The following is a 57,671-nucleotide window of genomic DNA, read 5'->3' as shown; positions in this document are numbered from 1 at the left end:
ATGTTAGAAAATTTCGCATTCTATCTCTTTTTGGTTCTGTTGATTACCATGCTCATCATGCTGGCAAAAAAAATTCAGGTTGCATATCCTGTTTTGCTTGTGTTGGCGGGACTTTTAATAAGCTTTATTCCGGGAGTACCGCCTATAAAAGTCGAACCTGAATTAATATTTATTATTTTTTTACCACCATTATTGTATGAAGCCGCTTGGTCAACTTCCTGGAAAGAACTCTGGCGCTGGCGCAGGATTATCTTTAGTTTTGCTTTCGTCGTTGTATTTTTCACTGCATTATCGGTTGCAGTTTTTGCAAACTATTTTATTCCCGGATTCTCTTTAGCCTTGGGATTTTTATTGGGCGGAATAGTTTCTCCCCCTGACGCAGTAAGCGCAGGTGCAATTCTAAAATTTATAAAAGTACCGAAAAGACTGGCTTCAATTCTCGAAGGCGAAAGCTTGCTGAATGACGCTTCTTCGCTGATTATTTTCCGATTTGCAATGATTGCCGCTGCAACGGGACAATTTGTATGGTACGAGGCAGCAGGCAGCTTTATCTGGATGTGCATCGGTGGCGTAGGTATCGGACTTACACTTGCGTATATTTTCTTGAAAATGCACAAAATCCTACCAACCGATCCGAACACAGATATATTGCTGACTTTCATTGCGCCGTTCTCAATGTATCTGGCGGCGGAGGAGCTTCATGCTTCCGGAGTTTTGGCAGTGGTAAGTGGTGGGTTGTTTCTCTCCTACCGCAGTCACGATTTTTTGAGTAGCGCATCCAGAATACGCACGGTAACAGTCTGGGAAAGTTTTTGCTTTTTGCTAAACGGGATTGTTTTTATGCTCATTGGTTTGGATTTACCCGAAATTGTGAACGGTTTAGGGGATACTGATATTTACACCGCAATTGGTTATGGAGTTGCAGTTACTGCAGTGCTCGTTGTTGTACGAATTTTAGCGGGCTATGCGGCAGTAATTACCACTTTAGTGATGCGGAACTTTATCACTGTTGCAGATGCACAGTCTCCAGGCTGGAAAACGCCCATGATCATTGGTTGGACCGGAATGCGGGGCGTAGTTTCCTTGGCTGCGGCACTTTCAATCCCCCTAACTTTAGAGAATGGAGCTCCTTTCCCACAAAGAAATCTGATCCTTTTTATCACATTTGTCGCTATTCTGTTAACGTTGCTTGTACAGGGACTTACGCTCCCTTTTCTATTAAAGAAATTTCCGCCAATAGATCGAGATTTTGTCCGGACAGAAAAGGAAATTGATTACGAAATCCAAAACAAACTTGCTCAGGTGGCTGTAGAGAAAATTCGTAAAGATTACGCTGACAAAGTAGACAGCTTTCCGACATTGAAGGATCAGTTGCAGAAATATGAAAACCAATTGACCAGCTCGGAAATCATCATTAATTACGCTGAATACCGAAAAATCTATATCGACATCCTAGAAACTCAGAGAATGTGGTTGATCAATAAAAATCGTGAAGAGCTTCTGTTGGATGAAGAAATTATCAGAAAACATCTTCGCATTCTCGATCTTCAGGAAGAAAGAATGAATATGAAAAGCTAATCTTACTTTTGAACAGCAATCCTACGAATTGATGTTCAAAAGAGGATTAAATCATTACTAGTATGCATAAAGAATTGGCTTGACAAGAGTTATTACCTGAGGGTATTTCCCGCCCTGTGGATCAACTAAGAAATGTTATGTCCTTTGCGCATTCGGTAATAGGCATAACATTAGCCACACCCCTATTAAGAAGACGATACATACTGTTAGCCCGGACTGTAAAGCAAACAGATGGTTCGCAAGATAGCGCCCTGTGTCCAATACTGTATAAAAAACACCACCAATAACGCTGATTCCCAAAGCCGAAGCTGTTTGCTGAAATGTTGAAAATACTCCTGAAGCAGCACCTGCATCTTTTTCATGGATATTATTTAAAACAACATTTAAGAGAAATGGTAATACAAAGCCATTTCCAAGACCATAGAGTGCTAAAAAAAGCATCGACATGAACGGCTTGTCCTGCGCTGTGAAAAAGAAAATCTGTATTAAAAACGAAAGCAATATGATCGCTAATCCCAATTGTAAAACTGCCTTGCCAAACCTCGGAAGTAACCTCGAAGCAATTTGAGAAGACAACATAAAGGAAATCGCATGTGGAATAAAATACAAACCACATGTTAATGCCGTTATCCCTAATCCACTTTGTAAATACACAGCGATTATCAATAAATATCCAGTATGAAGCATAAAGTGGAATAATACAGCAAATAAGCCAATTCTAAAATCCTTTATTTTGAACAGTGAAAGATCAATCAGTGGATACTGTTCATTTAATCGTTTCTTTTGCTGAATAAAAACAAACAAGATCAAGAATACAAGTGACAGGATAAACAACACATAAAACCACCAAGGAAAGCTATTTTCCCGTCCCTCTGTCAATGCATAGATTAGGCAGGCTAGTCCGATTGTTAGCACAAAAGCACCTTGGTAATCAAATCTACCCTTCACAGTTTTCACCGTTTCTGTCAAATACCTATGGATCGCCAAAAGCGAAAGGATTCCAACAGGAAGATTAATAAAAAATATCAAACGCCAACCTTCAACAAAGAAATAAGTTTGGGCCAGATATCCTCCCAATACCTGTCCGATTATAGCCGCAATACTCAAGGTTATACCATACCATCCAATAGCAACAGCTCTTTCTTTCGTATCTATAAACAACAATTGAATCAGAGAAATTGATTGGGTAACCATAAAAGCGGAACTCACACCTTGAAAAAAACGGGCAATATTTAGCTGTGCTGCTGTTTGACTTAGTCCACAGATGCAAGAGGTTATTGTAAAGGCCAACATCCCCCAAAAGAAAACTTTCTTTTTGCCTAGAAAGTCTCCCGCTCGCCCACCAATGATCAGAAAACATGCACTACCCAATAAATAGGATGCGATAACAAGCTGTATTTCACCATCAGATGCATGCAGGCTACTTTTGATTGTTGGTATGGCAATATTGATGATAAATATATCAATAACATACAGTAAAGGTGCAGTAAGCACAATAAGAAGTGCATACCACTTATTAATAGTCGTACTCATGGAAATAGAATGGATGTTAATAAATTGTGAAATACAGGAATTAGTGTTGCTGCTTTTCTAGATCCAGCAACCATTTTTTTCGCCAGATACCGCCGCCGTAGCCGGTTAGGCTGCCATCGGCACCGATCACCCTATGGCATGGCACCAAAATGGAAATCCTATTCATTCCATTGGCATTTGCGATAGCCCGTAGCGCTTCGGGTTTTCCGATATGAAGTGCTTGCTGTTTATAAGACCTTGTTTGCCCATATGGGATTTCTCTCAACGCCCGCCATACCGCATTTTGAAAATCCGAACCTGGTGTAAACAGTGGCACTGTAAATTCTTTTAATCGACCTTCGAAATAAGCTTGAAGTTCCCTTTCTAGCAAGGGAAAATGGGGATTATCGCCCTGTACTATCGTTCCATTGAGCGCTTTCGCAAGATTTTTGAACTCTGTTTCGAGCATTTTCCGATCTGTAAACTCGAGTAAACATACGCCCTCTGGTACGGCGCAGGCATACATGGTGCCTAGCGGAGTCTCTATTCGCTTTAAATCAATCATACTTTGCTCTTTACTATTCTTAGGAGAGACTCCAAAAATATGTTTAAAGGAATCACCAAAGCCACTAAGGGATTCAAATCCGGAGTTGAAAGCTACATCGGTCACAGAAGCGCCATTTTGGATTTTTTTAAACGCCGAATTTATTCTAAACATCCGCTGATAAGCATGAAAGGTCATGCCATGGTTTTTCATAAACCAGCGTCGCAACTTGCTTGGTTCAATACAACGTTGACGCAGATCGTAGTCCTTGAACTTTATACTCGGATCGGCTGATAATTCGGCTATAATTTCTTTGATGTATAGAGGTGTTTCACTTAACATCTCAAGTGGATGGCATACCTTGCATGCGCGATATCCATGCAGGATACATTCTTTGGTTGATTTAAAAAATTCGATGTTCTCAGGTTTGGGTTTCCTGGCAGTACAAGAAGGCCGACAAAAGATACCTGTTGTCTTTACAGCAGTAAAAAATATACCTTCATAATTGACATCTTTATCAATGATAGCGTGATACATTTGTTCGAAACTTAATTCCATAATGCGATTATTTATAATGATAGAACAAATCTATAGCGAATACATTCCTTCTACAACCGAAAAATTGACAAGTATTTTTTTATTTACGAAGGATTACAGGATATATTCTTTTTTGCTATTTTATCCAACAAACATCTGTTGAAACATTTGATAACAACGAATATTTTGGTCTTATATTAAACGTACGAAACGATATTCACTAACAAGTAACATGAAGAGAGCCTTTCTATTTTTTACTCTATTATTTTGGATGCCCAAAGCTGTATGTACAGATCGATCAGACAATGCATATAGAAACAACAATAAAGGATAACCTGAATCAAGATTTATCTTACAATTTGCAATGCCGTTTCTCCTTTGGGAATGTATAACAGCATATCTACGAATGTTTTTCTGTTCATACCATTTTTATCTGTATCCATATAGCCCAATAAAGATTCTCCCCTATTGACACCTTTTCGTGGTTCAAGTCGAACCATTCTACCCTCAGCATAAAATTTCATTATATAATCCTCCAGTGCATAAAATGTCAGGAAATTTGGCTTCGGGTTCGAAAACGTTGTTGCGACAGATTTACCTTTTCGACCTTTCACTGTTTGAAACTTACTAATTATATCTTGGGAAAAATACTCAGATTGGTACCATTCAGCATCTGCCTTCAAAAATCGTGCATTTAAATCATCGTAGTCACCTGTTTCAAAAACAGCTATCATCTCCTTATAAAAACCAAGTACCTGCTCTTCGAGCTGTTGAGGATCCAACTGAGTCAAATCTTGTCCGTTCTTCCATCCTGCAAGTTGATAGGGAACAATGGCGGTAAAGCTAATATCGGTTTTATATGCTGTTCGTTTGGTTAAATCCTCTTTTTCGTCAACAGCCTTATAATACACAATTTCTTCGGGCTCCTTTAAAAGACCATCTTTCCCCCAACCAGTTTTCTCTATTTTGAGTGTAAATTTATCACCTGCTTCAAGAAAGGGCTTACTGATTCCTTGATCATCATAACCTGGATAAAGTTCAATGGTAACTTGTTGTTGTCCACTTTGAAGAATATAGGGATTGATATTTATCCTCGCCGTTCCCGGAATTTTATCGAAATTGGAATAAACCGGACAACCATTTATCAATACGCTGAAACTAAATAGGCTTTCAACTTCCAGTTGATAAAGAGGTTCATCTTTGAATCTGCGAACTTTTTCTGAATGATAGCTTATACGATTAGTTGTTGACATCGCCCTCTCTTTTTTTTCCTGTGCACATCCCCCACCACATATTACCGTTAATAGCAAAACCATTATCAATTTCACCATATCTATTGAACTTTTACCATATTTATCCTGTTGCATCATACAAAGTAAATAGATATTTTCACCTGTTAAGTATTCTTTTAAAATTCGTTGCAGTTCATTTAATATCCGTAACACCAGTCATGGGATTTCAACTCTTGAGATTTCTGGGATAGGCTCAACGGCAAATCGCATAATCCAATTGGCAGAGGTTGATTTTATAAGCTATCAATCAAATGCCATCCGAGGAGAAGACCGATAATAAGAAAACATGTAGACATCAAAGCAATACCATAAGAACCATAAGTAAAGCTTTCCGTCTCAATTTGTTTGGCCACTTTTCTATATTTGATATAAGCTAATACGACAGTAATTGAGCCTATAATAACAATTGAAACTCCAACGATACCTGAATATTCATGTTCAATATCGATCTTTTTTTTTGAGCTGAGCATGAGTGTTACCTGTTGTATAAATAAGGAAAATTTAACAACAACAAAACCAAAGCCCATGATCCCCAAACTCGTCGTTATCCAAGCTAAAAATGTACGTTCATTAGCTAAATGGTCGTTGATCTTTTTTGAATTGTTTTTTTCTATCATATGTTTTATAACAAATCTATTTGAAACTTCGTATGACGCTTATGAATAAATCCCGTAAGTAAACCATCGCGCGACCTATATTGTTTAGATTGGACCTCGAAATAAATAGTCCGTGCAGACATTTTCTTGAAACTAGGTGTAGAAAAAGGCTATTATCTGTTAATAACGACTATTTAGGACACCACTGTTAATCAAGAATAATAAGGTTGCTAAAAAGGGATTAGTTTTACATTTTGATAAGACATATTTCATTACTATTGCACTATTGCTCTTGAAATTTCATCTAAAGCTATTTTAAACAGCAATAAAGCCAAATAAAACACTCAGATAGTATTGATCAAAGCAATCAAAATGTAGCACAAATCATGAATATATTTCAATTAATTTTGATTTGTGCTACACAAAAAAGCTAGAGGGTGATTTTAAACTGTTTGTCCGTCGCCAATAAGACAATACTCAGCACACACATGATTAGTGAATTATAGAAATGATGGTATTCCTGATGAGCCATATGTGCTGTCAACGCTCCCACGGCAAACGGAAACAGAAGCAAGATACCGATATTCTTAAACTCTGGTTTGTATAAACCGATCAGAAGAAGTATAACACCAAACAACTCTCCTATTCCAATGCCCAACGTCCATGTTTTATTAAAGCCTAATGAATCCATGCTCTGCATCATAGACTGTTTCTGAAAGACTTTAAACAATGAAGCGTAACCAAATACGTATAGGTAATAGGCATAACTCAACCAATGAACAATAGATTTTATAGTTTCCATTTTTATATTTTATTAGATGAGCTACAAATTTCTTTATTAAATTGCATGAATAACAGTACGTACCAAATTGTATGATACCAACAAAAAAGTAAGTATGAACAATAGAAAAGAGAATTCCACCAACACAATCAATGAAACTTATTGGAAAGATCATTGTGGTATTGCATTTACCTTATCTACTATTGGTGGAAGATGGAAAATAAATCTGCTGTCTTATCTCCTCCATGAGGAAAGACTACGTTATGGTGAGTTGCGAAAAAGATTGGTTGGCATTTCGGAGCGCATGCTCATTGCTAAATTGAAAGAACTGGAGCAAGACGGGCTGATTAATCGAATTGTCTATCAACAGGTACCGCCCAAAGTAGAATATGAACTGACCGATCTTGGTCGCTCACTGGAAAAAATTTTGGTCCTCATGGATGAATGGGGTGAGAAAAACATGTAAAATACAGTCCTTATATCAATAGAAATATAAGGACTGTATATTAATTTTTAGAAAGCGCATAAAGGGCAAAAGTACCCAACCAATGCGATCCCATGTAATCATCTTTGGAAGTGATATTGGGTAATGAATATTTTAAATGTTTATTGGCCAAACCATGCAAATGCTTCAATTCCGGGAGTGCCTTAGCGATGCCATTCAGACAGGTAGCTCGGCTAAAATTCAATCCATCCAAGTGAACCAGATGTCCATCCGTACGATCTTTTACGATACCAGGTTCCAAATTAAAATCCGGATTAAAAATTTCAGGAAGAAAATCTTTCAACCATTTTCGATATTGGTCCTCTCCTAAAACTACACTCATGCAGAGCGCTTCCTCAAGACAGGGGGAAAGGAAATCACTACCACTGGGTTCAAAAGAGATATTACAGTTTTTATCATGATCATATAGTCTCACAGCATTTGTCGTCAACGATTTTTCGAAGGCAACATTATTTGTCCCCCGTGCATAGTCCAATGCCAATGAAAGACCAAAAGCTGAATTGTCGTGATAGCCTGTCCGGATCGGATAGACCAATTTCGGTAAATATTCCTGGTAAGCTTTCATAATATGCTTTGCCATTGGATCCAGAATTTTTGCCCAACGTTCTGCATCTGGATCTTTCCAGGTCATTAATTCTTTTTGCAACTGCAGGAGCCAAGCCCAACCGTAGGTCCGCTCAAAGTTCTTATTATTTTTATCCTGGAAGAAAGCTAATTCTATTGCTGCATTTTCGGCTGTGATATTGTGATTAAGCTGCTTCCGTATAGCTCCAGATTTGTCCAAATCCGGAAATTGCTTCAAAATCCGCACGATGGACCAATAGCCGTGGACAGATGAATGCCAATCAAAACAGCCGTAAAAAATGGGGTGTAGCGTCCGTGGTCCCTTCAAATCCTGATCACTTCCAAGCACCTGTCCCAATTTGTTAGGGTATTCAACTTCAATACAGTGCAAGGGCAATGTAAGGAGATGTTTTGCCTGTGCGCTATCCAGTTGTATCGGCGCATTGTTTGTACTTGTGTTTACTTTTACCTCCGAGTTGTTGTGACAGGAAATCGCCAAAACAGAACCACAGAACAATCCTATTATTCTTTTCATTTTTTAAAAATTTTATTCCATCTAACTCACAACCAAGACAGGTTCATAATTCATTATTATATTAGCTTTTATCTGAGGCTTCCTGAAGTAGCTGTGTTACCAAATTTGGCACTGCCACCGTCGCTGCCTGTTCAAAACATTGTACACGGCCCAACGCTGTACTATTCTGGATCTGTTTGTCTATTAAAAATGATCGGCAATGGCTCGGTGCAAATTCCCGAAGTCCTGCGGCAGGATAAACCTGTAACGAAGTTCCGATAATAATCAGGATGTCTGCCTTAGCAACGTGCAACATCGCCCGTTCAATCTCTGGCACAGCCTCACCAAACCAGACAATATTTGGTCGCAGTTGACTACCTTTTTCGCAGAGTTCGCCCATCTTTATCTCGTCCCCCTCAATTGGATAAATCAATCGATCATCAAGGGATGACTTGGATTGATCCAAACGGCCATGTAAATGGATAATCTTTGTGGAACCAGCCCGCTCATGCAATAGGTCTACATTTTGTGTAATGATCGTCACCTGGTAAGCTGACTCTAATTGACGCAAGGCGAGATGTGCTGCATTTGGCTGTGCGGCCGATGCTGCTTTCCGTCTAAGGTTGTAGAATTCCTGCACCAGTACCGGATTTTTGTTCCAGCCTTCGATGGAGGCTACAGCCATCACGTCATGCCCTTCCCATAGTCCATTCGCATCCCTAAAAGTAGGTATACCACTTTCGGCAGAAATACCTGCTCCCGTTAATACAACGATATTTTTCTTTTCCATTTGGCTTTTTAGTGCTTTAAAAATAAGAAAATCTCCCGATTTTGATAGATTCAGACACATTTTCTTTTGATAATGAACAACCTGTCTTATTCCTTTATCAACCTAGTAGCATAATTGTCTGGAAGCTCCAACCGAATCGAATCTTTGCTAGCAGCCGCCTTTCGGTTCATCTCATCAAAAGACCGTTGGTAATAGACAAATGCTTTGTTGGGTATATGCAGATCCTTGGCTTGCTTTACAGCAAATTGGTATCGGTTATCCACAAGTTTGACATGTTTGTAAATCCGATAAGTCACAAGCTGAATCTGTACCTTATCAAATGCCGGAATTGTCTTCAAATCGGCTGGCTCATGAAAATATTTTTCATCGAAATACATAAATTCATCGGATTCCGCCAATTGCTCCAGGTTTAATTTTCCATTGATTACTTCATTGCACAGCGAATCCGCCCGTTGTCGTTCCATTTTATTTCCATCTCCGGCACTGCAGGAAGCTAAGAGCATAACCGTTGACAAAGACAACAGAAAAATATACGATAGACTCATCTGACTAAGTTAGTATAAAAAATGCTTCTCTTTATAAGATATACATCAAATATTACCATTCATCTAGAACCAAAAAGCCCAAGATAGGATTATCTTGGGCTAGAAATAACTTAATAAAAGGGAGTTACAGATTATTTTCAATTGCGCCTACTTTTTCGCGGTGCAATGCTAAAGGCGAATCCAACAATACCGCAATCACTGTCATATTTTTATCCAAACGCTCTTTTGGTGCCTGGATATAAACTATCCCCGGAATACTGCTCCAATAGAGCTTATTGAAAATCTCATGGTTGATCATAGAACCTTCACCTACGACTCGAATACGTGCGATACCATTCTTTATTCCTTTAAGTGCAATAGGTCCTGTCGGAGTTCCTTCCACAAAAAGATAGAGGGTCTGACGATCCTTGGAAAGTGCACTTAAGCCTTCATAATGTCCCTCTGGCAAGCCTTTTCCGGTTTCATAAAGTGCTTCAGCATGCTTTTTAACCCAATCCAACACGGTTGGATTTGTCAGGTTCCCCGTAGGCAACTTAGTCTCCATACCGTCTAATGTCAAACCAGAATGATCGAAGATATTCTTTCCAACATGCAGCGTTGACGCAATTTGATTTAACGCAGTACCAATATGCTTGTTGTTTAAAACATTTTCCAGACTTACCTCTTTTTCCTGAGGAGCTTGCCATTGAACCTTATCCTTGAATTTCAACGCCAAAACAGTAACATCTTGGTCGAAGTTAACTTTCGTTAGATCCAATTGGATTGCTGCATCGGCAGTCGTTGCTGTCACCCTTGAAGCCGCATCCCCCACAACGGAAAGCTCCGAAACAGCTGTATTCAGCAAACCCTTTAGCTGTAATTGTGGTTTTTGCTCATATACATAGAGATAAAGTGTTTTCCCATCTTTTGACAAAGCGGACTTTCCTTGATAATTCTCGAATGGAATACCTGCTCTTGTACCATAGATAGCCGTTGCGTGTTTATTTGTCCACCTTCCCAACTGCTTCAAAATATTCATTTGCTCTTCAGGAATGCTTCCATCGGCTTTTGGACCAATATCCAACAACAGATTCCCACCCATCGAGATACAATCAACCAAGGTGCGGATAATCATGTTGGGTGATTTGTATTTCTTGTCGAATGGCTGGTAGCCCCAGGAGTCGTTCATGGTGTAGCAGAGTTCCCAAAACTTAGTTTCTGGACGAGTTACTGGAATACCTTGTTCAGGCGTTTCGTAATCACCGTGGTGGTTCAATCGCGAATTAATAATGATATTCGGATTATGTTTACGCAACAGCGCCAGAGTTTCCTTTGCTTTCCACTCCTCGGCACTATGCTCCCAGTCCCCATCAAACCAGATCAGTTCGGGTTTATACTGCTGTGATAACTCACTGAGTTGTTTCTGATAATATTCTACATAATGGTTCCAACGGTTGGGTTCTTTGACCAGTTCATAACGCTTTCTTGCGCGAGTAAACACATCATAATAGGGATGGCTCCAATCTGGCAATGAATAATATAAACCTGTATGCAGGCCCTCTTGCTGTATAGCTTGCACAAATGGTGTAATAACATCCTGTTTTGCAGCGGCATCTTTCACTGTTGTAATAGCCTTATCCGCTTTGGTATTCCATAAGGAAATCCCATCGTGATGTTTTGTCGTGATAACCGTATACTTTGCCCCAGCCTGTTTGATCAATTTAGCCCATTCCTTAGGTTTATAATTTTTAGCTGTAAATCCATCAAGCTGCTTGATATAATTATCGTGGTTAATATAATTATTGAAGAATGACCACGACTCTGAGATTCCATCAACGGAGTAAATACCCCAATGAATAAAAATCCCCAGTTTGGCATCCTCAAACCATTCCATTTTTTGTGCTGGTACATTGTTCTGGGCGGTGACGTTTAGACAGGTCGACGCCAAAAGAACAAAAAGAGAAACCTTTTGAAACTTCATAAAGCTAAATTATCAATTACATAACGAGTTTAAGCCGGCAAAATACATATAAATCGTCAGAATCCTATTGTGTAAGCGATAAATTACAGCGAGGAAGGCTTTGCTAAACCGTATAACTCCTCAATATTAGTGACAGAGTACCAAGCGGTAGAGGCAATGGGCACAATTATAATTGTATTTCAACGCAAATTTATCTAAGTTTGAAGGGTATGATCGAATTATATACAGACGGGGCATCAAGCGGAAATCCTGGACCGGGTGGTTATGGAACCATTTTGAGGACCATTTATACAGGCGACAACGAAGCATTTAAAGGGAAACTGATCGAAAAGGAATTTTCAGGAGGTTATCGAAAAACGACAAACAACCGCATGGAGCTGATGGCCGTTATTGTGGGGCTGGAAGCATTAAAAAATTTAAACCAAGCGGTTACTGTATATTCCGATTCCAAATATGTCATTGATGCGATTGATAAAAAATGGGTCTATGGCTGGATCCAAAAAGGATTTGCCGGAAAAAAGAATAAGGACTTATGGATGCGTTTAATGAACGTTTATAAATTACATAAAGTCAAGCTGGTATGGGTCAAGGGACATGCTGGTCATCCTTTGAACGAACGCTGCGATCGCCTGGCTGTTGCAGCTTCCAAAGATAAGAGTACCTGGAAGATTGACACAGTATTTGAAGTCGAAGAAAACAAATAGTGAATGCAATTATTCCAAAAGTCAGCTTTCTAAAATTGAACCCAGTTGGAATTGAATATCGTATGTTCAATTGTTATAGCAGAGCAGCAAATCCTTTGGATTTGCTGCTCTTTTGTTTGGTCTAGACTTCTTCGGATCAATTTGCATGTTCTCCCATATACCTGAAGCTCAGTTTTATCAATGTTTCCCCCTCCTAAAAGCGAAACGCTGGTGCAGCGATTTCTTGGGTTTTACTTGCTCTAAATTCCTTCATACTGACAGGTTCCTTGCGCTCCAATTCGATGAAATCCACCACCCCATTATCCTTTGCCCAGCGAAAATAAGCTATTGATAAGCGTGATACAATTTCGTGATGTTGGCTCGCTATATCTTTTCGTTCTGTGGGGTCTTGTTCCAGATCGTATAATTCCCATTTATAGGAAGGCCAGGTTGATACCAATTTCCACTTTCCGATCCGCGCGGCACGATTACCTGCCCGTTCCCAAAACAGACCTTCTTCCCGTTTGACCGTATCCTGCTGCTGTAACAGTACGGGAACTAGGCTTTTCCCGGGAAGCTTATTCGCCTGATGTCCTTGATATTCTTTTGGATACACAGCTCCAGCCAATTCATAGAAGGTCGGCGCTAAATCTATGATATGTCCAGCACCCTTTTTAATACCCTGTGCGATCTTGCCCGGAAACCAAGCTATAAACGGCGCGTTGATACCACCTTCATAGGTATAATCTTTAAAGGCCTTGAATGGTGTGTTTGATGCATAGGACCAGTTTTTACTTTGTGATTCGAATGAGCCCACCGTGCCAACCGGACCATTATTTAATCGAGCACCATGAAACCAACGAACAAGATCCTCTGCAGGTGCTCCATTATCAGACAGAAACACGATTAAGGTATTGTCCAATTGTCCGTTGTCTTTCAGTTTTTGCAATAGTTTGCCTACAGTCTGATCCAAACGGTCGACCATCGCGGCGAATACCTCCATTTTCTTGGCCCATAGCTGTCTTTGATCAAAAGATAAACGCTCCCAATCGTAAATATCCTCATCAGCAACAGAGAGTACTGTCCCATTTTCAATAATACCCAATTGCTTCTGACGCTCGAAACGCTCACGACGGATACTTTCCCACCCTTTATCATAGCGTCCCTTGTACTTGGCGATATCCTGTGGCAGGGCAACTAAAGGCCAATGTGGTGCAGTATGTGCCAAATACAAAAAGAAGGGTTTATCTTGACTTTTGATCTGATCCAAAAAGCCCTCAGCTGCCCGATTGATCAGCTCTGTGGAAAAGGAACTTTCCAAGGGATAACCCGAGGAATCTGTTGCCTTATTGAAAGTTGGAGCGCCCGAATCAGCATTCTTTTCCTCTCTCGGGAAAACTAAGTCAAAACCGCGATCCCAAGGTAGACTCTTGCCTTTACCAGATACATGCCATTTGCCTGATGTCGCTGTGATGTAGCCATTGGAGCGAAGGACTTCAGCGATGGTCAGCGACTCCGCATTGATATAACCCTGATAAGCCGGTAGGCCCAGATCATTTGAGAAATACCCCACCCCTGCTTTGTGCTGATACTGCCCTGTAATCAGCGATGCACGTGTAGGTGCGCAGATGGAGTTATTGTAAAACTGTTTAAGGCGTATCCCTTCATTGGCCAAACGGTCGATATTGGGGGTTGCAATCTCTGAGCCGTAGGCACCCAAATCTGAATACCCAAGGTCATCCGCGAGAATCAAGATAATATTAGGCTTTTTACTTTGTGCCAGAACAGTACCTGCCCATCCAAAAATAAGGGCTATATATAATGTTATCTTTTTCATCTGTATAAATTATTTGTTCATCAATTATTTTTAGATTAAGGCATTCACGCTGCCTTTGGCGGTATAAGTGTTGGTCTCATCGGTAAAAATGAGCTCAATCGTTCGGCTCACTGGACTTGAATAAATCATGATGGTTTCATCTATTTAAATCACCTGTACATCAATCAGTTACCTCCTGCACTTAGCGGAATTGACCGGTTGGCTTCAGCCGTCTATAATCTACCACGCCATTTTCTTTTGCCCAGACTGCATAACGAGCTTCGAGATCTTTGACGATCTCAGGGTATTGATCGGCGAGATCTCTATTTTCCCCGCGGTCTTCGTCGATATTATAAAGCTGCGGCTTATTTCCCTCCTTAAATAAGGAGACAAGTTTCCATTTACCATATCGAACAGCTTTGTTTCCCGCCCGTTCCCAAAACAAGGGTGCTTGGCGGTCAACCTGGTTTTTGTCTGTATGCAGTAGTTGCCGTAAACTTATACCTGGTAGTGGGTTGGTGGTCAGCTCCCCTTCTTTCGAAGGATATTTCGCTTGTGCAAAATCATACAATGTAGGCGCAATATCAATCAGGTGTCCTGTTCCCCGCTTCACAACATTGGCTTTAACTTCTTTGGGATACCAGACAATAAAGGGTGAACCGATGCCCCCTTCGTAAGGATTGTCCTTATAGCTTCGCAAGGGTGAATTGCCTGTTTGGGACCAACTGCTATTTTGCATATCATAGGAGCCTGGCAAACCAACGGTTTCGGTATTTCGGGATGTATAAATGCGATTACGTTCACCACCTTGGGCTCCGTTATCGGATAAAAAGATGATAATGGTGTTCTTATCTTTTTTTAGTTCTTTTAATGTCTGTCGAACTTTTCCGATGCTCTGGTCCACACGATCGACCATTGCAGCAAACACTTGTTGCCGACGTTGCCAGTATAGTTGTTCATCATAGGTAAGCTTGTTCCATTCCTGCACACTTGAATCCTTTGCAGCGATCATCTGACCCTTAGGAAAAACACCTTTTTGAAGTGCATTTTCGTAGCGTTTCACACGCAGGCTGTCCCAACCTTGTTGATATACGCCATTATATTTTTGGGTTTCCTCTTCCGGAGCCTGCAAAGGCCAATGTGGCGCATTAAAGGCGAGATATAGAAAAAATGGTTTTTTATCCTGTGCCTGCTCACGTAGAAAACCAATTGCCTGATCAGTGATTTCGTCTGTTAGATACCGATTTTTAGGTAGATAGAAGGCTTTGTTATTTCGATACAAGGGTACAGTAGGATTTTCGGGATCATTGATTTCATAAAAATTGGAGGCCCCGCCCACAAAATTAAAGGAGCGCTCAAACCCACGTTGTGCAGGCCATTGATCATTATCATCGCCGACATGCCATTTTCCGGAAATAATAGTCGAATAACCTGCTCCTTGCAGTATTTCGGCCAATGTCCGCGATTCGTGATTTAGAAATCCCTGATAGGCCGGCAAGCCGAGATTGACGTTAAAATAACCCATACCGGCACGATGGGCATATTGCCCCGTCAACAATGTTGCGCGTGTTGGGGCACAGATCGAATTGTTATAAAACTCCTGAAAACGCGTGCCCTGTTGTGCTAATTCCGTCAAATTTGGTGTATGAAAATCTGACCCACCATAAGGCTCTATATCTGAAAAGCCCAAATCGTCGACCAGGATCAAGACAATATTTGGCCGCTTATCCTGCGCTGTACTTCTATTCAGGAAGCAACTTAGACCGGTCAATAAAAGAATAAATACTGTTTTCATAATTTATCTCGTTTTGTTGAACTTATATTTTTATTATTTCGCCAACCAATCCGGATGTTGGACCAGTTTTGGGTTTAAATTTAGCTCTCGCTGCGGAGTTGGAAAATGAAGATGTCTAGCTGCTGCGTTTGTTTTTCCTGCAGCTTTCAGTTTTGCGATGTAATAGTTTGCTCCCCGACGTACGAGGTCAAACCAGCGCTGGTACTCATACACCAATTCCTTCCGGCGTTCTTCAAATACAAGCTCCCGAAAACTATCTTTATTCTCCTTATCCAGCACGTTCTCCACTCCTGCCCGTGTACGTACCGCGTTGACTGCATCTCTTGCTTCTTTCGTGGGACCATTTAACTCATTTTCCGCTTCAGCAAAAATGAGTAAGACCTCAGCATAACGGATGATGGGTGTATTCTTCGCAGACTGTGACTGGTTACCTACCACAGTCTCATCATAATACTTATTGAACTGTGGCTTAGCCAATGCATAGTATTTTCCGTCAGTAGGTGATGTCATGCCACTTGTAAATGTGATGGGGAGACGTTTATCGGTTGCTACGAAGCTTTTGTAAAGCCCACCTTCGGCATGTAGGGCGTCGGCATAATCCCCATTGATACCTGGTATATCGGCTGGTGCCGAACGACTGGCCAATGAATTGCCCTGATAGCCACTGTTCCCTTTAAACTGTGCCGAGAAAATATGTTCAACACCATTCTTTTTCTCTATATCAAAGACATCAGCGAAGCTCGGAAAAAGCGCATACCCCTCTTCATCAATCACCTCCTTAGCAATCAGTTTGGCATTTGTCCAATCCGCCCGGGTTAGATATACCTTAGCCAAAAGACTTCTGGCCGCTCCGGATGTAGCACGTCCCTTATCTGCATCGCTATAATTCTTATAATTCGGTAGACCGGAGGCCGCTTTCAGATCATTTATGATCTGTGCATACACATCATCTTCAGAGGCCTTTGTCACATACAACTCTTGCGTGGATAAGGTTTCTAGAGGACGTACCACAAGTGGAACTGGACCAAACCAGCGCACCAGGTTGAAGTAGTGCAATGCACGGAGAAATTTTGCCTCATTGATCAGACGCTGCTGTACCGTTGCATCAATCTGATTTTGTGTCATCGCTTCGATATGGACAATGTTTAGGTTTGATGCATTGATTGCATCGTAGCTCTGTTTCCAGAGTTGCTCCATTCGATCATTTGAGGCATCATGGGTCAGATTGCTTAGGGCACGTACATGGGCATTCCGTGCTCTGGGTCCAGCTTCATAATCATCTGTAGCCATCTCCACACCAATTTGGAATAGGCTGTTGTAAAGGGACTGCCCTGTCTCATACAATTTTCGATAAGTACCGGTTACTGCGGCAACGGCTTGCCCCTGATTGAGGTAAAACTGCTCCGAAACCAATGCGCTTTCGGGGGTTTCAGTCAATTTTGAGCAGGATATTCCTGTCAGCAAAATCAATACTACAGTAAGATGGAATTGTATTTTTTTCATTGGGATCTGTAAAAATTAAAAAGTTAGGGATACACCAAGGGAAACGGATTTGGCAGCCGGGTAAATACCGGCGTCTGTCCCAATCTGAACATTGCTACCCGAAGTTACCTCCGGATCAAATCCTTTATAGCTCGTCCAGGTCAATAGATTTTGCGCTGCCAGGTACAAATTCAGATTTGTAATGTGTGCATTTTTTAACCATTCTTTTGGAAAGCTATAGCCAAATTGTAAGGACTTCAATCGTGCGAATGAACCACTTTCAACAAATTGATCCGAAAATATGGGGGCGGGATCTAGTTTCGCTCTAGGATACAGTTGACTTGGATTAACCGTAGTCCAACGGTCAAGCGCATCGATGGATGCATTCTGTTGTCCTGTAAACATCTCAAGATTTTGACGGTTGATATTCAGTAGATCGTTACCAACTGTTCCTTGAATCAAGAAAGAGAGATCAAACCCCTTGTAGGAAAAAGTATTGCTGATACCGAATATAAAATCAGGCTGTGCATTACCAATTAGCGTACGGTCGTTGGCTGTTGTAAATTGACCGTCCCCATTGATATCCTTATATAAACGATCCCCAGCCTTTGGATTTGCATTTCCCGTCAATGCACCTTTACTACTTTCCTCACCCAACTGTAGAATACCGTCAGTAACGGTACCATAAAAAGTACCCAAGGGCTCGCCGACTTTAATAATATAATTTCCTGAGATATAGGATACCGCACCCTCACCGATAGTTAGTACTTTATTGCGGTTAAACGAAATATTCAGGTCGGTGTTCCAGCTCAGATTGCCTTGTAAGTTTTTTGATTTCAAACCAAACTCCAGGCCTTTATTGGAAACTGAACCAAAGTTTTGTAATGAAGTGGCATATCCCGAAGTCCAGGGGATCTCCACATTCAATAATAGATCCTTTGTCTTTTTGTAATAATAATCAATCGTAAACTGTAGTCTATTGTTCAGGACAGCAAGGTCAAAACCAGCGTCATATTGAAAGGTTGTCTCCCAGCCCAGGTTTTTATTGGGTACCCGTTGCGATGCAAAGCCTGTGACCACGTTATTTCCAAAGAGGTAATTTAAACTATACAGGGTTGAAAGTGACTGGTATTGACCGATCTCCTGGTTTCCGGTGGTACCGAAACTGGTGCGTATCTTAAAATCACTGATGCCGGGAAAAGTTTGCTTAAAAAAAGGCTCATTCACTACACGCCAGGAGAATGCCAAGGAGGGGAAATTACCCCATTTATTGTCGGCACCAAATCTCGAACTTCCATCGCGACGTATGCTCGCTGACGCATAATATTTATTTGCGTAATTATAGTTAACCCGCGCCAGGTAAGAATGTAGCACCCAATTGTAGCTATCCGAAGAAGGGCGTGTAATGGTGGAACCGCTCTGTAAACTATTGAAAAGCAAATCGTCTGTAACAAAATTCTGTGCTCCAGCCCTGAATACTTCATTTTTATTTTCCTGCTGTGTAAAACCAAGCAAAGCATTAAAATTATGCTGTCCGATAGCGCTGGTATAGGTTAAGGTATTTTCATTCAACCAGGATGTTCCATCTAAATTCCCTAGACTTGCCTCTCCTTTGGATCCGCTCCCTTCATAGATGTAGGATGGTAGATAGAATTTATCATCGCGGCTGTTGAGATCAACCCCAAAGAGCACTTTAGCTTGTAACCCCTCTAATATACGATACTGCGCAAAGGAAGTACCTAGAATACGTAAACCATTTGATGTATTTGTGGTTTCTTTCAATGTCGCAATGGGATTTGCAAAAATATTTTCAAATGGATTGCGTAGCGTATACGCACCATTTGGCTCGTAGATTGTTGCTGTGGGCGGCATAATGAGCAAGGCATTGACAATACCCGTTGGCGCAATCTGTGCATTGGTTTTATTGATAGATAAATTGGCTCCTACCTGTAGACGATCGAAAGGATTTGCATTGATATTGGAACGGAATCCCAAACGTTTGAAATCTGTATTTGCGATAACACCTTGTTGATCAAAATAATTGGCACCGAGAAAATACTGTACTTTTTCAGCACCACCGGACAGCGCTAGTTGATGATTTTGTATGTTACCTGTCCGAAAAGCTTCTTTTTGCCAATTTGTTCCTTCGCCTAATTGATCTATCTCAGCCTGTTTACGATATTGATATGGACCTAAGCTGGGATTAGCATCATATAAGGTTTCGTTGCGAAGGATGGCAAAATCATGGGCATTCAAGACATCAATGTTCTTGAGAACACGCTGTACGCCTATACTTCCGTCGTAGTTCAATTGTACATGGCCAGCCTTACCTTTTTTAGTTGTTACCAAGATAACACCATTTGCCCCACGAGATCCATATATTGCGGTTGCAGCCGCATCCTTTAGGACCTCAATGCTTTCTATGTCTGCTGGATTTATGCTGGCCAGCGGATTGACAGGGGTGCCGCTTCCCACGCCAGTGCTTTCTGTCTGGTTGTAGACTGGAAATCCATCGATGACATACAGCGGCTCATTTCCCCCTTGTATGGAAGCCCCACCCCGAATACGGATGCTCACCCCTCCGCCAGGTTGTCCCGAAGTTTGTGTAACCTGAACACCGGAGATACCTCCTTTCAAGGTCTGATCTAGCGAAGAAACAGGCTGTCTGATCAGATTTTCTGGCAAAGATGCCACAGCTCCCGTCAGATCACGACGCTTTTGAGTTCCGTATCCCACCACGACGACCTCCTCCAGATCTTCGGATGAAGGAACCAACTCAATAATTGTTGGTGATGTGTTGACGATTATTCTTTTCTTCTGGTAGCCAACAAAAGTTAAAATTAATGTAAAAGGCAGTTTTTGCCCAGTTACGAATTGGAATTTCCCCTTCTGATCTGTTTTTACGCTATGTGTAACAGCCTCCAACTGTATGGTCACACCCTCGATGGGTTCTTTGGTCGTTGCGTCAATAACTGTACCTATTAGGGACGCGTTGATAATCGGTTGAGGTTGCTGCGCCATCGCAAATACGAATGTATAGAGAAAAAGCACGACTAAAATAGCATACGAAAGTACGCTGAAATTTTTCATTGTCAGTTCTATTTAATATGAATATGCAAACAAGTGCCAACGCCATTTGGTACTCTTGTTTTTTTTTAAACTCGAATTGCCTGTTTAATGATTTATAAACAAGAAAGATGGTTGTGCTTAACTACACATTCGCATTCGACAAATGAAGAAGAAAAGATTAAAAGTTGGGATAGATTTTAGGTTGCTTTTTAGCGGTTTTAGATAGTCGTTTTTCATACTTGTTCAAAATTTGTAGTCTAGATTTTATGTTCGTTGCCAACGCCAATTGTTAACGACAGTACAAATATATAAATAGTTTTCAAAAAGACTACTTATTTAGTAGTCTTTTTGAAAACTATTTATGATCTTCTTATAAAGGGCTGCTTATCGCAGTGAAACGAATCAATCAGGGGGAATTAGTGGCAGTTCTTTATTTATTGTCATAAGATAAAGCTGTCAATAGGATTATTGTAGAGGATAATGGTCTAAAACAACATAAGCCCGATATTGAATCGGGCTTATGTTTATAGATTTTTTGAGATTTTATCCTCGCTAACGTTGATATCCCAAAGGGATCCACTATTTGCAGGATCTTATTCTCCGCTTTCTTTTGCAGCAAGATATCTTTCTGCTTCAAGTGCAGCCATACAACCTGTACCAGCCGCGGTGATCGCTTGGCGGAATATATTATCCTGTACATCTCCACAGGCAAAGACTCCTGGGATATTGGTTGCAGTACTATCTGGCTTGGTAATCAGATAGCCTGTTTCATCCATTTCCAATACGCCAGTAAACAACTCCGTATTGGGTTTATGACCGATTGCAACGAAGAAACCTGTTACTTCCAGATCTTTTTCAGATTGATCTTTGTTATTGATTACACGGATTCCTGTCACCACCTGACCATCCCCTAAAACCTCTTTAGCTTCAGAGTTGTAATGTACTTCGATATTCGGTGTGTTCATGACGCGGTGCACCATTGCCTTAGATGCGCGGAACTCGTCACGACGCACCAACATGTGTACTTTCGAACACAATTTTGCGAGATAAGTCGCCTCTTCTGCTGCTGTATCGCCAGCACCTACGATAGCAACTTCTTGATTTTTAAAGAAGAAACCGTCACAGACAGCACAAGCTGACACGCCAAAACCATTATATTTTTGTTCAGATTCTAAGCCCAACCACTTCGCTGTTGCTCCTGTAGCAATAATCACGGTGTCGGCAGTAACCTGAACTGTTCCATCAATTTCTACGCAGTGTACATCACCTGTGAAGTCTACTTTTGTCACATAACCAAAGCGTACGGATGTTCCAAAGCGTTCAGCTTGTTCCCGTAAGTCTTCCATCATAACTGGACCGGTAATCCCTTTTGGATATCCCGGAAAATTGTCCACTTCTGTTGTTTGTGTCAACTGCCCCCCCGGTACAATACCTGTATATACCACTGGTTTCATATCCGCACGGGCAGCATAAATTGCTGCTGTATATCCCGCCGGTCCTGAACCAATAATCAGACATTGTACATGCTCCACTTCTTGTTTGAATTCCATAATCCTTTTTCTAAGCTATTAATAAAGTTATTTTTTAAATTTATCTTGCAATCCTTTCAACATATCCAAAGAGATATTTTGAGATTTCTCCTCTTTTTGTTGATTGAATTCCTTTTTAGCAGTTTTTTTATCTTCTACTGAATGCGTTGGAGCTGCTTTCGCTTTTTGCTCGCTTTTTTCTTTCTTATATCTGATCCAGATATTTTCCAGTACTTTTTTGGTGTATAAAGGAAAATCACCGTTCTGCATCCATGCATAGTAGCTAGGCTCCTGTTCAAACACTTCTACAATTGGTTTTCCTTTGTGTTTACCAAAATTAATGGTCTCCAATCCATCTTCGTTGTATACGATGCGGCCTGCAAAATCTACGGGTTTACTTAAATTTGTAAATTCGTGCAATGCAGCAACATCATTAACAACAGGATAAGATACAACGCCATGACGATCTTCAAATGCTGATCCTTCGTATTTTGTCAACTGTGCTTTTAAAACTTCATACGTAGCACGCACATCCGCTTCAGCAGTATGTGCATTTTCAAGATTTTCATCACAATAAAACTTATACGCTGCCTTTAAAGTACGCTGTTCCATTTGATGGAAGATATTTTGTACATCAACAAATGCACGCCCATCCAGAGAAAAATCTACGCCTGCACGTAAAAATTCTTCCATAAGCATAGGCACATCAAACTTATTTGAATTGTATCCTGCCAAATCCGCATCGCCAATAAATGCCGCCAATTCTACCGCAATAGATTTAAACGTAGGTGCATCTTTGATATCTTCATCACGAATGCCATGAAAGAAGGTTGATTCTGCAGGAATCGGTCTTTCTGGATTAATTTTCTTCGTATATACAGTTTCTTCACCACTGGGTACCACTTTCAAAAATGATACTTCTACAATACGATCTGTCGCGACATTAACTCCTGTCGTTTCTAAATCGAAAAATACCAATGGTCTTTTTAATTTTAATTCCATGCTGGATAGTATGCTTTTTTAACAAAAACCAAAAATACAAAGTTGAATTTGATTTTTGTAGTCTGTGAAATTTAATTTACAACCGCTTGATGAATCGGTTCCAACTGATTGAATTTACCCACGACAACCTTAATCATTTGGTCAAAATCGAGATATTTATTTGCGATATCACGAACTTTTTCGGGTGTCATGTTTTTGATCTGCTCCATGTAATAAGAATAATACGTTAAGCTCATATCGTTCAACAAGACATTTTTGAATTTATCCGCATGGGAAAAGATACTCTCCAACGACCCCAACATCGAGCCTTCCATATAGGTTTTCACCAGCTCGACTTCTTCGTCTAGGGCTAATGTGGCCTTCAACTGGTTGATTTCTTTCTCGATCTCTGCTAATGTTGCATTTGTTACATCTACACCAACTTCCGTAGCAATTGTTAAAAAGCCGGTATGTTTTAAGGTCGCAACCGCAGAACCAATACTGTAGGTATATCCTTTTTCCTCACGGATATTTCGCATCAATCGCGAACCGAAAAATCCACCCAACAATGTATTTACAAATTGTAGCGCAGGGTAATCGGGATGGGTTCTCGAAATGGTTTGATTCCCCAGACGAATAGCTGATTGTAGTGCATTTTCTTTTTCTTCGTAAGCTATACCACCGGCATCTTGAATAAATACAGGATTATTTGCCGTAGTGACTGCTGCATCTTCTAGCCATTCGAATCCAAAAATCTGCTCCAACTCTTTCATCAAATTATCAGAAACATTTCCAGACACAATCAATGTGCAATTACTCGGCACAATTTCTTTCTGATATAAAGCAACCAATTGATCACGGTTAATCAGATCATAATCATCTAGTTTTGGGGTACGACCATAACGGTTGCTTTCACCAAAAACCAAGTTGTAAAACTTACGTCGTGCCAGATAATCATTTTTTTGAATGGAGACCTGAAATTTTTGTTTGTTGTTGCGGAGATAGGTATCTAGTTCCTCCTGAGGAATAGATGCTTCTGTCAGTATATCTTTGACAAGCGGCAGTAGAACCTGGCTATGTCTGTTCAATGTATACAAAGACAAGGAGGTTACATCAAAGGAATATTCAGGAACAAGAAATGCACCATAAAAATCCACTTTGTCTGCTATCTCGGCACTTGACATGCTCATTGTACCTTCTTTTAGCAATGCACTTAATGCACTATTCAGGAGCGGATTTTCATTTTGTGCGTCGAGGTATTTATTTTCAAAAATCCACTCAATGCGCACAAGTTCCTGTTCAGGAGAATGAAATACATACACTGGCAATCCGTTTGCGAACTGCTTTTTGACAGGTTCTTTCAAACTTATATGACCAATTTCACGGAATTCAGGTGCTTTTGTTCTATCCAACATGTCGTATCTCCTCCTCTTGTGCTTTATACATTAATACTGATGCGTTTTCGGGATTAAAAATAGCTTGTGCTTGTGCTTGTACTTCTTGGGCGGTTACAGCCAAATATTTCGATACTTCGGTATTGATACCATCGGCATCACCAAGCAACTCATGAAAGGCCAAATTCATTGCTTTATCCAAGATTGATAATTCAGCAAATACATTGGTTGACTCGATTTTATTTTTAACTTTTTCCAGTTCGGTATTAGACACCAATTCTTTTTTCAACAGATCGAGTTCTCCCCATACTGCACGTTCGGCTTCTTCCAACGATATTCCTTCGGAAGGCTTACCTTCAATAACAAATAGGTTATTATCGATACTGCCCATCACATAGGCATTTAACTCACTAAAGAGCTGTTCTTCTTTTACTAATCTACGATATAGTCTTGATGAAGATCCTCTGGAAAGGATATCTGAGAGTAGATCCATGGCAAAGTAACCATCTTCCAATCGTGCTGGTCCATGAAAAGCCATGTAAAGTGCATCTAATGGTACTGGAGCAAAAGCCGTTTCCCTTCTTAGTTCCTTTTGTATCGGTTCTTGCGGTAGCTGACGGTTATATTTTTCACCGGGATCAATATCACCGAACCATTTCTGAACCAAAGACTTAACCTCTTCATAATGTACATCACCCGAGACAACCATAATTGCACTCTGTGGATTGTAATGCAATTTGAAGAAAGCCTTAACATCCTCCATGGTCGCATCTTCGATATGTTTTAGCTCTTTACCGATAGTAGCCCAACGATATGGATGCACCTTATACGCTAAAGGACGCAATTTGAGCCAAGCATCCCCATAAGGCTGATTGAGATAACGCTGTTTAAATTCTTCACTTACTACATTCCGCTGTACTTCAAGGCTCTGTGGCGAGAACGCTAAGCTTAACATACGATCCGATTCTAACCAAAGTGCCGTCTCCAGATTGGAGGAGGGTAAAGTAATATAGTAATTGGTGATATCATTGCTGGTAAAAGCATTATTCTCACCACCTACTTTTTGTAATTCTGTATCAAAACTAGGGATATTGACGCTACCGCCAAACATCAAGTGTTCAAATAAATGAGCAAATCCGGTTTGCTCCGGTGATTCGTCCCTTGCACCTACATCGTACAATATATTTACACAGGCCATTGCTGTGTTATGATCCTCGTGTACCAACACACGTAGGCCGTTTTCTAAGGTAAATTTTTGGTATGAAACCATTTAGTTCTTTTTCGATTTTATGAAATCCAGTTAATACCTTTTCGCAACAGGGATAAGGTCTTGGCTTCTTCGGAGCCTTCTTCAGGGTGATGATCGTATACCCAATTGGCTTGAGATGGTAGACTCATCAATATGGACTCGATACGGCCATTTGTTTCCAGTCCAAATTTAGTACCAGAATCCCAGACCAAATTAAACTCAACGTAGCGTCCCCGACGGATCAATTGCCAATTTTTCTGCGTTTCGTTATATGTTTTATTTCTATTTTTTTCAACCAGCGCGGTATAGGTCGGTGCAAAGCTATGACCTAAGTCACAGGAAAATTCCAAGATATCTTCCATAGCCATGCCCGTTTTCGCTGTGTTTAATTTATCGTAGAAAACCCCTCCTATTCCACGGGTTTCTTGTCTATGACGAATAAAGAAATAGTCATCGGCCCATTTTTTAAATTCATCATAAAAAGTCGAATTATGTTTATCACAGACCGTTTTCAATTGTTGATGGAAAAACTGCGCATCATCTTCATTCACATAATGTGGTGTCAGATCAATCCCTCCACCAAACCAACGCATCTGTTCATTCAATTCGAAATATCGGATGTTCATATGAATGATCGGTACCCACGGATTATTGGGATGAATGACAATCGAAACTCCTGTGGCGAAAAAATCGTCTTCATCGACGCCAAACGCTTTTTTAATTGTCTCGGGTAGTTTGCCATGCACAGCGGAAAAGTTGACTCCACCTTTTTCCAATATATTGCCGTTTTGAATAATCCGTGTTCGGCCGCCACCACCACCTTCTCTTTCCCATAGTTCCTCCTCAAATCGGGCCGAACCGTCCAAGCGTTCTAAAGCCTGGCATATTTCATCTTGAATTTCTTTATAAGCTAAAGCTATCGCTTCTTTTGTAATCATCTACTCTATCGCTAGTTTATGTTAATTTTTCGCTCAGGGCTTGAATAATTTTAGATGCAGGCTGATGTTGATATAAAATTTGATATACGGCATCACAAATAGGTAATTCGACGGCATATTTTTCGGCATATTCTTGAATACAAGCGGAAGCATAATAACCTTCGGCCACCATATTCATTTCAAGCTGAGCCGATTGCACGCTATACCCTTTACCGATCATATTACCAAATGTTCTGTTTCGGCTAAACTGCGAGTATGCCGTGACCAACAAGTCTCCCAGATAAGCCGAAGTATTGACATCCCGGGATGTATCGCCATCTACTTTAGCAACAAACCGACGCATCTCGCGAATGGCATTGGAAACCAAAACTGCCTGAAAGTTATCACCATAGCCCAACCCATGGCATATACCTCCGGCAAGGGCATAAATATTCTTTAATACAGCTCCAAATTCAATTCCTAAAATATCTTCCGATAAGATCGTTTTAATGACTCTGGAAGATAAAAACGAAGCAACCAGGGCTGCACTATCCAAATTTTTGCATCCAAATGTCAGGTAAGACAGCTTACCTAAAGCGACTTCTTCCGCATGGCAAGGTCCTCCGACCACACAGATCCGTTCGATATCGACCGCGTAATGCTGTTCCAAAAACTCACCGATAATCAGGTTATCCTTAGGAATAATCCCTTTGATGGCTGACACAACTATTTTGTCTTTAAAATCTTCTTTTGTGACTCCTCTCAATGCATCTTTTAAATAAGCTGCTGGCGTATTTAAAATAACAATATCTGAATTAACAACAACATTTTTGGCATTGGTATCGATTGTTGTAATACTCAAATCAACAGAAACACCACTCAAATAGGTCGGGTTGTGTTTGAATTGTTGAATATACTCCGCATCTTCCTCTTTTCTAATCCACCAAAAAATATGTTTGTCTTGGTCATTTTCGCATAGCATCTTTATCATCGCCGTCGCCCAGCTTCCGCTACCAATTATACCAATCTTTTTCCCCTGCATGTTTTTAATTTGTTTTCGAAAGCAAATATACTTATTTACTGCTTAGATATGCGATTGCATCAAGAGATATGATACTTTAGTTACTTTTAGAACCGAGAAAACTTTGCAAAAATCCTTTCTCAACACCCACATAATAGGCGTTTTCTTCCTCTTTAACGGGGTAAATATTGATAAAGTCATGTTGAGCAGGATTACCCTTGCCTGTTACAAGATCAAATTCATGGCGATGGAAGGGACAGATTACTTTACCCCTTTCACACCAACCATTTTTGAGCGGAGCTCCCGCATGGGGACATTTCCTAGAGAAGGCATGCAATTGATCTTCAAACCAAGTAAGACAAATAGTCTTTCCGCCAAACTTATGCTCTGTTATACCCTTATCCTTTAGAAATTGGGCGTTATCAATTTTGTACCATCGAAGCATTCTACAAGATAGTTAAAAATTACAGTGAATTTTCTATCTTTGTGCAATTTCAAAAATTTGCACTATATATGGCTTTACAATGCGGTATCGTAGGTTTACCAAACGTTGGTAAATCAACATTATTTAACTGTTTGTCGAATGCGAAAGCACAGGCAGCAAACTTTCCATTTTGTACTATTGAACCAAATGTTGGGGTAATTACCGTACCGGATGCCCGTCTAAATAAATTAGCTGAGTTAGTCAATCCACAACGTATCGTTCCAAATACCATTGAAATCGTCGATATCGCCGGATTGGTAAAAGGAGCATCAAAAGGTGAAGGATTAGGTAACCAGTTTTTAGGAAATATCCGCACAACAAATGCGATCATCCATGTTTTGAGATGTTTCGATGATGGTAATGTTATCCATGTGGATGGTTCAGTAGATCCAATTCGAGATAAAGAAATCATCGATACAGAATTGCAACTTAAGGATTTGGATACTGTGGTAAAACGTATCCAAAAAGTTGAGAAAATGGCAAAAACGGGTGGTGATAAAGATGCTAAAAAGACCTTTGATATCCTATCTGTCGTTAAAGAACATTTGGAGGCAGGCAAGTCAGCACGTACAGCACCTATTGAAGCAGAAGATTTTGAATTTATCCAAGACTTAGCTTTGTTAACCGCAAAGCCGGTACTTTACGTATGTAATGTGGATGAAGGCTCTGTCAATACAGGTAACGCTTATGTGGATCGTGTAAAAGAAGCAGTGAAAGATGAAAAAGCTGAAGTATTGGTTATATCTGCACAAATTGAGTCTGAAATCGCCCAATTGGAGAGTTACGAAGAGCGTAAGATGTTTTTGGATGATCTTGGATTAGAAGAATCTGGTGTTCATAAGTTGATCAGAGCAGCATATTCCTTATTAAATTTAGCAACCTACTTTACAGCAGGCGTTCAAGAAGTACGTGCCTGGACAATTGAGACTGGTTTTACAGCACCTCAGGCAGCTGGTGTTATTCATACAGATTTTGAGAAAGGATTTATCCGTGCTGAAGTGATCAAATATGATGACTTTGTTAATCTAGGTTCAGAAAGTGCTGTAAAGGAAGCCGGAAAATTGGCTGTAGAAGGAAAAACTTACATTGTGCAAGATGGTGATATTATGCACTTTCGTTTTAATGTATAAATAGCTGATTAAACAGCAGGATTTAAAACATAAGCGGCCGAAAAGATGATTTTCGGCCGCTTATGTTTGCACTATATTTTAACCCCCAAATTTCCAGTATATTCACTGTATATTCATACTGCGATCACTATAAGTCCACGTGAGTCCACCTCTTATATTGGAGGCTGTACCAATATGATGGTAAAATTTTGCCCCTTATAATGTATTAGTTAAACTCCAGTAAGCACCTCCAAAGCTGACGATCAGTTTATTTGTTAGTAGACTAACAGTTAAACCCATCATTATTTAACAAAATAACGGTGTTCTATTACCTCAACTTTTTTAACATCCTTATCTTCCAGTAATTTTTTGACATCACAATGTCCTGTCACACCACGATAAATTAACGTCCCACCAAGGGTCAATCCGGAAAGCCCAGCCAGTGGAGATTTAAATATCTTTTTTACGCCTAAACCTAAAATAAACCCACCGGCAATTACAGATAATACGCGTTCGGAAGCACCAATATTCTCCTCAATGCAATCATCTTTTATCTTAGCCTTAATCTTGTCAAATGCAAATAGCAATAGGTTACTCATAATTATCTATATTTAAGTATTGTTTCTTTATGTAAACAAATTATGGTCCAAAAAAGTTTAGAAATAGAATAATAGTTTTTGTATGATTTCTCGGATCACATCCCTTATATTCGTATTTATCAAATTAAATATCCATGCAAGTCAAAAAATATTCTGGTGAATTAGTACCCTTTAATGGAGAAGCCTTACGGCATTCTCTTTCCCGTTCGGGAGCAAATAGCGATCAGGTAAACGAAGTATACAGTAGTGTTGTAGGTGAAATATACGATGGTATTTCAACCAGGGAGTTGTATCAGTTGGCTTTCGACACACTGAAGACCGTCCGAAACTCTTTTGCCGCACGATACAGCCTAAAAAAAGCCTTACGTGATCTTGGACCTGAGGGCTTTTATTTCGAAAAATACATCTCCCATTTGCTTCGTTCAATCGGTTATGAGAGCACCACAGGGCAGACGGTACAAGGCCATGCTGTTTCCCATGAATTGGATGTTGTCGCTTATAAAGACGGTAAGTTGATGACAGCGGAGTGTAAGTTTAGAAATGACATTGACGCCAAGATTTCCGTTACAACACCAATGTACTACCTATCGAGATTCAAAGATATCAGTGGAATTGACTATGATTTTTTTGGTAAAAAATTACAGTTTCAGGAAGGCTGGCTAATCACTAATGCCTACTTTACATCAGACTCGATCGATTTTGCAACCTATTACGGCATCAACTTGCTCTCTTGGGATTATCCAAAAGAGAATAGTATCAAAAGAAGAGTCGATAAAGCAGTCTTTTATCCTGTCACCTGTTTAACTACCCTTTCGGACCTGGAAGAACAGCAGCTGTTAAAAAATCAGTTGATCTTGGTAAAAGATATTGTAAACAATCCGGATAAACTGGATATTCTTGGACTTAACAAGGAAAGAAAAGAGAAGGTCCTCAAAGAAGCGAGTGAGCTATTAGATTACAAGGTAGAAGAAGAAGATTAATATTATCAGTCTAAAAAGCAATAGGCATACATTTAGACTTAGGTATGGCCTATTGCTTTTTACAAACTGAAATTATCTGTCCAGCGCAACGGGATAGTAAACCTTACCATATTTGGAAAACTCACTTAAATCCATCTTTTCCCAAAAAATGGCATAGATTGCAGCACCAGAACCTGACATCGAGGAGTATATTGCCCCTTTATGATACAAAGCATCTTTAATTTCTTTGAGCATGGGATAATGCTCAAAAATAGATTCTTCAAAATCATTTCGAATATGGAATTTCCATTCCTGAATAGGCAGTCGGATAGCCTCTTCCAAATTAACATCTGAGGGCATCGGTTTCACGCCACTGTAAGCTTCGGCTGTAGAGACATGGATATCAGGCATAATAACCGCGATATGGTATTCATTCAGATCAAGCGGTATCTCTTTAAAATCTGTCCCTATACCAGTTGCAAACACGGGTGTATTTGCAATAAAGAATGGGCAGTCTGCACCCAATTGCGCAGCATATCTCCTTAACTGTGTACTTGTCAAATTTAGATTAAACAGCTCATCAAGTCCTTTCAATACAAAAGCTGCATCCGCAGATCCACCTCCCAATCCAGCTCCAATTGGAATTTGTTTGATCATATCAATCCTAACAGCAGGAATGTCAAATTCTCTTTTTAACAATGCATGAGCCTTTACACAGAGATTATCTGCGGAATCCCCGGGTATGTGGTTCCCCTGTATTGTCAGCGTGGAATTTTCTGCATCTGTCTCCAGTATCTCTATAATATCATAGATTGGTAAAGGATAAAAAATGCTATTCAATTCATGATAGCCATCCGATCGCCTGGCAATCACCTGCAGTCCAATATTTATTTTAGCATTTGCAAAGAGTATCATACGATATCGTCTAAATCAACACTTAAATTCTATATTAATTTAATAGCTCACCAATGAGGAGATTGTGTCACTAAATCGAGACAATCTGCCCTTTGCTTTGAGAAAATCCAATGAAATGATAAAACTATAGGCCGCAATTACCCCACCCAATTTTTCAATAAGTTTGCTTGCTGCGACGACAGTTCCGCCCGTTGCCAATAGATCATCATGGATCAAAATACGACTACCTTTTTCGAAGGCGTCTTCATGGATTTCTATCGTTGCCTGGCCATATTCTAGCGCATAAGATTCAGAAATTGTTTTAAATGGTAATTTTCCTTGCTTACGAATTGGAATGAAGGGCAACCCTAATCTGTTGGCCAGTAAAAACCCGAAAAGAAATCCACGGCTTTCGATACCTGCAATAGCATCAATTTCTATTCCTTGAAGTTGGTCAATAATCGCGTCGATCATTTCATTGCAAAGTTCAGCATCTTTCAACAAGGGGGTAATATCTTTGAATACAATACCCGGCTTTGGAAAATCCACAATATCCCGGATTTCCAGTTTCAATTTATCTTGAATCATTCTCAAATATTAAATACGGAGCGATTTTAGCAATAGCAAGATCTGAAAGTGTACCTATCTTGGTAAAATCTTCTATATTAGCATAATTGCCATGTTGATCTCGATAATTAACTATTAATTTCGCATCCTTTGGGCTAAGATACGGATGTTTGCCCAATGAATTGGCATCAATCTGGTTAATATTGATTTTTTTGATTCCTTCTAAATTAGACACCGTAATATAGTCCTTAATGAGGTCATATGTTTCCGGAGTGATTCCATATACCTCCTTTAACTGCTCTATCCTATAGAACCCCCCAAGCACTTCTTTATATTTCAAAATGCGTTTAGAAAGAATTGTACCAATACCTTTGAGGCTCATCAAGGCTATTGTGTCACAGGTATTAAGATCTATAAGTTCGGCATGATTGGTTTCAAATTTATCGTAAAGCAAGGGGGCCTTAGCTACCGTACTTGGACCTGTTGTCTCCACTTTAATACGGATAAAGGGTTCTAGTTTTTTGTATAATTTTGCATTGATGGAATACATTTTCCTAACATCATTTTTATCTTTAAACCGGCCGCCTTTTTTCTCGTAATTCTTGATAACGGCAATTTGCTTGTCCGAGAGGCCAAGCTCGCGCCATGCTTCTACAGATAAATTATTGGGATCAAAATAAAATAGCTTAGTATCTACAACGTTATTTTCTATACCGGAATCCGGACCTGAACGAGCTACCCTCTTCTCCAAATGAACATCGGCGACCTTAAATTTCTTATTTGAATAATCCTCGGTATCAGTTGAATCATGAAATGACTGTTCAAAAACCCGCGCTTGATGAGCAATCGGGTCATTTTTATCCTCTCTACTAACAAGGGAATATATAATACTAAAGACGATGATTATCACCAATATAACAAAGAACCCATTTTGCTCTGTTTTGTTAAATTTAAAATAAGTCAATAGCCTTTTCATAAGCTGTTAGGGATTGGGTTGTATAAATTTAATAAATTAGAAGGAAAATAAAAAGAGAGGTATTAAAAAAAACACCTCTCTTTTGTTATAAATATTGTACCGAAATAACTTTATAACACCGATTTATCTACTTTTTCCACTTTACTACCATCCTTTAGCGTTTTAGAGATCGCATCAAATGGTCGAGAAACGACTTGATCTCCTTTTTTCAATCCGGATAGAATAATAATGTTTTTATCATCTTGAATTCCGGTTTTAATAGGAACTTGTTTTACCGTTTGATCTTTTAACACAAATACATATTCCTGTATCTTCTTATTTGTATTCGTAGAATCTTTATCATCTGATCTTACAGTAACCGATTGGATAGGTACTACCAAGCCCTTATCATGTTTTGTGAAAATCTGTACAGTAGCAGATAATCCGGGTTTGAAGGGCGAAGCGACATTTTCTTTGATCAAATCCTGATAAGATTCTGCGCTAATACGCACCTTTACATTAAAATTTGTGACTTGATCCGTCGATGAGGTTGCTGCAGTTGTGGTTGCGATATTTTTGGATGAGCTAGCAATTTCGGTAACAACACCTTTAAATTTTCTATCTTGAAAAGCATCCACTTCAATTTCAGCCTGATTACCTACTCTGACGTTGTTGATATCATTCTCATTGACATCAACATTTACTTCCATCGAAGACATATTGGCGATGCGCATAATTTCAGTACCAGCCATTTGTGCTGTTCCCACCACACGCTCTCCCTGTTCGATAGACAATAAAGAGATAATACCGTCTGTCGGAGCATAAATGGTTGTTCTATTCAGGTTATCCTGCGCTTCTTTGACAGAAGCTTGTGATTGATCGATACCATATCTACTTGATTTTACAGTCTCTCTTTGCGCCTGAATGGCAGCAAGAGTCGAAAAGTACTCAGAAGAACTCTTATCCATTTCAGCTGCGGAAATAACCCGTTTTTCAAAAAGCTCTTGGTTTCTCTTGTAAGTTGCAGCTACATTTTTGAAATTTTCTTCCTGTTGTTTTAATTGTTGTTGTGCAGCAGCGAGATTGGCACGCTGCGAATTCATTGCTGCTACAGAGCGATCATAGCCGGACTGTAAGATATCAGGTTTGATCCGACAAAGTACTTGCCCTTTTTTTACAAAGTCACCTTCTTTGATATTTAGTTCAACAACCTCACCTGAAACTTCCGAACTCAGCTTAACTTCTATTTCAGGTTGTATTTTTCCACTGGCAGACACCAATTCATCTACATCCGTTTCCTTCACAACGTCTACAGCGACTTTAGTAATCTCTCCTTTTCCAAACCAACCGGCTTGAAAGCCGATCAAAACAAAAATTGCCAGGAGCGCTACGACTATTAATAGAATCTTTACTACACTACGTTTTTTCTTTGCCATTGTTTTTGTTAATCAAATAGGTTAATTGTTGTCGAATTGAATTGGATTTCCTAAGTAATAATCAATAATCTTAGATCTGAATATTACGTTATATCTTGCTTGAATCAGATCAAATTCCGCTTTGTTCCGTTCGGTCTGCGCGGTAAATAGTTCCAGGGAATTTGCCATTCCGATATCGTATCGTTCTTTGGTTGCTTTGTAAGCAGTTTCAGCACTTTCGAATGCTGTCGTTGCCGAAGTATATTTTTGTTTGGCGGCATTAACGTCCAAAACAGCTTGGCTAACGGCCTTATTTAAGTTGTTCTTTGCCAATTGCTCAGCAGCCTCGGCCTGTTTTAAACCAATCTTAGCTTTCGCGACGTTAACCTTATTCTGATTCTTAGAAAAAATTGGTACAGCAAGTGACAAACCAGTGAAAAATGATTTGTTGTCCGATATCTGTTGGCTAAAAGGCACACGATATATCGTTGTGATATCTAATGGGTCCGTTTGCCTAGTTGTCGCTGAAGAATAATTTGTACCATAGCTTACACTCAAATTAAGCGTTGGGTAATACCCTCCTTTGGCAATATCGATTTGCTTTAATGCAGCATCCTTATCTAAAGCAGATTTATGAATATCTGGTTGTCTTGTCAATGCTTTCTGATATACATCCATCGCATTTTTATCTACTGCATTTAGCAAAACAGACTCTAAACTTGGGCGTTCTAAAGAAATTACCGTTTCGGAAGGCATTTCCATCAATTGTTTCAAAGTTAACAGGGACATCTCGTACGAATTCTTCAAATTTACTTTGTTCAATTCATTCGTAGCGACCTGATTTTTTGATTTTGCAAGATCAGCAATAGTCTTATTCCCCACAGAAAACTGAATGGAGTCTAATGAGAATTGTTGTTTCGATAATGCAATCTGATCTTCACTTGCTACCATCAATTCATGGTTGGTGATGGCTTCTAAATAATTCACCAGAACATTTAAAACAAGATCATTTTTTATTTTATCCACCTGTGTGGCTGCTGATTCAAGCTGTAATTTATTCGCTTTTATTTGGTTGACTTGTTGAAAACCTTGAAATATATTCACGCTGGACCCTACCGATCCAGCAGTAGTTCTTGTCCATGCATTGTTGACGATTTGTGCTGAGGTCAAATCGAAGGCAAAACCGTAACGGAAATTTTGATCAACGGAAGCTCTTAAATCAGGTAATAAATTACTTTTTGATTGAAATAAATCCTGAGCAGCGAGATCTTTACTCAGTTCGGCTTGCTTAATTTGCACATTACGTTCCAAAGTCATACGTATAGCTTCGGTTACCCCAACGACCTGTTGAGCTTGGATTAGGTTGTTCGTTCCAAGAAAAAAACCAGTAAATATTACTGCAGAATAATAAAATCTTTTCATGTTCATATGTAGAACCATACAATTTTTATAGATTTGAACTTCATTTATCGGTTATGTATTTTGTCAAATCCCCTTTCTTCCTTCGTTGGTTTTACCCCAGATCGATCTGGCATATGCCTAGGATGGAAAAAAAAGTCTATCTCACTTTTGATGATGGTCCAATTCCTGAAATTACACCTTTTATACTCGATATCCTAAAAAAATATCAGGTCAAGGCAACATTTTTTTGTGTTGGTGAAAATATTAAAAAAAATCCACATTTGTTTCAAAGAATTTTACAAGAAGGACATCAAGTGGGTAATCATACCTACAATCACCTCAAAGGCTGGGATACAAATGACGAGGTCTATATCGATAATGTAACTCAATGTCAGGGGCTAACACAAACCGATCTCTTTCGTCCACCTTATGCAAAAGCAAGAAAATCACAGCTTAAAAAGTTATACAAAAATTATCGTGTGGTCATGTGGGACATCATGTCCGGTGACTTCGATCAAAACCTAAGTCCCGAAAAATGCCTTGAAAACGTACTTCCGAATATACAGAATGGCTCGATCATCATCTTCCATGACAATATCAAAGCCATTCCCCGAGTTGAATACGCTTTACCTAAAACGATTGAATTTCTCCTAGCAAATCAATACCAAATAGCAAGACTCGAATAAACATTAGGGTCTACTTCTTGATAAAACCACTTCAGATTCGTAATATTTACCCACACTCACACTGAAATATCCCAAAACATTATTGGACAGATTTGAAATCGGATTGGAAGGTGAAGCTGCTCCAGGATTAATCATCTGGAAGCTATTCCAATAGTTATATGCGCCCAGATCAATACATTGACGCAAAACCCGGACCCGATCTCCTATCTTGAGGTCTCTATCGCGGTCGATAATATCATGTTGTACTTGCAGTCCATTATTATATTTATCACTGAACACATCGACAAAGCGCAACTCACCCCCATTCACAGACATCTTATACTTATAATAATTTCCGTTTTCTGGAGGATCGTTAAAGACCAGTGTGGGATAATATATGGTGTCTGTAAATATGATCCGTTCGGAAAGCCCTATCGAATCCACATCCACATAGGATGGCACCTTCGAAGTTCCTTCAATTTCTTTTCCATCTGCGGTTTTGACGTACAGTCGATAACTTGACTTTTCCTGTAATCGCAATGTCTTATTGGTATACACACCATCGGCTCCGGGCAAAAAGGTATACATGCGATTATTTTCCAGATTTCTTACATAAACTTCCGCATCTGTTATTGGAGCTAACATTGATTCTTTTAAACTGACGACTTTTTGAATACTGATCTCATGTTGTTGATCCGACACCATTAAATCAGCTGTGATCACCAGCTGTCCTGTGTTTTCAGGTAATTTCAAATCAATTTTATCTTCACAACCAATCAAAGTTATCCAAGCTATGGCGATCAATCCTACTATCTTTCTCATGTTGCGCTAAAATTTAAAGTTCCAAGTAATGGAGGGTATGGTTCCAAACAATGCAATCCTATAGATCTCTGTTACATTGGATTGCCCTTCTTTCTCCCTAAAATCGATCAAATAAGCATTTTTGCGATTATATGCGTTATAAATTCCGAAAGATAAACTGGAGTAAGTGTTTTTTGTACGCTTGATATCATAAGTTGCGGCAAGGTCCAGGCGGTGATAAGCCGGCATACGTTGGCCATTCCGCTTATCATAATAGAAGATCGTTCTATCGTCAACAAAATATTTTCCAGCGGGCATTGTTACAGCATCACCCGTATAATAGACAAAGTTTGCACTTAGATTCCATCTCGGATTCAATTGATATTGTGCGACCACAGCAATATTATGACTCTTATCCTGGCGCGCGTTAAACCACTGTCCATCATTGATCTGATCAAATTGTCTTTCACTTTTGGATAATGTATAACTTATCCATCCACTAAGCCTTCCCAATCGTTTCTTTATAAACCACTCAACGCCGTATGCTCTTCCTTTTCCAAATAGAAGTTCACCATCCAAAAGTTCATTGGCCTGTAGATCCGCTCCATTCCTATAGTCGATCTGATTTTTAAGGTCCCTATAGTAACCTTCTACAGAAAATTCATACCTGTTGGATGCAACGTTTCGGAAATAGCCTAAGGAATACTGTGTTGACAATTGCGGTTTTATGGTATTGTTGCTTAACACATACTGATCTGTGGGCAAGCTACTTGTTGTATTGCTCAACTGATGTAGGTACTGGACATTCGTATTATAAGAAGCCTTTAATGTTGTCAATTCATTCAAGGCGTAGTTCAGAGAGAGACGTGGCTCCAGGTAAACATATTTTTTACCCATTTCTCCACTTCCCACATAAGTTGAATCAACAGCTTCTCCAGCATTATCATAGGTATAGAACATACCCGGTCCTAAAGCGGCATAAGCCGTCGCCCTAACACCATAGTTCAATTTGAATTTATCATTTATCGCCCAATCATCCGAAATGTAAGCTGCAATGTCCAGCCCCTTGCGCTCTTGAATATGCAGTGAATTTACTTTGGAATCTTCACCGGCTTCGATACTTGCTGGACGAATCTTCTGTAAGGCCGCCTGTAGACCAAATTTTAGATTATGGCTGTCTGAGAGGCTATATTGAAAATCTTGTTTAAAGTTATAATTGAAGATATCCGAACGAATCTTGAAATTATTGTCGTCTTCAATCTTCACTTGATAATTAAATTTACTGAATATCAAGGTAGTATTACTGAATAAGCGATTGCTCCAAACATGATTCCAGCGCATCGTTCCGGTTGCATTCCCCCAATTAAAATCAAATAAGTCATGGTATGCCATGGCATCTTTACCGAAATATCCCGATAAATAAAGGGTATTCTTATCGTTAATCCTATAATTCAGCTTGGCATTAAGGTCATAGAAGAATAATGCGCTTTTCTTAATATTCTCATCACTTGAAAGCTTCAGGAATAAATCGGCGTAGGTACGTCTACCGGATATCATAAATGAACTCTTCCCTTTTTGTATAGGCCCCTCGACCTTCAATCGTGACGCTATTAAGCCCAATCCCCCTTCAATATTAAAATGCTGGTTATTTCCATCCAAGGTTGTTATTTCCATGACCGAAGAGATCTTCCCTCCATACTGCGCGGGTACACCTCCTTTATAAAAGTTGACATCTTTGATGGCATCGGAGTTAAAGGTTGAAAAGAAACCAAAAAGGTGAGAGCTATTGTAAACTGGGGCTTCATCCAACAAAATCAGATTTTGGTCTCCACCACCTCCGCGAACATAAAAATTGCTACTTCCTTCGCCTCCACTTGTCACGCCTGGAAACAATTGAATTGTCTTTAAAATATCTTTCTCTCCAAATAATACAGGAACTTTCTCAATCTCCTTCGGGCTAAATTGTGTCAAGCCGGGAGTCAAATCTTTGATCGATTTTCTTCTATTCCCAGTGACAACCACCTCAGCCAATTGATTTTCCTCGGGTACCAATTGTACAATGTAAGTCGAGTCTTTTCCTATTTGGACGGGTAAAACCTTTGTTCTATATCCCATTGAGGAAACTTCCAAGAAGGCCTCCTCTCCACGAAGGGATAGACTAAAAAATCCATATTTATTGGAAGCCGTCGATTTTTTTTCTGTGTCATTACGGACCAAAGCGCCAATAATATTTTCACCACTGATACTATCTCTGATAAATCCCGATATAGATTTAGATTGTTGGCCATAGGATTGCTGTGCGCAAAACAAAATAGAAGAAAAATAAAAAACAACCTTTATAGGTTTAAGCATAACAGATTGAAATCAAAAATTTATTGAAAATAATAAAAAAGCCTTACAATTTGCAAGGCTTAATAATAAGTTTATAATTTGTTAGTCAAGATCTTCTGGAAACAAAAATAGCATTTTATTCATTTAAGCCAAATATTTATCTATTTTTCTTGCTATTTTTTTTCTGGCTGATTGAAAAATTCGTTAAAAAAAGCCATTTGATAGATAATAGAGCGTGACCAATAGGCCCAATTATGTCCACCTTCACTTGTAACAAAGGTGTGGTTGATGTTGTGATACATGAGTTTGTCGTGCAGTGCGACATTGACAGTATAGAAAAAATCCTCTTTACCACAATCAATCATTAGACGAAGTTTATTATTCAGCAATTTCGGAATCATATTGATCACCACTCGATCATCCCAAGCCTGTGGCACATCTGCATAATTGCCGATACGATCCTTAATTTCCCAATTTAAAGGGAAGGGTCTAAAATCAACACCTCCTGCTGTACTACCCGCTGCTCCATAGAGATCCTGATGTTTTATCGCAAGCGATAAAGCCCCATGCCCTCCCATACTCAGTCCGGTAATTGCTCTACCTTTTCGGTCTTTGACTGTCATGTAATGCTGATCTATATAATCAACCAGTTCTTTGGAAACAAATGTTTCATATTGATAATTCCGATCGTTGGCACTATCCCAATACCAACTTCCAAATCCCCCATCCGGACAAACCACCATATATCCATATTGATCTGCCAAAGAAGCTACAGTGGTATTTTTAACCCAATTACTATAATTACCTGAATATCCGTGAAGTAAGTAGAGAACAGGATATTTAGTATTCGCTGAATAATCTTTGGGGAGAATAACGACTGTTTTAATCTCTTTTGCCATGCTCCGACTCGGAATATTCAAGGTATCCACCTTGGCAGCCTTACTAGCCCATACAAAGCAAAATAGAGCAAGTGATAAAAGTAAAATTTGTTTTAAATTCATGATGTTAGCAATTGGTATATATGTTCATTCGATCTATTCAGACCTCTATCAATAATCTGTTTTACTGAATTGAGCTTGTTATTTATCCGCTGATTTAGAAACTTTTTCAAAATAATAAAGATAGGATTTTAAACCAAATGGACGTTCACTAATTGTATAAAAGCCAGTCCCCTTATTATCAAAAGTGATCGCTTCCCCCTGTGGCTCTACTGTATAAGGCACCTCGGTTGGTTTCCGTTGTAGCGCCCCTGCCCAAGATTCCCCCGGTTTTCTCTTCCAATAAAAGATCTGTGTAATATTCTTGATAAGCATCTCTCTTCCTGTTGGATCGATAGCAGAAGCTGTAGCAAAAGTAAAAGGAAGTTCAGCAACTTTGGTTAATGTAAAGTATTGTTGTTGGACACCCTTAAAAACAGCAGCAGCATATACTGTAGAATGGAATTCACGCTTAGAAACGATATACAACATATTATCACGGGGATCAACCATAATGGATTCCGCATCTAAACGTTTTTGCCCCGGAAATTTGACAAATATGGTTTTAATATCTTTTTTGGATATGACGAGCGAATCATTAGCTGAAGGTTCAGGAAATACATACAGGCTTGCCCAAGTCCGCTTCCCAAGATTATTGCCGATATCAGCCAAAACCAGGTAATTTTTACCATTGATTTTGACGCGATCCATATCCTCACAATCAACCACATCCACACCTTCGAGCCTAAACTTTTTGAGTAGCTTGGCCTGACGATTGATCAGATAGATATTTGCACCATCCCCGCTATCATTATGAACCCAAAAATATCCTTCCTCTTGAGCTGCCACAATTCCAGACACTTCTTTTAACTGTGCATCTGTCAATTCGCCTAAGGGGATTTGTGTTTTAAAATAATCCTTGTTATTTTGGGCATATATCCGTAAGCCGGACAAAAAAAGTACGATAATCAACAGTACTTTTGTTCGTGCAATATTCATGTTTAAAGATACGTTTTTATTGATATTTAATGCCCATTATGAAGAAATCCTTTAAATCCAGTTTGTTTTTTATCCCGTTATTTCTATTCCAATATACTTTACAGGCACAGAGCAGTTCGTTTCGGATAAAAGTAAAATCTGGACTTGACAATACGCCCCCCTACCTTGTAAAGTATTACAACAGTAAGGATTGGGAGAATTTTTATGCAAAAATCCAAGAGTTTAATTACAATGCAGGTTTTGAGTATAATATTCGTATAAAAAGGACAAAAACAGCACAAGCGTCAATCTATACACTGGAGGAAATTATTAGCAAATTAAAAGTTGAAAATTCTGAAATCGCCATTTGGGATATCGGTGAGAATTACGTCAATGATCCAGTCTCCGGAAAATTGACCTGCTTACAGATAAAATCCAACAAAAAAAACAAATGGGAATATATTTCGGTACCCATTCTCGGTTTTGATTACCAGGAACACTATCGTTATCGCATCAAAGTAAAGCAAACGAAAGCAAAAGATACCGACAGTATACACTATGAATTGCTTAATATTATTTCCAAAGATAAAGTCACTGAACTTCCTAGCGTCGCCTCATTCCTAGCCAGATTTAAATGGAATTTGCTTCAGTTAAATGGCAAAGATGTAACAAGCAATAGAGCCAGCATTGGTTTCGATGCAAAAAATGGAACGATCGCCGGATCGACGGGCTGTAATAATTTTTGGGGAAATTTCAGCATTAAAGGCAATCTGATAAGCTTTCCGCACTTGGCGAGCACGATGAAGTCTTGCAATGGCCCCAATATTGAAAATGATTTCTTCGCTGTTGTTGAGCAAAAACAGATTCAATTTGATATCGCCGAGCAGACGCTGAATTTATATATCGACGGAAGGTTAGTCATGATCTTCGGCTTGGAGCGTGAATAAAAAAACACCCGAAGTCTGGGGGACTCCGGGTATCTTAGCCATATTATTAACCTATTTTATGAAAAGTATTTATGCCATTTGGAAATGACATAAACAAATATGTGAAATAAAGCGGAAAGAATCGAAAGTACAGCTTCATTTTAACATAATTTTAACACTTTGAAAATATTGAGAAAAATCCGCATAAAAATGATTTTTTTTTGAATATCCCAACCGACAAGATGTCCTATCTTAAACATTTAAAGCATAACGATGATCAGAACATTTTTTACGACAACATTTTTATTATTGGCAACGACACTCCTTGCACAACAGAATCCCATCATTCGTGGAAACTATGCAGATCCAGAGGGTATCATCTATGGAAAAAAATATTGGGTTTTTCCCACCTATTCGGCACCTTATGAAGAACAGGTATTTTTTGATGCTTTTTCCTCATCAGATCTGACTAGCTGGACAAAACATCCCCGGGTACTTCAAAACAATCAGATAACATGGGCAAAAAAAGCGATGTGGGCTCCTGCTGTTCTCGAAAATAAGGGCAAATATTATTTATTCTTTAGTGCAAACGATGTCCATCAGGGCGAAATCGGCGGAATTGGTGTGGCTGTGGCGGACAAACCTGAAGGACCTTATACAGATTTGCTTGGCAAACCGTTGATCAATGACATTATCAATGGTGCGCAGCCTATAGATCAGTTTGTATTTAAAGATAAGGATGGAACATTCTACATGTACTATGGTGGCTGGAAGCATTGTAATATGGTCAAACTCAAACCTGATTTTACGGGCTTGCTTCCATTCGAAGACGGAACCTATTACAAGGAAATTACACCAAAGGATTATGTGGAAGGGCCATTTATGTTTATTAAAAATGGGAAATACTATTTTATGTGGTCCGAAGGTGGTTGGACTGGCCCTGATTATAAAGTGGCTTATGCAATTGCCGATTCCCCATTTGGACCATTTGAACGTATCGGAACAATTCTCGAACGTGATCCGAAGGTTGCTGTCGGCGCTGGGCATCATTCCGTTATCAAAGTACCCAATAAAGACAAATATTTCATCGTCTATCACCGTAGACCATTAGGAAAGAAAGGAGCCAATGAGCGTGTCACCTGTATCGATGAGATGAAATTTGACAAAAATGGTCACATTCTACCCGTCGAAATGACCTTTAAAGGTATCAAATACCCATTAAAATAGATCATTCCTCCCAATAGAGTAAGAGTATACATACAACCAAACCTAAACAGAAGAGCCCCGGTCGTTGATCGGGGCTCTCATTATTTAATTAAGACAATAAGCGATTAAATACCCGCTATTGCATTATTTAATGTCTCTGAAGGACGCATAGCTTTTGTTGCTAATTCGTCATTAGGAAAGTAATAACCACCGATGTTTTGTGCCTGACCTTGTGCTCCGATCAATTCTTCATTGATTTTAGCTTCGCTATCTGTCAATACTTGTGCAACACCTGCAAATCGATTTGCTAAATCTGCATCTTTCGTTTGAGCAGCTAAAGCCTGAGCCCAATATAATGTTAAATAAAAATGAGATCCGCGGTTATCAATCTGCCCGACTCTACGCGCCGGAGATTTATCATTTGCCAAGAATTTCTCTGTTGCTTCGTCTAACGTCTCTGCTAAAACCAATGCTTTAGCGTTATTTTGCGTTTGCGACAAATGCTCCAGAGAAGCACCCAGTGCCAAAAATTCGCCTAATGAATCCCAACGTAAGTAACCTTCCTGAAGAAATTGCTCTACGTGTTTTGGAGCCGAACCACCTGCACCAGTTTCAAACAAACCACCGCCATTCATCAATGGTACAATAGACAACATTTTTGCTGAAGTACCAACTTCCAAAATAGGGAATAAATCTGTCAGATAATCACGTAATACGTTACCTGTTACAGAGATTGTATCTTCGCCTTTACGGATACGCTCCAAGGAGAATTTAGTAGCTTCTATTGGCGATAGAATTCTAATATCCAAACCTGTTGTATCAAAATCAGGCAAGTATTTCTCTACTTTCTTGATGATCTCTCTATCGTGAGCACGGTCTTTATCTAACCAGAATACTGCTGGCGTACCAGACAAACGTGCGCGGTTTACTGCTAATTTTACCCAATCTTGAATAGGTGCATCTTTTGTTTGACACATACGGAAGATATCACCTTCATCAACCTTTTGCTCCATGTATACATTACCTTCGGCATCTACCACACGAATCACACCATTACCAGCAGCCTGGAAAGTTTTGTCGTGTGAACCATATTCTTCAGCTTTCTGAGCCATCAAACCAACATTTGGAACAGAACCCATTGTTTTGGGATCCAAAGCGCCATTTGCTTTACAGTCTTCTATTGTAGCTTCATAAACACCTGCGTAAGAACGGTCAGGAACCATAGCGATCGTATCTTCTTCTTGGCCATCCTTATTCCACATTTTACCACCGATACGGATCATTGCTGGCATAGAAGCATCAATAATCACATCAGAAGGAACATGGAAATTTGTAATACCTTTATCTGAGTTAACCATTGCCAAAGCAGGACCTTGCGCAATCGCAGCATCGATCGCAGCTTTCACTTCTGCTTCTTTTGCATGACCTGCAATTTTAGCATATACTTCACCTAAACCGTTGTTTTTGTTGATCCCCAATTCTTTGAACAAGTCGCCATACGCTGCAAACACATCTGCAAAGTATGTTTCAACCACTGCTCCAAAGATAATAGGATCGGAAACTTTCATCATTGTTGCTTTCAAATGCGCAGATAACAATACACCAGCAGCTTTCGCTTCAGCGATCGCATCAACAACAAAACCTTTCAATGCATTCAAGCTTAAGGTCGAAGTATCAATTACTTCACCCGCTTTTAACGGAGATAGACCTTTTAATTCAGTAACAGCGCCTTGTGCATCCACAAATTCAATTTTGAATTGACCTGCGTTTTCTACTGTTACAGATTGCTCTGAACCATAGAAATCACCAGATGTCATCGATGCTACCTTAGTTTTAGAATCTTTTGCCCAAGCGCCCATCTTATGTGGATTTGCTTTAGCATAATTCTTAACCGCCTTAGGTGCGCGACGATCGGAGTTACCTTCACGTAATACCGGGTTTACAGCTGATCCCAATACTTTCGCATATTTAGCTTTGATGGATTTTTCTTCCTCAGTAGCTGCTTCATCGGGGTAGTTTGGAATAGCATAACCTGCTTTTTGTAATTCGGTAATAGCACCCTTCAACTGTGGAATAGACGCTGAAATATTTGGCAACTTAATAATGTTTGCCTCTGGAGTTGTTGCCATCTGACCCAACTCTGCCAATGCATCGGCAATTTTTTGATCTTCTTTTAAAAATTCTGGAAAGCTTGCAAGAACACGACCTGCTAAAGAGATATCTCTCAATTCAACATCGATATCAGCTGTAGCTGTAATCGCTTGTACAATAGGCAAAAACGAGTAAGTCGCCAACAAAGGTGCTTCGTCTGTTTTTGTCCAAACAATTTTTGATTTGTTTGACATAGTAATCTATTAGAAATATGTTTAATTTTTAATGCTATGTGAAATCAGTGAAAAATCTAATTTTCTCAAAATTTCGCCTAAAGATAAGAATTAATGCTATAAACCATGCGTTAATCCGACCTTTTTGACAATAAAATTGTGAAAATAAATATATTTTGGCAATATAGAATAAGTTTACTTCCATCGTTTTAAAAGACAGCCCTCTTGACATTTCAGTGACGAGATAATACGATTGAAACCCTAATTTAGTCGAACAAAAAAATACAATTAAGCATGAAATCATTCAAATTGAACAATGGAATTGATATTCCAGCAATTGGATTTGGAACCTGGCAAATTCCGGAAGGAGAAGACGCATACCAAGCTGTTAAGGAAGCCCTGGTTGCAGGATATACACATATTGACACTGCGGCAATTTATGGTAATGAGAAAAGTGTCGGCAGAGCGATCAAAGACAGCGGAATAGCTCGTAATACTTTATTTATAACAACCAAACTTTGGAATACTGAACGCGGTTTTGATAAGGCAATAGCTGCATTTGAAAAATCCCTTGCAGACTTGGGATTGGAGTATCTAGACCTGTATTTGATACACTGGCCAGCCAACGAAACTCAGTTTGAGGGTTGGGCAGCGATTAATGCCGATACATGGAAGGCCCTTGAATATTTATACCAACAAGGAAAGGTGAAAGCTATTGGGGTTAGCAATTTCCCGAAAGAATATCTCGTCAAATTATTGGAAACAGCAACGATCATCCCGGCTGTCAATCAAATTGAATTCCACCCCGGTTATCTGCAAGAGGAAACGGTCGAGCTTTGCAAATCAAATGATATTTTGGTGCAGGCATGGTCTCCACTAGGCTCAGGAAGAATATTGCAGGATGAGACCCTGATCGCTTTAGCGGAGCAGAAGTCTACCAGTGTGGGACAGATCTGTATTAAATTTGCACTCTCGCAGGGTATTTTACCACTACCAAAATCTACCAATCCGGCAAATATTAAACGAAACTTGGATATTGATAGCTTCGATCTTACAGAGGAGGATATCAGGATAATTCGGACATTACCAGCAATGGGTTTCTCCGGATCGGATCCTAAAAAAGTAGCATTCTAAATCATCGATAGTATTTCAAATCACATAGAGAGAGTCCTCCAAGTAAATACGCTTTGGAGGACTCTTTTTTTATCTTTTTTTCCACCCCACACCTGTTGATGTTGAATTGTGACAGCAAGTTCGCCAACCACATCCTGCCTGTCCGTCAATAAATTGACACCGCTCAATTATTAACGTTGCTAGTTTTATTCCTTTTAGCTTCGAGTCTATGATTTTAAAATGATTTACAAATTCCAAAAAACAAGAAATACGAGTTTGTCCGCAACAAAAGTTTAGTGTAACTGTTAAAACTCATATAAATACCACGAGGCTTACCCACAGCGTAATGCGTCCCTATATAACAAAGCGTTTGCTGATAAGAAGTAGCATATAATTGAAAAAAAGTATTTGAACCAATTGGTGAGTTGACACGAATAATCTATACCATAGACACTTCCATTTCTAAATTTGAAGCGGGATTGAAGTCTGCAAATGCTGAAGTCAATATTGTATAGGCATCTTACACTATTTTTAAAGAAACCGAAAAGATTTAAATTTAACAACACTATTATGGCAAATTCATTTTTAAAAACAATCAAATCTTCCATTAAACATTGGTATATTCCGCTTATCATTGGAATTCTTTTGATTTTATTGGGTTTCTATACGATATCCACGCCGGTCGCATCCTTTCTCGCATTGAGTATGTTATTTTCCTGGTCATTCATTGTTTCGGGGATACTAGAAATTATTTTTGCCTTACAAAACAAAAATGAGGTTGACGGTTGGGGCTGGTACCTTACCGGTGGTATACTTTATGCCTTATTTGGCATTTTATTGATGACCAATCCCCTGTTATCTGCAGGAACTTTGGCTTTTATTGTCGGATTTTATGCTTTGTTTAGGTCTTTTCAATTATTGTCCTTCTCCTTTGATCTCAAAAACTATGGCAGTAAATCTTGGGGCTGGATTACATTATTTGCGTTACTAGGTATTATTTTTAGTTTTATTTTACTTTGGAATCCACTTTTTGCCGGATTATCTCTGGTAATATGGACCGGGATGGCAATTAGTACAGTCGGTTTTGCTGCCTGTGTATTTGCTTTTCAGTTGAAAAGCCTGAAAAATATCCCCGACAAACTTCCTAACGAATGGAAAGAACGTTACGAGAAATTAAAAGAAGAGTTTGAACAACACAACAAATAAAGGAAGGTATATAAAACAGCTTTCTTTTATGAGAATAAAACCATCTTAAAAGATGGTTTTATTCTTTGATCTCCACAATGCTAAAAGGAACTTTTTCTAAAGGGAAGTCCTGTTGATCTGTTTTCACCTGGCTAATCTTCAAGATCACATCAAGGCCCTGATATATTTCGCCAAAGACTGTAAAATCATGATCAAGTCTAGGTTGCCCACCGTGCGCTAAATATTCCTTGCGCTGTTTTTTACTGTATTTTATACCCTTTTTTGTTTCCAGACTATCGAGATCAGCAGAACTGATCTTCTTTCCAACGACAAAATAGATTTGATTCAAGAAAGATGCTTTCTCAGAATTACCATCACGTCCCGCCCCCAACGCGCCCATTTTGTGAAAAGCACGTTGGTCGAATTCAGCAGCCAAACGGGGTTTGCGGTGCTGGGGGTCTAACGCCTCTCTCCTTTCAATATCTATATCGTGCTCGCCACCCTGCACCACGAAATTTTCGATAATGCGATTAAACAATGCACCTTGATATACAGTATCCTTTATCGACCTTAAAATCAGATCCCGATGATTTGGCGTAAAATCATAAAGTACCACCTTAAATTCTCCAAATGCGGTTTTAAATAACAGCCGTTTTGACTGTGCATTACTACTGCTCATCCAGATGAGCAACAGGCCTATAATCAGTGTGATTTTCTTCATATTTTTTTATAGAATCAACTTTTTCAAAATTTCGTATAAAAATACACTAAATTTCAATTCGAGGAAATCCGTTTATTATTATATTTGGATTATAACAATTCAAATCTATGCAGTATATCCCACACCCCGATCGCTACCAACAGATGATATACAATCGTTGTGGTAAATCCGGTCTACAGTTACCAGCCATTTCTTTAGGTTTATGGCACAACTTTGGAAACGACACAGCCCATCAAACCAAAGTTGACATCTGTACGACAGCTTTTGATCTTGGAATCACGCATTTTGATCTCGCCAATAATTATGGTCCGCCTCCAGGAAGTGCAGAAATTGCATTCGGACAGATTCTTAAACAACAGTTCGCTGGCCACCGGGATGAATTGATTATTTCGTCGAAAGCGGGCTACCACATGTGGGATGGTCCCTATGGCGAATGGGGCAGCAGAAAGTATATTATTTCCAGTTGTGATCAATCTTTAAAACGTCTAGGTACAGATTATGTTGACATTTTCTATTCACATCGCTATGACCCAAACACACCAATAGAAGAAACCATGATGGCGTTGGATCAACTTGTACGGAGTGGAAAAGCCCTTTATATTGGCATTTCGTCTTATAATTCGCAACGAACCAAAGAGGCGTACGCAATATTGAAATCCTTAGGAACACCTTTTATTATCCATCAGCCCAGCTATTCTATGTTAAACCGATGGGTTGAGACAGATGGGCTATTGGACACGCTGGATGAAATCGGTATTGGCTCTATTGTTTTTTCACCACTCGCCCAGGGCATGCTAACGGACAAATATTTACATCATATTCCAGAGGATAGCAGGGCATCACAGTCAAAATCATTGCAGACCAAGTTTTTAAGTGAGGAAAACAGACAGAATATACAGGCACTTCATGCGATTGCACAACGTAGGGGACAGTCTTTGGCTCAAATGGCCATCGCTTGGGTCTTTCGCAAACAGCAAGTGACTTCGGCACTGATCGGTGCATCCAAGCCGCAACAGGTCATAGATTGCGTACGATCGCTCAAAAATCTATCATTTACTCCAGAGGAAATTCATGAGATTGATCTATATGCAAAAGATGGACATATCAATATATGGGCTCAATCCGCGGAGATTAATAAAGGCTAAATCAAGGTATAAATTACTCCTTTACCCTAAAAACGTATTGATTGGCTTCGGATAATCAATACGTTTTTTTACATATAATTTCATTAAATCAACACACATTGATTTAATGCATGATCTTCAAAATTTTTTCAAATGTATTCACATTCCTGCTTGTGAACTTATCTTTCAGAGTTTTCTTACCCAATACTTTTCCGAATGTTGAATCCAATGTATTTCCTTTAGGGACCTGCCAGTAAAACAGCCCATTGATCACTTCTGCTTTTTCATTGTCTACTTTGGCACTTTTATTAAATTCATCCAAGAGAACTTCTTCTATACCATGTAAACCTACAAAACCATAAATATGAAAATCAGAATGTTTTTCAAAGGGAATGCTACTCCAAAATAAACTCGTTTCTTCCTGCGACTTAATGAAAAGGAAGGCTTCATAGGAAAAATAACTCGACATCGCGGCCTCCAGAACAATTTTAAGTTCTTCTGCGGACCTATCCGAAGAAAAAACAATATTTCCGGAAGCCAACACTGAACTCACATGATCCATCCCAGCATCTTTAAATACCTGGCATACATCAACCATCTTCATGTTGGTTCCCTTTACATTTACCCCTCGTAAAAACGCGCAGTATTTCATCTTTTATCGATTTATTAAACTTCATCCATCGGATTCCAAAATATCTTTTTAAAATCCTTGATCCTGAGATTATTTATTCCAACACCTTCGTTCTCCAATTTAGACTGAAACTCTGGAACCGCCAGTACTCCCCCACTTGAAATTACACGATGCGCAGGTACATCTTTGGGACATCCCCCCATTGCTTTTCCAACATGGCGGGAATGATTTGGATACCCCAGCGCTTTAGCAATTGCGCCATAAGTTGAGACTCGCCCTTTTGGAATTAGTCTCGCCAATTCATACACTTGCTGTTTGAATGTTTCGTCCATATTGTATCCATTAGATCTTTAATTCGACTTACCATCAACCCTTAAAGGTCAGGCAGATCAGTAATGATAAGCCAAAATCAATATAATTCAATGTCGACTAAAGATACAAAAAAACAGATGCTTAACGATAGCATGACTAAACTTAAATTGTGGATAAATTTATCCTCAGGCTACATAGTTCCGCGAAAAACAGTGCGTATTTTAATAAAGGAGACAAATTCAAAAGGAAAGCAATACCTGTTCAGATCCTAGACTGGGAAAGATTCATCTAGCATGGCTACAAATTGCTAACAACTAAAAAAGGTCCTTAATAAGTATATTAAGGACCTTTTTACAATTTTGTACGCCAATCAGGATTCGAACCTGAGACCGTCGGTTTAGAAAACCGATGCTCTATCCAGCTGAGCTATTGGCGCGTCGTTTTCGGTAATGCAAAAGTAGACATTTGTTCAACAATTCCAAAATATCATCTGCTTTTTTTTGCGGTTTTTCAATAACTGATTGCTTTTCAACAAGATTATTTTATTGATCTAGGTCAAACAAAAATTTAAAAGCTGCTGTTACCTTTGTGTTATTAAACAAATAAGAAAACACAAAAATTATGGCACAAGGAAAATGGGAATTAGACGCTGCGCATAGCGAGATAGAATTCAAAGTAAAACACATGATGATCACAAACGTCAAAGGAAACTTTAACAACTTTCAAATAGATCTCGATGCAGAAGATGATACTTTTGATAATGCACTTGCAAAGGTAACTATCAATACCGCGTCAATCAATACACGAAATGAACAACGGGATGGACACTTAAAAAGTGCTGATTTTTTTGACGTAGAAAAATACCCAGCGATAACATTTGAAGCAACAAGCTTAGCGAATGAACAAATCAAAGGAAATCTGACTATCCGTGACGTGACTCGACCTGTTGTTTTTGAATTGGAATTTGCGGGTATTCAGAAAGACCCTTGGGGAAATACCAAAGCTGGATTTATCGTAGAAGGAAAGATCAAACGCTCAGAATTTGGACTTAATTGGAATGCAGCTTTGGAAACAGGCGGTGTGATGGTGAGTGACGACGTAAAATTTAGTGCTGATATCCAGTTTATAAAAGCAAAATAAGAAGTATTTATAAAATAAAATTTGGCAGGAGAGCAAAAATTCGTACTTTTGTCGCGGAGAGTTGGCAGAGTGGTCGAATGCGGCGGTCTTGAAAACCGTTAACTGTCACAGGTTCGGGGGTTCGAATCCCTCACTCTCCGCCACCAAAAATAAAGCCCGACGACAGTCGGGTTTTGTCGTTTATAGACTTTTGCAAACAATGTTTGATCAAAAGTATTAAACGACGAAAAAAATGAACGGAGTGGATGGCTTTATTTTATGGTTAAGCGCCCTCCTTTGGGATCAATCTTATTATCCCTCACTCTCCGCAGAACAAGCCTTCCATATCTGAAAGGCTTTTTTCGTTATATTCAGATTCGAATCAGAAGGGGCAACAATTGTGTAAGCACAATACACAATTCTCCATGTACAATAGAATAAGCCTACAAAGGTCTGTAGGCTATAAATCGTTCGTCAGTAGGTATATCAATAGTACGACCTTTGTTAGATATGTTTATTAACAATATCTTCCAGATCATCCAGATCAAAGGGTTTGGATAGGAAATCATCTGCCCCAGCACGAGCAGCTAATGATTCAATATCGTTATTGGCAGATACATAAATAACCGGAATATGTTTAAACCGGTCATCAGCCTTCAACAGGCGAGTTGCCTCTACTCCCCCAATATTTGGGATCCAATTGTCCATCAAAATAAGATTAGGCTCTGTAGTTTCTACCTTTTGAATAATATCGTGTGAAGTCTCGGAGACTTCAACATGAAACCCCAAATCTGTCAGCACGACTGTTATCACCTCCAAAATAATCGTATCATCTTCAAATATCAGTACAGTTTTTCTTTTACTCATATAGCTTAATTTATGTCTTTTATAGGGGTCTACTTTGGTCTGAATGTCATACCAATTTTTTAAATAGACCTTATTACAACGAATAAAGTTTTTTCCAAATTTTTTGATCACCTACTGCGGTGAAATTTTGCTGTATACTGGAGAACCTTATGGTTTCCTTGCTGCCCAATGCAAGATATCCCAAATTTTCCAGACTTGCATCAAACAGCTTAAAAACGCGGTCTTGTAAATCCTTGTTGAAATAAATCAACACATTCCGGCACAGTATCAATTGAAAGCTGTTAAACGAGGTATCTGACACCAAGTTATGGGTTGATAGGATCATTTTTTGTTTCAGCTCCGGATTAAATTTCGCCCATTCATAATTTGCCGTATAATAATTAGAAAAGTCCTGTTTTCCGCCGGATTCAATATAGTTTTCTGAAAACGACTTAATCTGGCTTAACGGATATATTCCATTACGCGCTATTTCTAACACCCGCGGATTAATATCCGTTGCGTAGATTAATGATTTATGATGGAGATTGGCCTCTTTAAGTAAAATAGCCAACGAATAGGCCTCTTCGCCACTGGAGCAGCCAGCTACCCAGATCCGAATCAATGGATAGGTTCCCAACTGTGGCAAGATCTCCTCTCGCAGCTGCCGGAAAAATAAAGGATCCCTAAACATCTCCGTTAAATTCACCGTAATTTCCTCCACAAAATGCTGCAGAAACTCGGGATCGTCTTTCAATGCGAATCGGAGCTCGGCAAAACTCGCAAATCGGTCATTCGTCATGATTCTATTAATCCTTCTTTTGATCGAAGCCCGACTATACTGTATAAAATCGTAGCCATAGCGCTGATAGATATCTTCCAATAAAATATCGATCTCCTCATCTTTAATTATATTATGGCCTAACATCGCTATATCAATCGTTCTACTTCCGTCAACAGCACATCGACATCAATTGGCTTTGACACATACGCCTGTGCCCCCGCTTCAAGGCATTTTTCCCGATCCCCACTCATTGCCTGTGCTGTCACCGCTATAATCGGAAGATCTTTGATAACAGCGGAACTTCGAATCAAACGAATAGCCTCATATCCATCTATTTCAGGCATCATCATATCCATCAAAACCAATGAAACATTATTTTCAGCTTCCAATAGTTGAATTGCATCCTTTGCTAAAGTACAACTGACCACTTGGTATCCCCTCGCTCTCAAGGTCAAACCGAGCGCAAAAATATTCCGGTTGTCATCGTCTACAATTAATATCACTTTATTTTGATTCATTAACCGCTTTAATTAATTTTCATATAACCATACACGCAACAAAGACAATAGCTGGTCTATATCCACAGGTTTTGAAATATAGTCCGAAGCTCCGGCCTGTATACATTTTTCGCGATCGCCAATCATTGACTTGGCGGTGACCGCAATAATCGGCAAGGTCGCAAATTGAGGTGTTTGTCTGATATTCCTGATCGTTTCATACCCATCCATTTCGGGCATCATCATATCCATCAGCACAATATCAATCGCTTCACCTGAGCGCAATACTTCCAGCGCCTCCTTGCCATCCATTGCTGGAATGACTTGTACCTGAAATTTCTCCAATGCTTTCGTCATCGAAAATATATTGCGCACATCATCGTCCGCCACCAGCACCTTTTTTCCTTTCAGTACATCAGTTAATGCGCCAAGTCCGTTGTTTTTTCGTCGCACATCATCCGAGCTGTTTATCTCAATCAAATGCAGAAATAAGCCGACCTCATCCAAAATCCGTTGATAAGAATGTGCAGTCTTAACAACTACCGAGTCTGCATATTTTTTAATCTTCAGCTCTTCAGACTTTGACAGATTTTTACCTGTAAATATAATGATCGGCAGATTTTCGAGGCCCTCATGCTGTTTGATGGCCTCCAAGGTATTATAGCCCATTTCATCAGGAACACCCATATCTAAGATTACGCAGTCTACTTCAGCAGTACCCAACGCCACGATACTGTCTTCAACATTATCTTTTACTTCAAGTGAAATATTAAAACTACTTAAAAAATAAGCCAATGCGCTAGCATGTTTAGGATTCTCTTCAACAATTAGCACCTTTTTAGGCGATCTGCTCAAAGCAGATTCGATTTTTTGAAAAACAGAAGTCATCTGTTCCAAGGCGACAGGTTTATTGATAAAATCAATAGCACCCTTTAACAAACTCTCCTTCTTCACTTCAAGTGAAGACATGATATGTACCGGAATATGTCTTGTGGTCTTATCTCCTTTTAACTCATCCATTACTGCCCAGCCATCCATGATGGGTAACTGAATATCTAATAGAACCGCCTGTGGGTGATATTTCTTGGCCGCTGGCAGTGCATGATCCCCGCGCACAACAACAACACCCTTGTAGTGCTGACTGTGTGTATATTTCAATAATGCTTTCGCAAAGTTGATATCATCTTCGACAATAAGAATAACCTTATCACTTTCAACAATGCTATCCCGATCATCAGGCAACTCCTCTGGAATACGTATTGTAGCGGGATTATAGACGTCATCCGCCACAAGCTCACGCACCTCCTCTATTTCAGAATGGATCTCTTCTACAAGCAACTCTTCTTTCGTACGCAGCTCCCCGGGCTCTACCGGATGATTCGGAATAACAAATAAGAACGTGCTTCCCTTTCCTTCCTCACTCTCAAGCCTGATTTCACCGCCCAGCAAGCGCGCAATCTCTCTACTGATAGACAAACCTAGTCCTGTCCCTCCAAATTTTCGTCTTGTCGAACCATCCGCCTGTTGGAAAGCCTCAAAAATTATCTTCTGTTTTTCCAGCGGAATCCCTATACCCGAATCGATCACGGCAAAAACAAGCTTATCCTTATCGGTACTATCCTCGTAAATATCCAGTCTCACCTCACCGGCTGCTGTAAATTTAACCGCATTTGAAATCAGATTCCGTAGCACCTGATCAATTCTAAGCCGGTCGCCCTGAAAATTTTTATTGACCCCGGGATCAATATTGATTGTGAAAGTCAGTCCCTTCTCATTGACAATCGGAAGAAATAAATTATTCAGATCTGCCGAGATATCATTTAAATTCAGTGTCGTATACTCCAATGTCATTTTACCCGACTCAATTTTTGAAAGATCCAATATCTCGTCGATCAATGTTAAAAGGCTCGTTCCCGAGCTTTGGATCACTTTAGCCGATTCGATCTGGTCAGCGCTAAGATTGTGTTCATTATTCTCAGATAGCAAACGCGAAAGTAGCAGGATGGAGTTTAACGGTGTACGCAGCTCATGGGACATATTTGCCAAAAACTCCGACTTATATTTGGTACTCAACGCGAGTTCTTCCGCTTTCTGTTGAATTTCCAGGTTACGTTCGGCAATCAATAGATTTTTGTCTTCCAACAGTTTTGAACGTTCTTCAAGTTCTTGGTTTGATTGCATCAATTCCTCATGCTGCACCTTCAGTTCCTCCTCGGACGACTGCAGACGCAAGGTCTGCGCCTCCAATTCCGTATTCAGATTCTCCAGCTCCGCATGCTGCGTCAACAATTCTTCAGATTGTACTTGAGTTTCTTCCAAAAGTGATTGAATTTTAGCCCGGCCCCTCGCCGAAGCGATAGCGATACCAAGTTGTCTGGCACATTCCGTCAGAAATGTTGATTCAATTTCCGCAAACGGCTGACGGTGCCCGATCTCCAGCACACCCAATACCTGATCAGCCAATACAATAGGTACAAAAATAAGGTGCTGTACATTGACCTTTCCACTGGCAAAACTCACGATATAGTCTTCTGTGTTTATATTATTTATAATTTTCGTTTCCCTATCAACAAAGACCTGTCCGACATAACCTTCATTTGGGAGAAAATATTGCTGTGCCTTTGGGTCCAATCCGTAAGCGCCAGATAGTTCAAGTTTTTCCTCATTAAAAACATAAATCGCTCCAGTAATAGCACCTATATAATTGACCAATCCCCTTACCGAATCTGTGGTAAGTATCCGTTCGGTTTTGTTACCGACCAATCCGGTATAAAGATCGGCATATCCCATATGTAACCAGTCGTTATCTTTGAGCTGATCGAATGATTTCTTTAAGGCTTTTGACATCCGGTTAACGGATTTTGCTATCGCGCCAAGGTCGTCTTCCTCAATATCCTCCGCTTTGACATCATAATCCCCTAGCGCAATACGATTAGTGATCTTTTGAACCATATTTAATCTGCGGGCAATCCCTTCATCCTTCTCACGGAGCGACTTTTCCAGTGCTAAGCGTTTAAGAAAGTCTGCCCTTAGCCGAAAATAAAAGTATGCCGTAATTACCAGTGATAGCAATGCACTGATCACAATAAATAAGGTT

General features: G+C 39.5%; 50 protein-coding genes and 2 tRNA genes (1 of these 52 only partly in view). 13 read left to right on the top strand and 39 right to left on the bottom strand.

The window, feature by feature from the left end; all coding sequences use genetic code 11:
• Positions 1-1,578, top strand: a complete 1,578-nt coding sequence (locus LC454_RS14955) for a Na+/H+ antiporter (protein ID WP_223583292.1) — start codon at positions 1-3, stop codon at positions 1,576-1,578.
• A 135-nt stretch (positions 1,579-1,713) separates the two neighbouring features.
• Here LC454_RS14955 and LC454_RS14950 read toward each other — a convergent pair whose 3' ends face one another.
• The 5 genes from LC454_RS14950 to LC454_RS14925 form a co-directional block, all read right to left on the bottom strand.
• Positions 1,714-3,111: an MFS transporter gene (locus LC454_RS14950; protein WP_223583291.1), complete on the bottom strand. Its 1,398-nt coding sequence runs from the start codon at positions 3,109-3,111 to the stop codon at positions 1,714-1,716.
• A gap of 40 nt (positions 3,112-3,151) precedes the next feature.
• Entirely contained in the window at positions 3,152-4,192 is a 1,041-nt protein-coding gene (locus LC454_RS26550) for a methylated-DNA--[protein]-cysteine S-methyltransferase (RefSeq protein WP_317196265.1), read from the bottom strand.
• 326 nt (positions 4,193-4,518) lie between these two features.
• Positions 4,519-5,424 (bottom strand): hypothetical protein, encoded by a 906-nt coding sequence (locus tag LC454_RS14935; RefSeq protein WP_223583290.1) that lies wholly within the window; start codon positions 5,422-5,424, stop codon positions 4,519-4,521.
• A 272-nt stretch (positions 5,425-5,696) separates the two neighbouring features.
• The gene (locus LC454_RS14930) at positions 5,697-6,080 is read right to left on the bottom strand and encodes a YidH family protein (protein WP_223583289.1); all 384 of its coding nucleotides are present in this window, start codon (positions 6,078-6,080) and stop codon (positions 5,697-5,699) included.
• A gap of 409 nt (positions 6,081-6,489) precedes the next feature.
• A complete protein-coding gene (locus LC454_RS14925) occupies positions 6,490-6,861 on the bottom strand; it encodes a DoxX family protein (RefSeq protein WP_223583288.1) in 372 nt (123 codons plus the stop codon).
• A gap of 94 nt (positions 6,862-6,955) precedes the next feature.
• On the opposite strand from LC454_RS14925, the gene LC454_RS14920 reads away from it, so the two are divergent.
• The gene (locus tag LC454_RS14920) at positions 6,956-7,306 is read left to right on the top strand and encodes a winged helix-turn-helix transcriptional regulator (RefSeq protein WP_223583287.1); all 351 of its coding nucleotides are present in this window, start codon (positions 6,956-6,958) and stop codon (positions 7,304-7,306) included.
• Positions 7,307-7,346: 40 nt separating this feature from the next.
• Here LC454_RS14920 and LC454_RS14915 read toward each other — a convergent pair whose 3' ends face one another.
• The 4 genes from LC454_RS14915 to LC454_RS14900 form a co-directional block, all read right to left on the bottom strand.
• Positions 7,347-8,444: a DUF2891 domain-containing protein gene (locus LC454_RS14915; RefSeq protein ID WP_223583286.1), complete on the bottom strand. Its 1,098-nt coding sequence runs from the start codon at positions 8,442-8,444 to the stop codon at positions 7,347-7,349.
• Positions 8,445-8,505: 61 nt separating this feature from the next.
• Entirely contained in the window at positions 8,506-9,213 is a 708-nt protein-coding gene (locus LC454_RS14910; RefSeq protein ID WP_223583285.1) for a Sir2 family NAD-dependent protein deacetylase, read from the bottom strand.
• Positions 9,214-9,299: 86 nt separating this feature from the next.
• Entirely contained in the window at positions 9,300-9,758 is a 459-nt protein-coding gene (locus LC454_RS14905) for a hypothetical protein (protein WP_223583284.1), read from the bottom strand.
• A gap of 124 nt (positions 9,759-9,882) precedes the next feature.
• Complete coding sequence (locus tag LC454_RS14900; protein WP_223583283.1) at positions 9,883-11,718, bottom strand: alpha-L-fucosidase; 1,836 nt, start codon at positions 11,716-11,718, stop codon at positions 9,883-9,885.
• A 209-nt stretch (positions 11,719-11,927) separates the two neighbouring features.
• Between LC454_RS14900 and rnhA the strand changes: the two genes are divergently transcribed.
• Positions 11,928-12,422: a ribonuclease HI gene (rnhA, locus tag LC454_RS14895; protein WP_120257385.1), complete on the top strand. Its 495-nt coding sequence runs from the start codon at positions 11,928-11,930 to the stop codon at positions 12,420-12,422.
• A 193-nt stretch (positions 12,423-12,615) separates the two neighbouring features.
• On the opposite strand, the gene LC454_RS14890 is transcribed toward rnhA, so the two are convergent.
• The 11 genes from LC454_RS14890 to LC454_RS14840 form a co-directional block, all read right to left on the bottom strand.
• Positions 12,616-14,238, bottom strand: coding sequence for an arylsulfatase (locus LC454_RS14890; RefSeq protein WP_223583282.1), 1,623 nt, complete (start codon positions 14,236-14,238; stop codon positions 12,616-12,618).
• A gap of 181 nt (positions 14,239-14,419) precedes the next feature.
• Positions 14,420-16,012 (bottom strand): arylsulfatase, encoded by a 1,593-nt coding sequence (locus LC454_RS14885; protein WP_223583281.1) that lies wholly within the window; start codon positions 16,010-16,012, stop codon positions 14,420-14,422.
• 33 nt (positions 16,013-16,045) lie between these two features.
• Positions 16,046-17,515 carry a RagB/SusD family nutrient uptake outer membrane protein gene (locus tag LC454_RS14880; RefSeq protein WP_223583280.1) on the bottom strand — a complete coding sequence of 490 codons (1,470 nt, stop codon included), beginning with the start codon at positions 17,513-17,515 and terminating at the stop codon, positions 16,046-16,048.
• Between the two features lie 15 nt (positions 17,516-17,530).
• Entirely contained in the window at positions 17,531-20,584 is a 3,054-nt protein-coding gene (locus tag LC454_RS14875; RefSeq protein WP_223583279.1) for a SusC/RagA family TonB-linked outer membrane protein, read from the bottom strand.
• 572 nt (positions 20,585-21,156) lie between these two features.
• Entirely contained in the window at positions 21,157-22,113 is a 957-nt protein-coding gene (gene trxB / locus LC454_RS14870) for a thioredoxin-disulfide reductase (RefSeq protein WP_223583278.1), read from the bottom strand.
• A gap of 27 nt (positions 22,114-22,140) precedes the next feature.
• Complete coding sequence (locus tag LC454_RS14865) at positions 22,141-23,094, bottom strand: 3'-5' exonuclease (RefSeq protein ID WP_223583277.1); 954 nt, start codon at positions 23,092-23,094, stop codon at positions 22,141-22,143.
• Between the two features lie 71 nt (positions 23,095-23,165).
• A complete protein-coding gene (locus LC454_RS14860; RefSeq protein WP_223583276.1) occupies positions 23,166-24,488 on the bottom strand; it encodes a M16 family metallopeptidase in 1,323 nt (440 codons plus the stop codon).
• The gene (locus tag LC454_RS14855; protein WP_223583275.1) at positions 24,478-25,737 is read right to left on the bottom strand and encodes a M16 family metallopeptidase; all 1,260 of its coding nucleotides are present in this window, start codon (positions 25,735-25,737) and stop codon (positions 24,478-24,480) included. Before LC454_RS14855 ends, LC454_RS14860 begins: the two co-directional genes overlap by 11 nt.
• A gap of 17 nt (positions 25,738-25,754) precedes the next feature.
• Positions 25,755-26,654, bottom strand: a complete 900-nt coding sequence (gene hemF, locus LC454_RS14850) for an oxygen-dependent coproporphyrinogen oxidase (protein WP_223583274.1) — start codon at positions 26,652-26,654, stop codon at positions 25,755-25,757.
• Positions 26,655-26,670: 16 nt separating this feature from the next.
• On the bottom strand, positions 26,671-27,675 hold the full coding sequence (locus tag LC454_RS14845) for an NAD(P)H-dependent glycerol-3-phosphate dehydrogenase (RefSeq protein ID WP_120257375.1): 1,005 nt from the start codon (positions 27,673-27,675) through the stop codon (positions 26,671-26,673).
• A gap of 76 nt (positions 27,676-27,751) precedes the next feature.
• A complete protein-coding gene (locus LC454_RS14840) occupies positions 27,752-28,099 on the bottom strand; it encodes a Rieske (2Fe-2S) protein (protein ID WP_223583273.1) in 348 nt (115 codons plus the stop codon).
• Positions 28,100-28,167: 68 nt separating this feature from the next.
• Between LC454_RS14840 and ychF the strand changes: the two genes are divergently transcribed.
• On the top strand, positions 28,168-29,268 hold the full coding sequence (gene ychF, locus LC454_RS14835; protein ID WP_223583272.1) for a redox-regulated ATPase YchF: 1,101 nt from the start codon (positions 28,168-28,170) through the stop codon (positions 29,266-29,268).
• Positions 29,269-29,549: 281 nt separating this feature from the next.
• Here ychF and LC454_RS14830 read toward each other — a convergent pair whose 3' ends face one another.
• Entirely contained in the window at positions 29,550-29,846 is a 297-nt protein-coding gene (locus LC454_RS14830) for a DUF2892 domain-containing protein (protein ID WP_120257372.1), read from the bottom strand.
• Positions 29,847-29,980: 134 nt separating this feature from the next.
• On the opposite strand from LC454_RS14830, the gene LC454_RS14825 reads away from it, so the two are divergent.
• Positions 29,981-30,826 carry an ATP cone domain-containing protein gene (locus LC454_RS14825; protein ID WP_223583271.1) on the top strand — a complete coding sequence of 282 codons (846 nt, stop codon included), beginning with the start codon at positions 29,981-29,983 and terminating at the stop codon, positions 30,824-30,826.
• Positions 30,827-30,898: 72 nt separating this feature from the next.
• Here LC454_RS14825 and ispE read toward each other — a convergent pair whose 3' ends face one another.
• From ispE to LC454_RS14800, 5 genes are all read right to left on the bottom strand, one after another.
• Positions 30,899-31,720: a 4-(cytidine 5'-diphospho)-2-C-methyl-D-erythritol kinase gene (gene ispE / locus LC454_RS14820; protein WP_223583270.1), complete on the bottom strand. Its 822-nt coding sequence runs from the start codon at positions 31,718-31,720 to the stop codon at positions 30,899-30,901.
• A 39-nt stretch (positions 31,721-31,759) separates the two neighbouring features.
• Entirely contained in the window at positions 31,760-32,287 is a 528-nt protein-coding gene (locus LC454_RS14815) for an adenine phosphoribosyltransferase (RefSeq protein ID WP_120257369.1), read from the bottom strand.
• Positions 32,274-33,230 (bottom strand): helix-hairpin-helix domain-containing protein, encoded by a 957-nt coding sequence (locus LC454_RS14810; protein WP_223583269.1) that lies wholly within the window; start codon positions 33,228-33,230, stop codon positions 32,274-32,276. Before LC454_RS14810 ends, LC454_RS14815 begins: the two co-directional genes overlap by 14 nt.
• A gap of 122 nt (positions 33,231-33,352) precedes the next feature.
• The gene (locus LC454_RS14805; protein ID WP_223583268.1) at positions 33,353-34,657 is read right to left on the bottom strand and encodes an efflux RND transporter periplasmic adaptor subunit; all 1,305 of its coding nucleotides are present in this window, start codon (positions 34,655-34,657) and stop codon (positions 33,353-33,355) included.
• A gap of 21 nt (positions 34,658-34,678) precedes the next feature.
• Positions 34,679-36,058, bottom strand: a complete 1,380-nt coding sequence (locus LC454_RS14800) for a TolC family protein (protein WP_223583267.1) — start codon at positions 36,056-36,058, stop codon at positions 34,679-34,681.
• Positions 36,059-36,180: 122 nt separating this feature from the next.
• Between LC454_RS14800 and LC454_RS14795 the strand changes: the two genes are divergently transcribed.
• A complete protein-coding gene (locus LC454_RS14795; RefSeq protein ID WP_410528658.1) occupies positions 36,181-36,723 on the top strand; it encodes a polysaccharide deacetylase family protein in 543 nt (180 codons plus the stop codon).
• Positions 36,724-36,726: 3 nt separating this feature from the next.
• Here the strand turns inward: LC454_RS14795 and LC454_RS14790 are convergent, their stop codons facing one another.
• From LC454_RS14790 to LC454_RS14775, 4 genes are all read right to left on the bottom strand, one after another.
• Entirely contained in the window at positions 36,727-37,524 is a 798-nt protein-coding gene (locus LC454_RS14790) for a DUF4249 family protein (protein WP_223583265.1), read from the bottom strand.
• Positions 37,525-37,530: 6 nt separating this feature from the next.
• Complete coding sequence (locus LC454_RS14785) at positions 37,531-39,855, bottom strand: TonB-dependent receptor domain-containing protein (RefSeq protein ID WP_223583264.1); 2,325 nt, start codon at positions 39,853-39,855, stop codon at positions 37,531-37,533.
• A gap of 152 nt (positions 39,856-40,007) precedes the next feature.
• Positions 40,008-40,835 carry an alpha/beta hydrolase gene (locus LC454_RS14780; protein WP_223583263.1) on the bottom strand — a complete coding sequence of 276 codons (828 nt, stop codon included), beginning with the start codon at positions 40,833-40,835 and terminating at the stop codon, positions 40,008-40,010.
• 78 nt (positions 40,836-40,913) lie between these two features.
• Positions 40,914-41,810 carry a hypothetical protein gene (locus LC454_RS14775; RefSeq protein WP_223583262.1) on the bottom strand — a complete coding sequence of 299 codons (897 nt, stop codon included), beginning with the start codon at positions 41,808-41,810 and terminating at the stop codon, positions 40,914-40,916.
• Between the two features lie 38 nt (positions 41,811-41,848).
• On the opposite strand from LC454_RS14775, the gene LC454_RS14770 reads away from it, so the two are divergent.
• Both LC454_RS14770 and LC454_RS14765 read left to right on the top strand, forming a co-directional pair.
• Positions 41,849-42,736 carry a DUF4377 domain-containing protein gene (locus tag LC454_RS14770; protein WP_223583261.1) on the top strand — a complete coding sequence of 296 codons (888 nt, stop codon included), beginning with the start codon at positions 41,849-41,851 and terminating at the stop codon, positions 42,734-42,736.
• A 252-nt stretch (positions 42,737-42,988) separates the two neighbouring features.
• The gene (locus LC454_RS14765; protein ID WP_223583260.1) at positions 42,989-43,942 is read left to right on the top strand and encodes a glycoside hydrolase family 43 protein; all 954 of its coding nucleotides are present in this window, start codon (positions 42,989-42,991) and stop codon (positions 43,940-43,942) included.
• Between the two features lie 104 nt (positions 43,943-44,046).
• Here the strand turns inward: LC454_RS14765 and LC454_RS14760 are convergent, their stop codons facing one another.
• Positions 44,047-46,266: an NADP-dependent isocitrate dehydrogenase gene (locus LC454_RS14760; RefSeq protein ID WP_223583259.1), complete on the bottom strand. Its 2,220-nt coding sequence runs from the start codon at positions 46,264-46,266 to the stop codon at positions 44,047-44,049.
• A 273-nt stretch (positions 46,267-46,539) separates the two neighbouring features.
• Between LC454_RS14760 and LC454_RS14755 the strand changes: the two genes are divergently transcribed.
• Both LC454_RS14755 and LC454_RS14750 read left to right on the top strand, forming a co-directional pair.
• Complete coding sequence (locus LC454_RS14755; RefSeq protein WP_223583258.1) at positions 46,540-47,379, top strand: aldo/keto reductase; 840 nt, start codon at positions 46,540-46,542, stop codon at positions 47,377-47,379.
• Between the two features lie 549 nt (positions 47,380-47,928).
• Complete coding sequence (locus LC454_RS14750) at positions 47,929-48,564, top strand: HdeD family acid-resistance protein (RefSeq protein ID WP_223583257.1); 636 nt, start codon at positions 47,929-47,931, stop codon at positions 48,562-48,564.
• Between the two features lie 58 nt (positions 48,565-48,622).
• On the opposite strand, the gene LC454_RS14745 is transcribed toward LC454_RS14750, so the two are convergent.
• Positions 48,623-49,264, bottom strand: coding sequence for a peptidylprolyl isomerase (locus tag LC454_RS14745; protein ID WP_223583256.1), 642 nt, complete (start codon positions 49,262-49,264; stop codon positions 48,623-48,625).
• A 107-nt stretch (positions 49,265-49,371) separates the two neighbouring features.
• Between LC454_RS14745 and mgrA the strand changes: the two genes are divergently transcribed.
• Positions 49,372-50,409: an L-glyceraldehyde 3-phosphate reductase gene (gene mgrA, locus LC454_RS14740; protein ID WP_223583255.1), complete on the top strand. Its 1,038-nt coding sequence runs from the start codon at positions 49,372-49,374 to the stop codon at positions 50,407-50,409.
• 103 nt (positions 50,410-50,512) lie between these two features.
• Here the strand turns inward: mgrA and LC454_RS14735 are convergent, their stop codons facing one another.
• From LC454_RS14735 to LC454_RS14725, 3 genes are all read right to left on the bottom strand, one after another.
• Complete coding sequence (locus LC454_RS14735) at positions 50,513-51,040, bottom strand: DUF1697 domain-containing protein (protein ID WP_223583254.1); 528 nt, start codon at positions 51,038-51,040, stop codon at positions 50,513-50,515.
• Positions 51,041-51,054: 14 nt separating this feature from the next.
• Positions 51,055-51,351: an MGMT family protein gene (locus LC454_RS14730; protein WP_223583253.1), complete on the bottom strand. Its 297-nt coding sequence runs from the start codon at positions 51,349-51,351 to the stop codon at positions 51,055-51,057.
• A 342-nt stretch (positions 51,352-51,693) separates the two neighbouring features.
• Positions 51,694-51,767, bottom strand: a tRNA-Arg gene (locus tag LC454_RS14725).
• Between the two features lie 185 nt (positions 51,768-51,952).
• Between LC454_RS14725 and LC454_RS14720 the strand changes: the two genes are divergently transcribed.
• Both LC454_RS14720 and LC454_RS14715 read left to right on the top strand, forming a co-directional pair.
• Entirely contained in the window at positions 51,953-52,471 is a 519-nt protein-coding gene (locus LC454_RS14720; protein ID WP_223583252.1) for a YceI family protein, read from the top strand.
• A 55-nt stretch (positions 52,472-52,526) separates the two neighbouring features.
• A tRNA-Ser gene (locus LC454_RS14715) sits at positions 52,527-52,614 on the top strand.
• A gap of 340 nt (positions 52,615-52,954) precedes the next feature.
• Here LC454_RS14715 and LC454_RS14710 read toward each other — a convergent pair.
• The 4 genes from LC454_RS14710 to LC454_RS14695 form a co-directional block, all read right to left on the bottom strand.
• A complete protein-coding gene (locus tag LC454_RS14710; protein WP_120257351.1) occupies positions 52,955-53,317 on the bottom strand; it encodes a PleD family two-component system response regulator in 363 nt (120 codons plus the stop codon).
• 73 nt (positions 53,318-53,390) lie between these two features.
• Complete coding sequence (locus LC454_RS14705; RefSeq protein ID WP_223583251.1) at positions 53,391-54,221, bottom strand: CheR family methyltransferase; 831 nt, start codon at positions 54,219-54,221, stop codon at positions 53,391-53,393.
• A gap of 2 nt (positions 54,222-54,223) precedes the next feature.
• Positions 54,224-54,595, bottom strand: coding sequence for a response regulator (locus LC454_RS14700; RefSeq protein WP_223583250.1), 372 nt, complete (start codon positions 54,593-54,595; stop codon positions 54,224-54,226).
• Between the two features lie 12 nt (positions 54,596-54,607).
• Positions 54,608-57,671, bottom strand: the 3' portion of a protein-coding gene (locus tag LC454_RS14695; RefSeq protein ID WP_223583249.1) for a response regulator. 536 nt of this gene lie beyond the right edge of the window; 3,064 of the gene's 3,600 nt are visible here — the last part of the coding sequence; its start codon lies beyond the right edge, outside the window; it ends in the stop codon at positions 54,608-54,610.

It is taken from the genome of Sphingobacterium sp. GVS05A (assembly GCF_019969845.1).
Taxonomy (GTDB): Bacteria; Bacteroidota; Bacteroidia; order Sphingobacteriales; family Sphingobacteriaceae; genus Sphingobacterium.
The sequence above is the reverse complement of the archived record's forward strand: the minus strand, read 5'-3'. Positions and strand labels throughout refer to the sequence as shown.

What these genes read in the sequence shown, in the direction of transcription:
- LC454_RS14955 (WP_223583292.1), top strand. Translation starts at nt 1, where the DNA reads ATGTTAGAAAATTTCGCATTCTATCTCTTTTTGGTTCTGTTGATTACC.
- LC454_RS14950 (WP_223583291.1), bottom strand. Translation starts at nt 3,111, where the DNA reads ATGAGTACGACTATTAATAAGTGGTATGCACTTCTTATTGTGCTTACT.
- LC454_RS26550 (WP_317196265.1), bottom strand. Translation starts at nt 4,192, where the DNA reads ATGGAATTAAGTTTCGAACAAATGTATCACGCTATCATTGATAAAGAT.
- LC454_RS14935 (WP_223583290.1), bottom strand. Translation starts at nt 5,424, where the DNA reads ATGTCAACAACTAATCGTATAAGCTATCATTCAGAAAAAGTTCGCAGA.
- LC454_RS14930 (WP_223583289.1), bottom strand. Translation starts at nt 6,080, where the DNA reads ATGATAGAAAAAAACAATTCAAAAAAGATCAACGACCATTTAGCTAAT.
- LC454_RS14925 (WP_223583288.1), bottom strand. Translation starts at nt 6,861, where the DNA reads ATGGAAACTATAAAATCTATTGTTCATTGGTTGAGTTATGCCTATTAC.
- LC454_RS14920 (WP_223583287.1), top strand. Translation starts at nt 6,956, where the DNA reads ATGAACAATAGAAAAGAGAATTCCACCAACACAATCAATGAAACTTAT.
- LC454_RS14915 (WP_223583286.1), bottom strand. Translation starts at nt 8,444, where the DNA reads ATGAAAAGAATAATAGGATTGTTCTGTGGTTCTGTTTTGGCGATTTCC.
- LC454_RS14910 (WP_223583285.1), bottom strand. Translation starts at nt 9,213, where the DNA reads ATGGAAAAGAAAAATATCGTTGTATTAACGGGAGCAGGTATTTCTGCC.
- LC454_RS14905 (WP_223583284.1), bottom strand. Translation starts at nt 9,758, where the DNA reads ATGAGTCTATCGTATATTTTTCTGTTGTCTTTGTCAACGGTTATGCTC.
- LC454_RS14900 (WP_223583283.1), bottom strand. Translation starts at nt 11,718, where the DNA reads ATGAAGTTTCAAAAGGTTTCTCTTTTTGTTCTTTTGGCGTCGACCTGT.
- rnhA (WP_120257385.1), top strand. Translation starts at nt 11,928, where the DNA reads ATGATCGAATTATATACAGACGGGGCATCAAGCGGAAATCCTGGACCG.
- LC454_RS14890 (WP_223583282.1), bottom strand. Translation starts at nt 14,238, where the DNA reads ATGAAAAAGATAACATTATATATAGCCCTTATTTTTGGATGGGCAGGT.
- LC454_RS14885 (WP_223583281.1), bottom strand. Translation starts at nt 16,012, where the DNA reads ATGAAAACAGTATTTATTCTTTTATTGACCGGTCTAAGTTGCTTCCTG.
- LC454_RS14880 (WP_223583280.1), bottom strand. Translation starts at nt 17,515, where the DNA reads ATGAAAAAAATACAATTCCATCTTACTGTAGTATTGATTTTGCTGACA.
- LC454_RS14875 (WP_223583279.1), bottom strand. Translation starts at nt 20,584, where the DNA reads ATGAAAAATTTCAGCGTACTTTCGTATGCTATTTTAGTCGTGCTTTTT.
- trxB (WP_223583278.1), bottom strand. Translation starts at nt 22,113, where the DNA reads ATGGAATTCAAACAAGAAGTGGAGCATGTACAATGTCTGATTATTGGT.
- LC454_RS14865 (WP_223583277.1), bottom strand. Translation starts at nt 23,094, where the DNA reads ATGGAATTAAAATTAAAAAGACCATTGGTATTTTTCGATTTAGAAACG.
- LC454_RS14860 (WP_223583276.1), bottom strand. Translation starts at nt 24,488, where the DNA reads ATGTTGGATAGAACAAAAGCACCTGAATTCCGTGAAATTGGTCATATA.
- LC454_RS14855 (WP_223583275.1), bottom strand. Translation starts at nt 25,737, where the DNA reads ATGGTTTCATACCAAAAATTTACCTTAGAAAACGGCCTACGTGTGTTG.
- hemF (WP_223583274.1), bottom strand. Translation starts at nt 26,654, where the DNA reads ATGATTACAAAAGAAGCGATAGCTTTAGCTTATAAAGAAATTCAAGAT.
- LC454_RS14845 (WP_120257375.1), bottom strand. Translation starts at nt 27,675, where the DNA reads ATGCAGGGGAAAAAGATTGGTATAATTGGTAGCGGAAGCTGGGCGACG.
- LC454_RS14840 (WP_223583273.1), bottom strand. Translation starts at nt 28,099, where the DNA reads ATGCTTCGATGGTACAAAATTGATAACGCCCAATTTCTAAAGGATAAG.
- ychF (WP_223583272.1), top strand. Translation starts at nt 28,168, where the DNA reads ATGGCTTTACAATGCGGTATCGTAGGTTTACCAAACGTTGGTAAATCA.
- LC454_RS14830 (WP_120257372.1), bottom strand. Translation starts at nt 29,846, where the DNA reads ATGAGTAACCTATTGCTATTTGCATTTGACAAGATTAAGGCTAAGATA.
- LC454_RS14825 (WP_223583271.1), top strand. Translation starts at nt 29,981, where the DNA reads ATGCAAGTCAAAAAATATTCTGGTGAATTAGTACCCTTTAATGGAGAA.
- ispE (WP_223583270.1), bottom strand. Translation starts at nt 31,720, where the DNA reads ATGATACTCTTTGCAAATGCTAAAATAAATATTGGACTGCAGGTGATT.
- LC454_RS14815 (WP_120257369.1), bottom strand. Translation starts at nt 32,287, where the DNA reads ATGATTCAAGATAAATTGAAACTGGAAATCCGGGATATTGTGGATTTT.
- LC454_RS14805 (WP_223583268.1), bottom strand. Translation starts at nt 34,657, where the DNA reads ATGGCAAAGAAAAAACGTAGTGTAGTAAAGATTCTATTAATAGTCGTA.
- LC454_RS14800 (WP_223583267.1), bottom strand. Translation starts at nt 36,058, where the DNA reads ATGAAAAGATTTTATTATTCTGCAGTAATATTTACTGGTTTTTTTCTT.
- LC454_RS14795 (WP_410528658.1), top strand. Translation starts at nt 36,181, where the DNA reads ATGGAAAAAAAAGTCTATCTCACTTTTGATGATGGTCCAATTCCTGAA.
- LC454_RS14790 (WP_223583265.1), bottom strand. Translation starts at nt 37,524, where the DNA reads ATGAGAAAGATAGTAGGATTGATCGCCATAGCTTGGATAACTTTGATT.
- LC454_RS14785 (WP_223583264.1), bottom strand. Translation starts at nt 39,855, where the DNA reads ATGCTTAAACCTATAAAGGTTGTTTTTTATTTTTCTTCTATTTTGTTT.
- LC454_RS14780 (WP_223583263.1), bottom strand. Translation starts at nt 40,835, where the DNA reads ATGAATTTAAAACAAATTTTACTTTTATCACTTGCTCTATTTTGCTTT.
- LC454_RS14775 (WP_223583262.1), bottom strand. Translation starts at nt 41,810, where the DNA reads ATGAATATTGCACGAACAAAAGTACTGTTGATTATCGTACTTTTTTTG.
- LC454_RS14770 (WP_223583261.1), top strand. Translation starts at nt 41,849, where the DNA reads ATGAAGAAATCCTTTAAATCCAGTTTGTTTTTTATCCCGTTATTTCTA.
- LC454_RS14765 (WP_223583260.1), top strand. Translation starts at nt 42,989, where the DNA reads ATGATCAGAACATTTTTTACGACAACATTTTTATTATTGGCAACGACA.
- LC454_RS14760 (WP_223583259.1), bottom strand. Translation starts at nt 46,266, where the DNA reads ATGTCAAACAAATCAAAAATTGTTTGGACAAAAACAGACGAAGCACCT.
- LC454_RS14755 (WP_223583258.1), top strand. Translation starts at nt 46,540, where the DNA reads ATGAAATCATTCAAATTGAACAATGGAATTGATATTCCAGCAATTGGA.
- LC454_RS14750 (WP_223583257.1), top strand. Translation starts at nt 47,929, where the DNA reads ATGGCAAATTCATTTTTAAAAACAATCAAATCTTCCATTAAACATTGG.
- LC454_RS14745 (WP_223583256.1), bottom strand. Translation starts at nt 49,264, where the DNA reads ATGAAGAAAATCACACTGATTATAGGCCTGTTGCTCATCTGGATGAGC.
- mgrA (WP_223583255.1), top strand. Translation starts at nt 49,372, where the DNA reads ATGCAGTATATCCCACACCCCGATCGCTACCAACAGATGATATACAAT.
- LC454_RS14735 (WP_223583254.1), bottom strand. Translation starts at nt 51,040, where the DNA reads ATGAAATACTGCGCGTTTTTACGAGGGGTAAATGTAAAGGGAACCAAC.
- LC454_RS14730 (WP_223583253.1), bottom strand. Translation starts at nt 51,351, where the DNA reads ATGGACGAAACATTCAAACAGCAAGTGTATGAATTGGCGAGACTAATT.
- LC454_RS14720 (WP_223583252.1), top strand. Translation starts at nt 51,953, where the DNA reads ATGGCACAAGGAAAATGGGAATTAGACGCTGCGCATAGCGAGATAGAA.
- LC454_RS14710 (WP_120257351.1), bottom strand. Translation starts at nt 53,317, where the DNA reads ATGAGTAAAAGAAAAACTGTACTGATATTTGAAGATGATACGATTATT.
- LC454_RS14705 (WP_223583251.1), bottom strand. Translation starts at nt 54,221, where the DNA reads ATGTTAGGCCATAATATAATTAAAGATGAGGAGATCGATATTTTATTG.
- LC454_RS14700 (WP_223583250.1), bottom strand. Translation starts at nt 54,595, where the DNA reads ATGAATCAAAATAAAGTGATATTAATTGTAGACGATGACAACCGGAAT.